This is a genomic window from Roseomonas sp. WA12, from assembly GCF_054165765.1.
This window is the reverse complement of the sequence record NZ_JBSTUI010000002.1, coordinates 55,282-112,768: the sequence shown is the minus strand read 5'-3', so window position 1 is coordinate 112,768 and position 57,487 is coordinate 55,282. Positions and strand designations below refer to the sequence as shown.

Annotated in this window: 51 protein-coding genes (2 of these 51 running past the window's edge); 24 read left to right on the top strand and 27 right to left on the bottom strand. The window is 64.1% G+C overall.

From position 1 onward, the window contains the following. The 3 genes from ACVBD7_RS23010 to ACVBD7_RS23000 form a co-directional block, all read right to left on the bottom strand. Positions 1–776, bottom strand: partial view of a phospholipase D-like domain-containing protein gene (locus ACVBD7_RS23010; protein ID WP_458097855.1) — the 5' portion only. 718 nt of this gene lie to the left of the window's left edge; only the first 776 of its 1,494 coding nucleotides appear in the window; the start codon lies at positions 774–776; its stop codon lies off the left edge, out of view. Continuing rightward, a complete protein-coding gene (locus ACVBD7_RS23005) occupies positions 736–1,563 on the bottom strand; it encodes an endonuclease/exonuclease/phosphatase family protein (protein ID WP_458098357.1) in 828 nt (275 codons plus the stop codon). Before ACVBD7_RS23005 ends, ACVBD7_RS23010 begins: the two co-directional genes overlap by 41 nt. Positions 1,564–1,881: 318 nt before the next feature. Beyond that, positions 1,882–2,670, bottom strand: a complete 789-nt coding sequence (locus tag ACVBD7_RS23000; protein WP_458097854.1) for an IclR family transcriptional regulator — start codon at positions 2,668–2,670, stop codon at positions 1,882–1,884. Between the two features lie 396 nt (positions 2,671–3,066). On the opposite strand from ACVBD7_RS23000, the gene ACVBD7_RS22995 reads away from it, so the two are divergent. The 6 genes from ACVBD7_RS22995 (at position 3,067) to ACVBD7_RS22970 (ending at position 9,620) form a co-directional block, all read left to right on the top strand. Beyond that, positions 3,067–4,392 (top strand): aspartate aminotransferase family protein, encoded by a 1,326-nt coding sequence (locus tag ACVBD7_RS22995; RefSeq protein ID WP_458097853.1) that lies wholly within the window; start codon positions 3,067–3,069, stop codon positions 4,390–4,392. A gap of 125 nt (positions 4,393–4,517) precedes the next feature. Further along, on the top strand, positions 4,518–5,585 hold the full coding sequence (locus ACVBD7_RS22990; protein WP_458097852.1) for an ABC transporter substrate-binding protein: 1,068 nt from the start codon (positions 4,518–4,520) through the stop codon (positions 5,583–5,585). A 12-nt stretch (positions 5,586–5,597) separates the two neighbouring features. Further along, entirely contained in the window at positions 5,598–6,647 is a 1,050-nt protein-coding gene (locus ACVBD7_RS22985) for an ABC transporter ATP-binding protein (protein WP_458097851.1), read from the top strand. Beyond that, positions 6,628–7,485, top strand: coding sequence for an ABC transporter permease (locus ACVBD7_RS22980; protein WP_458097850.1), 858 nt, complete (start codon positions 6,628–6,630; stop codon positions 7,483–7,485). The genes ACVBD7_RS22985 and ACVBD7_RS22980 overlap by 20 nt, the downstream gene beginning before the upstream one ends. Continuing rightward, positions 7,472–8,281, top strand: a complete 810-nt coding sequence (locus ACVBD7_RS22975; RefSeq protein WP_458097849.1) for an ABC transporter permease — start codon at positions 7,472–7,474, stop codon at positions 8,279–8,281. The genes ACVBD7_RS22980 and ACVBD7_RS22975 overlap by 14 nt, the downstream gene beginning before the upstream one ends. 7 nt (positions 8,282–8,288) lie before the next feature. Then, complete coding sequence (locus ACVBD7_RS22970) at positions 8,289–9,620, top strand: NAD(P)/FAD-dependent oxidoreductase (RefSeq protein ID WP_458097848.1); 1,332 nt, start codon at positions 8,289–8,291, stop codon at positions 9,618–9,620. 106 nt (positions 9,621–9,726) lie between these two features. Here ACVBD7_RS22970 and ACVBD7_RS22965 read toward each other — a convergent pair whose 3' ends face one another. The 7 genes from ACVBD7_RS22965 to ACVBD7_RS22935 all read right to left on the bottom strand — a co-directional run bounded on the left by ACVBD7_RS22965 (position 9,727) and on the right by ACVBD7_RS22935 (position 18,065). After that, positions 9,727–10,479 (bottom strand): GntR family transcriptional regulator, encoded by a 753-nt coding sequence (locus ACVBD7_RS22965; RefSeq protein WP_458097847.1) that lies wholly within the window; start codon positions 10,477–10,479, stop codon positions 9,727–9,729. Positions 10,480–10,561: 82 nt separating this feature from the next. Then, on the bottom strand, positions 10,562–11,884 hold the full coding sequence (locus tag ACVBD7_RS22960) for an aspartate aminotransferase family protein (protein ID WP_458098356.1): 1,323 nt from the start codon (positions 11,882–11,884) through the stop codon (positions 10,562–10,564). Positions 11,885–11,894: 10 nt separating this feature from the next. Next, positions 11,895–13,016: an amino acid ABC transporter substrate-binding protein gene (locus ACVBD7_RS22955; RefSeq protein WP_458097846.1), complete on the bottom strand. Its 1,122-nt coding sequence runs from the start codon at positions 13,014–13,016 to the stop codon at positions 11,895–11,897. Positions 13,017–13,295: 279 nt separating this feature from the next. Next, entirely contained in the window at positions 13,296–14,177 is an 882-nt protein-coding gene (locus tag ACVBD7_RS22950) for a 3-keto-5-aminohexanoate cleavage protein (protein WP_458097845.1), read from the bottom strand. Positions 14,178–15,001: 824 nt separating this feature from the next. After that, positions 15,002–15,877, bottom strand: a complete 876-nt coding sequence (locus ACVBD7_RS22945) for a hypothetical protein (RefSeq protein ID WP_458097844.1) — start codon at positions 15,875–15,877, stop codon at positions 15,002–15,004. Between the two features lie 185 nt (positions 15,878–16,062). After that, complete coding sequence (locus tag ACVBD7_RS22940; RefSeq protein ID WP_458097843.1) at positions 16,063–17,043, bottom strand: Bug family tripartite tricarboxylate transporter substrate binding protein; 981 nt, start codon at positions 17,041–17,043, stop codon at positions 16,063–16,065. 119 nt (positions 17,044–17,162) lie between these two features. Further along, a complete protein-coding gene (locus tag ACVBD7_RS22935) occupies positions 17,163–18,065 on the bottom strand; it encodes a dihydrodipicolinate synthase family protein (protein WP_458097842.1) in 903 nt (300 codons plus the stop codon). 171 nt (positions 18,066–18,236) lie between these two features. On the opposite strand from ACVBD7_RS22935, the gene ACVBD7_RS22930 reads away from it, so the two are divergent. Beyond that, a complete protein-coding gene (locus tag ACVBD7_RS22930) occupies positions 18,237–18,944 on the top strand; it encodes a GntR family transcriptional regulator (RefSeq protein ID WP_458097841.1) in 708 nt (235 codons plus the stop codon). A gap of 136 nt (positions 18,945–19,080) precedes the next feature. On the opposite strand, the gene ACVBD7_RS22925 is transcribed toward ACVBD7_RS22930, so the two are convergent. From ACVBD7_RS22925 to ACVBD7_RS22880, 10 genes are all read right to left on the bottom strand, one after another. Continuing rightward, positions 19,081–19,314 (bottom strand): hypothetical protein, encoded by a 234-nt coding sequence (locus ACVBD7_RS22925; protein WP_458097840.1) that lies wholly within the window; start codon positions 19,312–19,314, stop codon positions 19,081–19,083. 361 nt (positions 19,315–19,675) lie between these two features. Then, positions 19,676–20,395, bottom strand: coding sequence for a Crp/Fnr family transcriptional regulator (locus tag ACVBD7_RS22920; RefSeq protein WP_458097839.1), 720 nt, complete (start codon positions 20,393–20,395; stop codon positions 19,676–19,678). A gap of 79 nt (positions 20,396–20,474) precedes the next feature. Beyond that, positions 20,475–20,750 (bottom strand): DUF6894 family protein, encoded by a 276-nt coding sequence (locus ACVBD7_RS22915; protein WP_458097838.1) that lies wholly within the window; start codon positions 20,748–20,750, stop codon positions 20,475–20,477. Positions 20,751–20,871: 121 nt separating this feature from the next. Beyond that, a complete protein-coding gene (locus ACVBD7_RS22910; RefSeq protein ID WP_458097837.1) occupies positions 20,872–21,609 on the bottom strand; it encodes a Crp/Fnr family transcriptional regulator in 738 nt (245 codons plus the stop codon). Positions 21,610–22,116: 507 nt separating this feature from the next. Continuing rightward, positions 22,117–22,794, bottom strand: a complete 678-nt coding sequence (locus tag ACVBD7_RS22905) for a sensor histidine kinase (RefSeq protein WP_458097836.1) — start codon at positions 22,792–22,794, stop codon at positions 22,117–22,119. A gap of 624 nt (positions 22,795–23,418) precedes the next feature. Next, on the bottom strand, positions 23,419–23,718 hold the full coding sequence (locus tag ACVBD7_RS22900) for a DUF6894 family protein (RefSeq protein WP_458098355.1): 300 nt from the start codon (positions 23,716–23,718) through the stop codon (positions 23,419–23,421). A gap of 221 nt (positions 23,719–23,939) precedes the next feature. Beyond that, positions 23,940–24,188 carry a hypothetical protein gene (locus ACVBD7_RS22895; RefSeq protein ID WP_458097835.1) on the bottom strand — a complete coding sequence of 83 codons (249 nt, stop codon included), beginning with the start codon at positions 24,186–24,188 and terminating at the stop codon, positions 23,940–23,942. Between the two features lie 45 nt (positions 24,189–24,233). Further along, positions 24,234–25,256, bottom strand: coding sequence for an ACR3 family arsenite efflux transporter (gene arsB / locus ACVBD7_RS22890; protein WP_458098354.1), 1,023 nt, complete (start codon positions 25,254–25,256; stop codon positions 24,234–24,236). 47 nt (positions 25,257–25,303) lie between these two features. Next, on the bottom strand, positions 25,304–25,741 hold the full coding sequence (gene arsC, locus ACVBD7_RS22885; protein WP_458097834.1) for an arsenate reductase (glutaredoxin): 438 nt from the start codon (positions 25,739–25,741) through the stop codon (positions 25,304–25,306). Further along, the gene (locus tag ACVBD7_RS22880) at positions 25,738–26,085 is read right to left on the bottom strand and encodes an ArsR/SmtB family transcription factor (RefSeq protein WP_458097833.1); all 348 of its coding nucleotides are present in this window, start codon (positions 26,083–26,085) and stop codon (positions 25,738–25,740) included. The genes arsC and ACVBD7_RS22880 overlap by 4 nt, the downstream gene beginning before the upstream one ends. A 64-nt stretch (positions 26,086–26,149) precedes the next feature. On the opposite strand from ACVBD7_RS22880, the gene ACVBD7_RS22875 reads away from it, so the two are divergent. Then, positions 26,150–26,653, top strand: coding sequence for a DUF6428 family protein (locus ACVBD7_RS22875; RefSeq protein ID WP_458097832.1), 504 nt, complete (start codon positions 26,150–26,152; stop codon positions 26,651–26,653). A 385-nt stretch (positions 26,654–27,038) separates the two neighbouring features. Here the strand turns inward: ACVBD7_RS22875 and ACVBD7_RS22870 are convergent, their stop codons facing one another. Then, positions 27,039–28,826 carry a transglycosylase domain-containing protein gene (locus ACVBD7_RS22870; protein WP_458097831.1) on the bottom strand — a complete coding sequence of 596 codons (1,788 nt, stop codon included), beginning with the start codon at positions 28,824–28,826 and terminating at the stop codon, positions 27,039–27,041. Positions 28,827–29,881: 1,055 nt separating this feature from the next. Continuing rightward, entirely contained in the window at positions 29,882–30,553 is a 672-nt protein-coding gene (locus tag ACVBD7_RS22865) for a hypothetical protein (protein ID WP_458097830.1), read from the bottom strand. 458 nt (positions 30,554–31,011) lie between these two features. Between ACVBD7_RS22865 and ACVBD7_RS22860 the strand changes: the two genes are divergently transcribed. The 4 genes from ACVBD7_RS22860 to ACVBD7_RS22845 all read left to right on the top strand — a co-directional run bounded on the left by ACVBD7_RS22860 (position 31,012) and on the right by ACVBD7_RS22845 (position 36,901). Then, positions 31,012–31,710: a hypothetical protein gene (locus tag ACVBD7_RS22860; protein WP_458097829.1), complete on the top strand. Its 699-nt coding sequence runs from the start codon at positions 31,012–31,014 to the stop codon at positions 31,708–31,710. 209 nt (positions 31,711–31,919) lie between these two features. Then, entirely contained in the window at positions 31,920–33,998 is a 2,079-nt protein-coding gene (locus ACVBD7_RS22855; protein ID WP_458097828.1) for a caspase family protein, read from the top strand. 511 nt (positions 33,999–34,509) lie between these two features. Then, entirely contained in the window at positions 34,510–35,910 is a 1,401-nt protein-coding gene (locus ACVBD7_RS22850; protein WP_458097827.1) for a hypothetical protein, read from the top strand. A gap of 535 nt (positions 35,911–36,445) precedes the next feature. Continuing rightward, entirely contained in the window at positions 36,446–36,901 is a 456-nt protein-coding gene (locus ACVBD7_RS22845; protein ID WP_458097826.1) for a helix-turn-helix domain-containing protein, read from the top strand. A 788-nt stretch (positions 36,902–37,689) separates the two neighbouring features. Here ACVBD7_RS22845 and ACVBD7_RS22840 read toward each other — a convergent pair. The 3 genes from ACVBD7_RS22840 to ACVBD7_RS22830 all read right to left on the bottom strand — a co-directional run bounded on the left by ACVBD7_RS22840 (position 37,690) and on the right by ACVBD7_RS22830 (position 41,986). Then, positions 37,690–37,992 carry a hypothetical protein gene (locus ACVBD7_RS22840; RefSeq protein ID WP_458097825.1) on the bottom strand — a complete coding sequence of 101 codons (303 nt, stop codon included), beginning with the start codon at positions 37,990–37,992 and terminating at the stop codon, positions 37,690–37,692. 999 nt (positions 37,993–38,991) lie between these two features. Beyond that, entirely contained in the window at positions 38,992–39,606 is a 615-nt protein-coding gene (locus ACVBD7_RS22835) for a GAF domain-containing protein (RefSeq protein ID WP_458097824.1), read from the bottom strand. A gap of 652 nt (positions 39,607–40,258) precedes the next feature. After that, a complete protein-coding gene (locus ACVBD7_RS22830) occupies positions 40,259–41,986 on the bottom strand; it encodes a hypothetical protein (RefSeq protein ID WP_458097823.1) in 1,728 nt (575 codons plus the stop codon). A 550-nt stretch (positions 41,987–42,536) separates the two neighbouring features. Between ACVBD7_RS22830 and ACVBD7_RS22825 the strand changes: the two genes are divergently transcribed. From ACVBD7_RS22825 to ACVBD7_RS22810, 4 genes are read left to right on the top strand one after another with little or no spacing between them, the layout of a single operon-like run. After that, a complete protein-coding gene (locus tag ACVBD7_RS22825) occupies positions 42,537–43,109 on the top strand; it encodes a Csu type fimbrial protein (RefSeq protein ID WP_458097822.1) in 573 nt (190 codons plus the stop codon). A gap of 12 nt (positions 43,110–43,121) precedes the next feature. Then, positions 43,122–43,844: a fimbrial biogenesis chaperone gene (locus ACVBD7_RS22820; protein ID WP_458097821.1), complete on the top strand. Its 723-nt coding sequence runs from the start codon at positions 43,122–43,124 to the stop codon at positions 43,842–43,844. Further along, a complete protein-coding gene (locus ACVBD7_RS22815) occupies positions 43,783–46,182 on the top strand; it encodes a fimbria/pilus outer membrane usher protein (RefSeq protein WP_458097820.1) in 2,400 nt (799 codons plus the stop codon). Before ACVBD7_RS22820 ends, ACVBD7_RS22815 begins: the two co-directional genes overlap by 62 nt. After that, positions 46,173–46,649 carry a Csu type fimbrial protein gene (locus tag ACVBD7_RS22810; RefSeq protein ID WP_458097819.1) on the top strand — a complete coding sequence of 159 codons (477 nt, stop codon included), beginning with the start codon at positions 46,173–46,175 and terminating at the stop codon, positions 46,647–46,649. The genes ACVBD7_RS22815 and ACVBD7_RS22810 overlap by 10 nt, the downstream gene beginning before the upstream one ends. An 871-nt stretch (positions 46,650–47,520) precedes the next feature. On the opposite strand, the gene ACVBD7_RS22805 is transcribed toward ACVBD7_RS22810, so the two are convergent. Continuing rightward, entirely contained in the window at positions 47,521–47,979 is a 459-nt protein-coding gene (locus ACVBD7_RS22805; protein ID WP_458097818.1) for a MarR family winged helix-turn-helix transcriptional regulator, read from the bottom strand. 205 nt (positions 47,980–48,184) lie between these two features. Between ACVBD7_RS22805 and ACVBD7_RS22800 the strand changes: the two genes are divergently transcribed. The 5 genes from ACVBD7_RS22800 (at position 48,185) to ACVBD7_RS22780 (ending at position 52,701) form a co-directional block, all read left to right on the top strand. Next, a complete protein-coding gene (locus ACVBD7_RS22800) occupies positions 48,185–49,393 on the top strand; it encodes an NAD(P)/FAD-dependent oxidoreductase (RefSeq protein WP_458097817.1) in 1,209 nt (402 codons plus the stop codon). 37 nt (positions 49,394–49,430) lie between these two features. Next, on the top strand, positions 49,431–50,795 hold the full coding sequence (locus tag ACVBD7_RS22795) for an aromatic ring-hydroxylating oxygenase subunit alpha (protein WP_458097816.1): 1,365 nt from the start codon (positions 49,431–49,433) through the stop codon (positions 50,793–50,795). Beyond that, positions 50,795–51,307, top strand: coding sequence for an aromatic-ring-hydroxylating dioxygenase subunit beta (locus tag ACVBD7_RS22790; protein WP_458097815.1), 513 nt, complete (start codon positions 50,795–50,797; stop codon positions 51,305–51,307). Before ACVBD7_RS22795 ends, ACVBD7_RS22790 begins: the two co-directional genes overlap by 1 nt. Positions 51,308–51,317: 10 nt before the next feature. After that, the gene (locus tag ACVBD7_RS22785) at positions 51,318–51,641 is read left to right on the top strand and encodes a non-heme iron oxygenase ferredoxin subunit (RefSeq protein WP_458097814.1); all 324 of its coding nucleotides are present in this window, start codon (positions 51,318–51,320) and stop codon (positions 51,639–51,641) included. A 91-nt stretch (positions 51,642–51,732) separates the two neighbouring features. After that, entirely contained in the window at positions 51,733–52,701 is a 969-nt protein-coding gene (locus ACVBD7_RS22780) for a Bug family tripartite tricarboxylate transporter substrate binding protein (protein ID WP_458097813.1), read from the top strand. Between the two features lie 251 nt (positions 52,702–52,952). On the opposite strand, the gene ACVBD7_RS22775 is transcribed toward ACVBD7_RS22780, so the two are convergent. Continuing rightward, positions 52,953–54,017 (bottom strand): amino acid ABC transporter substrate-binding protein, encoded by a 1,065-nt coding sequence (locus ACVBD7_RS22775; RefSeq protein WP_458097812.1) that lies wholly within the window; start codon positions 54,015–54,017, stop codon positions 52,953–52,955. Positions 54,018–54,590: 573 nt separating this feature from the next. Between ACVBD7_RS22775 and ACVBD7_RS22770 the strand changes: the two genes are divergently transcribed. The 3 genes from ACVBD7_RS22770 to ACVBD7_RS22760 all read left to right on the top strand — a co-directional run. Continuing rightward, positions 54,591–56,084, top strand: a complete 1,494-nt coding sequence (locus ACVBD7_RS22770; RefSeq protein ID WP_458097811.1) for an amidohydrolase family protein — start codon at positions 54,591–54,593, stop codon at positions 56,082–56,084. A gap of 2 nt (positions 56,085–56,086) precedes the next feature. Next, a complete protein-coding gene (locus ACVBD7_RS22765) occupies positions 56,087–57,064 on the top strand; it encodes a CobW family GTP-binding protein (protein ID WP_458097810.1) in 978 nt (325 codons plus the stop codon). A 280-nt stretch (positions 57,065–57,344) separates the two neighbouring features. Continuing rightward, positions 57,345–57,487, top strand: partial view of an ABC transporter substrate-binding protein gene (locus tag ACVBD7_RS22760; protein WP_458097809.1) — the beginning only. It continues 1,432 nt past the right edge of the window; only the first 143 of its 1,575 coding nucleotides appear in the window; its start codon is at positions 57,345–57,347; its stop codon lies off the right edge, out of view.

Below are 57,487 nucleotides of genomic sequence, written 5' to 3'. Positions count from 1 at the left end.
CCGGGGTCAGCTCTCAGGGCATTAAGGAACGGATGGGCACCCTCGGCGGCCATTGTCACGTCTAACCGCCGCGCGAGTGCAGCAAGTCGGCGTGGGTGCGGGCGCAACCCGCTCGCGCGCCTCACAGGCTGCGCGAGTGGGTGTTGCCAGTACCGCTCAAAAATTGCATTCACGTCGCGCACGGCTTGCCCGTCGACAACGAGGTCGAGGTCGCGGAAGTTGAAAGCACCGGAGGCGTCGTAATACTCGTCGCCTACGTTTCGCCCACCAACTACGGCGATGCTGCCATCAGCGATCCAGGCCTTGTTATGCATGCGTCTGTTCAGGTGGCGCCCACCGAACAGCATCTCCAGTAACATGCCCACCTGACCAAACCTGCGCCAGCGGGTGGGGTTGAAGAGCCTCACTTCGATGCGCGGGTGTGCATCGAGAGCCGAGAGCACGCGCTCCCGCCCCAAAGCGTACATGTCGTCCAACAGCAAGCGCACGCGGACTCCACGCCCAGCCGCTCGCAGCACCTCACGTGCCAGCAGTCGGCCCGTCATGTCGTCGCGCCAAATGTAGTAGAGGAGATCCAGGCTCTCCCCGGCATCACGGGCGGCGCGGCAGCGGGTTGCGAATGCAACCAGGCCCTCCGACACAACCTCTACGCTGCTGGCGCCAGCGGGCGAGTGTGAAGCGGATGGATCGATCGTCCTTTCTGCCCTGTCTATTTTGATCATCGAGCCGCCTTCGTCAGGCTGCGTCAGCGACGGTAATACCGTGGACAGCCGCAAGCCGCAGCCGGGCCTTAAGTGGCAAGTGGTCAGAGGCGACGCGGGCCAGTGGCGTGTCGTGGGCACGCACCATCTCCACGAGCCCATATGGTCGGCCGAGGATTCGATCCAGCGGCAGCAAGGGGAGGCGGCTGGGAAAGGTTGCGTGGTCTGGTCGAACGCCCTCGAAGTGTCCCTCCAACGCGATCAGAGAGGACCGGCGTCCTGGCCGCCACTCGTTGAGATCCCCAAGGATCACTGTGGGCATATCGTCCGCAGCCTCCAGCGTCTCCAGGATAGCCGCCACCTGTCGCGCCCGGTGCCGTCGAAGCAGGCCGAAATGCGCCGAGACCACGCGCAGTCTCCCGGCCGGCAGTAGCAAGTCTGCGACTGCTGCTCCGCGCGGTTCACCACCAGGAAGGGTCAGGCGGCGCAACCGGGTGACCTCGCCCGTGCGCAGCATGAGCGCATTCCCATGCCAGCCCTGCCCTTGGGTGACGTTAGAGAGGGGTACGTGGCGTAGTCCGGTGCGCCGTTCAATTCCAGCCAAATCGAGCAGGCCAACTCGCCGTCCGAAGCGCCGGTCCACTTCCTGTAACGCGAGAATGTCGACGTCCAACTCCGCAATCACTTCGCCCACGCGCGCAGGATCAAACCGATTGTCTGTGCCGATACACTTATGGACGTTGTAGGATCCAATGGTGAGGTCGCCCGGGCGGAGCGGGATCGGCTCGGACGGAGCTGCGCTTAAGCGACCCCGGATCAAGGAGAAGACATGGGGCCGGATGGCCCTGAGGTCGTGGGGCATCCGCGCGCTGGAGGGTGTCATCCTGCCTCATCGACGGAGAGAGGGCGGCGAAGCGCCCGGGGAACGACGGAGATAGGTGCAAATTGCTCACAACCCAAGTGCGCCTGAGCTCAAAGCTCGCTCTGAAGACTTTGGCTCTCCCTCGGGGTCGGCCAATCGACGCTACGCTGGTGCCGCTAAATCCACATCGTCTTCGATGGTGCCTTTGCCTCTGATCGAACGCCGCCGGGTTTAGGAACTCTTGCTCAACCGTCATTCCGGACCAAGTCGCTCAGTGCCGGCAGATAACCGCCTGACTTCGGTATGTAACAAGACGCGCTACTTCGCGCGCCTACCACCCAGGGCGCTGACAATTTGCGCCACCATCCGGACGAGCTTGGGGCCGATCTCCTCCTCGAAGCGAGGTGGCTCCCTTAACATCCCGATAGCAGAGCAGCTGAAGCTGAAGACGTCCCGGGTCCGCGGATCTACGAAGGGTGTCCCAACGGCCGCTACATCCTCTCGCAGCAAGCCGCGGACTACGCAGAATCCATGATGCTGAAGCTGATGGCAGCTCTTCGCGTAGACGGCCTCGAGCCTCGGCCAATCTGCTCCCGCGGCCCGTCTGATTCGTTGGATGGTGTCCTCGCGGCCATGCTTCTCCATCGCGTAGAGGGCAGCATGACCCAGCGCCGTGGTAATGATGGGTAAACGGGCACCCATGCCGGTCGCGAGAACCATATGGCCGGCTTTCTGCGCCAGCTCGAAATGCAGCATCTCCTCGCCAATGGGCATAGCGAGATCGACCGGAAGGTCGACGTCCTGGCTGAGAGCTCGCATCAGAGGAACAGCAACTTCGCGTATGTCGAGGGCTGATAGCCTCGACAGACCGAGCCGAAGCGCGGCGGGACCGAGCCGCCACCCTGCCGTCGGCGCGCGCTCTAAATAGCCGAGCGCCTCAAGGCTGAGAACGAGACGCGACAGGGTGGAGCGCGTCAGACCGGAGATCCCGGCCAGTTCCTGGCTCGCAACCGGTTCAGCTGAATCCGCAACGATCTCCAGGATGCGAAAGCTTTTTCGCACAGCGGTCGGGACCGTGGCGCGGTCCACCTCTGACGGAAGGGGCAAGTCAGGTCCTCCAAGGGGAGCTTGGGGCGGCTCCCAAGCAGACCATGGCTTAGCACGAACATGCCCGCCGTAATCCCGTATTTTGGGAGAGCATCCCGTATGTTGACACTGCGGCGCAGCTGGCGTCTCGTTGCGCTGGAGAACGGGAACCAGGCACGACACGCCCACGACCAACACGTTGTCCGCGAGGAGTTCAGGCGATGAGTACCGGACTACCGCGAGGCCGGGGCCGAGCTGGTGCAGCAATCGTCCGCCTGGAAACGGGGGAGGGGGTGTCACCTTCCTTCGCCGGCTCGTTCGCATGCTGCGGAGGCGTGCAGCGGAACGGCGTCGACGACTACCAACTCAGCACTCAAGCAGCGTTGTGACCCGCTTCGCCGTCCCGGAGGCTACATCATGAGCCACATCCTGCACCGCAACTTGCGCAAGGACCCGATGGTCGCCCGCTCAGGGCGTGGGTTGCTGCTGACCGGGGCTGACGGGCGCGAGATCATCGACGCCTCGGGCGGAGCGGCTGTCGCCTGCATCGGCCACGGCGACGAGCGGGTGGTCGCAGCCATCACCCAACAGGCGCGAGAACTGGCCTATGCTCATACAGTCTTCTTCACTTGCGAGGCGGCTGAGGAGCTTGCGGAACTGCTGGTGGGCGACAGGCCTGGCGGATTGAGCCACGCCTATTTCGTCTCCTCAGGATCCGAGGCGATGGAGGCGGCTCTCAAACTCGCGCGACAGTACTTTCTCGAAATCGGCCAACCACGCCGTCAGCGCTACATCGCCCGGCGACAGAGCTATCACGGGAACACGCTCGGCGCCTTGGGCCTGGGCGGCAACATGGCGCGCCGCGAGCCCTACACCCCGATTCTGGCCGACTGCTTCAGCCACGTCTCTCCCTGCTTTCCTTACCGTGAGCAGGGCGAAGCCGAGAGCGACGCCGAGTACGTGACGAGGCTTGCGGACGAATTGGATGCGGAGTTCGCCCGCCTTGGTCCAGACACAGTAGTCGCCTTCGTCGCAGAGACGGTGGTAGGGGCCACCACAGGCTGCGTTACCGCGCTACCAGGCTATTTCCCGGCGATGCGAGCGGTCTGCGACCGATACGGCGCGTTGCTGATCCTGGACGAGGTAATGTGCGGCATGGGCCGTACTGGCACGCTTCACGCCTGGGAGCAGGAGGAAGTCGCACCGGACATCCAGACCATCGCGAAAGGGCTGGGCGGGGGCTACCAGCCCATCGGTGGCATCCTCGTCGCGGAGCGGGTGGTACAGGCCCTGGCTGCTGGCTCGGGTGCCTACAAGCACGGCCACACCTATCAGGCCCACCCCGTTGCCTGCGCGGCCGCCCTTGCTGTGCAGCACATTATCGCGGCCGACGGGCTGCTGGCCAACGTCAACGCGATGGGCGCGCGGCTTGAGGCGGCGCTGCAAGATCGGTTCGGCAATCACGCGAGGGTCGGCGATATCCGCGGCCGCGGGCTCTTCTGGGCGTTGGAGTTTGTCGAGGACCGGGCGACCCGCCGCAGCTTCGATCCCGCGCTGCAACTCAACGACAGGGTGAAAGCCGCGGCCCTGAAAGAGGGTGTTGCGATCTACCCAATGGGCGGGACGATCGACGGCAGGGTAGGCGATCATGTCATCATCTCCCCTCCCTACATCGCCGCCGCAGACGACATCGACCGGATCGTCGAGCGGCTGGGGCGTGCCGTAGATGCCGTCGTCTTCTAGTCAGCCGGTCGCAGAGGCCCCGTCGGATCGTCACGCCGGTGCGGCCTGAGAGTGCTTCGCGTGCAGCCGGCCGCCTTCGGCGGCGCAGGGCGTCCAGGCCACTTGAGAGACAGGAGAGGTACGACATGATCCTTGACCCGACACGCCGCGGTATCCTGCAGATGGCCGGAGGCCTAACGGCTGCATCCCTCTCGCTCCCCGCATTTGCACAGGGCGCCACCCCGCCGAAGCCCGATCGCATCGTGGTCAACGCGTCCGGCGGCGCGATGAACAACATCTTTCGGCGTAGCTACTTCGCCGAATTCGAGCGGCTGCACGGCATCCGGGTCGTCGATACCTCACCCGTAGACTTCGGCAAGCTCCGGGCCATGGTGAATGCCGGCAACCCCGAGTGGACGGTAACAGAGATCGGCGGACAGGACGCCTTCCGCGCTAAGGAACTGAACCTGCTCGAACCGATCGACAGCACGATTGTGAACCGCACGATGTTTCCGGAGATGGCGCGCGACTCCCACGTCTTCCTCTCCTCCGCATATTCGACTGCCCTCGGCTACCGCACGGACGTCTTCCCGAACAACAGCCATCCAAAAGGCTGGGCGGAGTTCTGGGACGTGCGGCGCTTCCCCGGCGCGCGCTCCCTGCGGAACCACCCCACCGACAACCTCGAATTTGCGCTGCTGGCCGACGGCGTACCCATGGACAAGCTCTACCCGCTCGACATGGACCGCGCCTTCCGCAAGCTTGACCAGATCCGGCCGCACATCACGGTATGGTGGAGCACCGGCGCGCAGCCCGCCCAGTTGCTGGTGGATAAGGAGGTGGTGCTCGCGACCGGCTGGAATGGCCGCTTCTTTGAGCTAACCCGACGCAACGCTCCCATCGCCACTGAATTTGCGGGAGGGAGCCTTAAGAGCGGCGCCTTCGGCATCCCGCGTGGCACGCGGCAGGCCTATTGGGGCCAGCAATTCCTGCAGGTGATGACCAACCCCCGCTTGCAGGCGGTCTACGCGACAGAGCTGTCCTATGCCGGTCTCAACCCGGAAACGGTAAACTTCGTACCTGAGGAGATCCGCCCGATGCTGCCGGCCGCGCCCGAGAACCTGGCCAAGCAGTTCTGGCTCGACGTGAACTGGTGGACCGAGAACGCCGCGAAGGCCCAGGAACGCTGGAACCGCTGGATGCTGCAGCGCTGAGGAGCGCGGCAGGTGGAACTCTCGGTCAAGGGAATCGTCCGTCGCTTTGGAGCGGTAGCGGCGCTCGACGGCATCGACCTGAACGTCGCCGAGGGGGAGTTCCTGACGATCCTCGGACCGTCCGGCTCCGGCAAGACGACGTTGCTAAAGACCGTAGCCGGCTTCGAGATCCCTGACGAGGGGGCCGTGCTGCTGGGCGGGAAGGACATCACCCTTACACCGCCGCGAAAGCGCGACGTGGGAATGGTGTTCCAGAACTACGCCCTGTTCCCCCACATGACGGTGGCGGCGAACGTGGCGTTTCCGCTGGAGATGCGCGGCGAGAAGCGTGACGAGATCCGCCGCCGGGTGGAGGAAGCGTTGCAACTGGTGGAGTTGCAGGGTTACGGGGAGCGCTTGCCACGCCAGCTTTCCGGCGGCCAGCAGCAGCGCGTTGCCCTGGCGCGGGCGGTGGTATTCGGACCAGGGCTGCTGCTGCTGGACGAGCCCTTCGGCGCGCTCGACCGGAAGCTGCGCGAAGGGTTGCAGCTGGAGGTGCGGCGGCTGCAACGGCGCCTGCGGCTCACAACCTTGTTCATCACCCACGACCAGGAGGAGGCACTGATCATGTCCGACCGCATCGCCGTCATGGATCGCGGGCGGATCGAGCAGGTCGGCGCGCCATCCGAGGTTTACGCCCGGCCGTCGACGCGCTTCGTGGCGGACTTTGTGGGCGAATCAAACCTGCTTGACGGATCCGTCACCAGCAGTGCGGCACGCGTGAACGGCTTCAGCCCCATTCCACTGCAGGATCAGCCACCAGGTCCGGTTACGCTGCTGCTGCGTCCGGAGGCACTGCGCCTGGCGGAGGCGGCCGAAGGTGTACCCTGCCGCGGACGCGGACGGGTGGTCGAGACGATCTTCCTTGGCCTCTCCGCGAAGGTGCGGGTGAGGATAGAGGAAGGGCCTGAGGTCTTGGCGCGGGTTCCCCTCCGCCCCTCCACCCCGCCGCCGGCCGCAGAAGGCGAATGGCTAACCGTGGGCTTCTCGCCGGAGGACGTGCATGTCGTCCCCCGGGTCTAGCCGCCGCGCATTCTACCGGCGACGGGAACTTGCCCTGCTGGCGCTCGGCCTGCCCGCCCTGCTGCTGCTCGGAACCGTCTTCGCGTGGCCGGTGCTGCGGCTTCTCTCCCTGTCGGTCGACGGCGGTAACCTGGCCTACTTTGAAAAGGCGGCGCTGGACGGGCTCTACGTGTCGGTGCTCGCCGACAGCCTGAAGGTGGCGGCGGCAGTCACTGTGATCTGCTTGCTCCTGGCCTATCCCGTGGCCCTCTGGCTGTCGCGCGCCGGACGGATCGGCGCGGCACTCGGGCTTTTCGCGCTGATGCTGCCCTTCTGGACCAGTGTGCTGGTCCGCACCTATGCCTGGCTTGTCCTGTTGGGGCGCAATGGCGTGGTAAATCGAGCGCTGCGAGACTGGGGGCTTATCGAGGCGCCCCTGCTGTTGCTGCACAACATGGCCGGCGTGCTCATCGGCATGGTCCACGTCCTCCTGCCCTACATGGTCTTTCCGATCTATGCCGCGCTGCTTCGGGTGGACCCCGACTTATCTCGCGCAGCGGAAGGGCTGGGCGCCCCGGCCTGGCGCGCTTTCGTGCGGATCACCCTCCCGCTCTCCCTCGTCGGGGTCTCGGCCGGTTGCGCGCTGGTGTTCGTTCTCTCCCTGGGATTCTTTATCACGCCCGCGCTCCTCGGCGGTGGGCGTGTGATCATGATCTCTATGCTCATAGAGCAGCAGGTGAGGGAGTTCCTCGACTGGCCCTTCGCCGCCGCGCTCTCCACCGTGCTGCTGCTCGTCACCCTGGTGATTTACGGGATCATCGGCCGCATCATCCGCGGAGGCCGCCTTGAGAAGGCGTAAGGTCATCCCCCTCGGGCGTATCCTGCTCGGTCTCGTCGTCGGGCTGGTCTTTGCCTTCCTGCTGCTACCGATCCTGGTGGTCTTCCCGATCTCGTTCTCCTCGGCAAGCTACCTCCAGTTCCCGCCGCCGGGCTACTCCCTGCAGTGGTACGTGCGTTACCTGGACGACCCGAGCTGGATCGATGCCACCCTTCGCAGCGTCAAGGTAGCCGCACTCTGCACGACCGTGGCCATGGGGCTGGGCGTGCCATTGACGTTCTTCCTCGTCCGCTCACGCCTGCCCGGGATTCGGGTGCTGGACCGAATCTCGGCAGCTCCCATCATCGTGCCGACCATCGTGCTCTCCATCGCGCTCTACGGCGTCTTCTCCCACCTGCAGCTGATCGGGGAGTGGTACGGGGTGGCGGTGGCGCACAGCGTCCTGGCCCTACCCTTCGTGGTGATCCTCGTCGGCGCGGGACTACGCGGGTTCGATGCGGCGCAGGAGCAGGCGGCGGCGGGGCTCGGGGCCTCCTGGCCCGCCATCGTCTGGCGCGTGACCCTGCCTCAGCTCCGGCCCAGCCTCGTCACCGCCGCCTTCCTCGCGTTCATCAGCTCCTTCGACGAGCTGGTGATCGCGATGTTCCTTTCGGGCGCGGAGATGACGCTGCCGAAGAAGATGTTCGACAACATCATGATGGAGATCGACCCGACCATCGCGGCCGTGTCGGTCCTCCAGATCCTGCTGGTCGGCCTTTGCCTGGGCCTGGCCAGCCTGTTCGGGCGTGGCGTGCTGACCACGACCGTGACCCGCTGAGGACGCCATGGATCCCTCCATCCTCCACCCGGACTTCAAAGCCCAGCCCTTTTGGTGGGACGCCATCTCCATGGGGGGCGACGACCCGCCGGCGGACCTGCCCGCGCGCGCGGACGTCGTGATCGTTGGCGGTGGCCTGACAGGCCTGAACTGCGCGATCGAACTGGGGCGCGGCGGCGCGCGAGCGGTTGTGCTGGATGCCGAACCGCTGGGCTTCGGCGCCTCCACCCGCAACGGCGGCGGCGTATCCGGTGGCAACAACGTCGGCAAGGGCCTGTCCGGCGCCAAGGGGAGGCAAAATCCTGCCGAGATGCAGGATTGGCTCCGCGCCATCATGGGCGACGCCTCCGAAGGCCTGTCGCACATCGAGGCTCTCATCGCCCGCGAGAGGATCGAGTGCCACTACGAGCGCACTGGCCGCTTCGTCGGTGCCTGGACGCCGAAGCACTACGAAGGAATGGCCGCGAAGGTCGAGACTCTCAACCGCTACGCCGATGCTGGCGCCTCCATGCTGCCCCGGGAGCGCCAGCGCGAGGAGATCGCTTCGGACTACTACCACGGTGGGATGGTGGTAGAGCGGACCGGCAAGATTCATCCCGGCCTGTACCACCGGGGGCTGATGGCGGCTGCGCAGCGTCATGGTGCCACCCTGCTCGGCAGCACACGGGCCGGCAGCCTTGCCCGCATCGCCGATGGATGGCGGGTCGAGACCTCCCGCGGGCCGATCGAGGCACGCGAGGTGGTGATCGCGACCAACGGCTACACCGGGGGACTGACGCCCGATCTCCGGCGCCGCCTCATCCCTGTCGCATCCCACATCATCGCGACGGAGGAGTTGGATCCGGAGTTGGCCCGCAGCCTGATCCCAAAGCAGCGAACCTTGGCCGATAGTCGCCGCATCCTCTCCTACTACCGACTCTCTCACGACAACCGACGCGTCCTGTTCGGCGGCCGGGCGCGCTTCACGCAGGTGACGCCCGAGGTGTCGGCGCCGATCCTGCACGGCATGATGCTCGCGCGCTGGCCACAGCTGAAGGGCGTGCGCGTCACCCATGCCTGGACCGGCAACGTCGCCTTCGCTTTCGATTATCTTCCGCACATGGGGATCACGCCCAAGGGGCTGCACTACGCGATGGCCTGCAACGGCGCGGGGGTGGCAATGTTGTCCTATCTCGGGGCGGAGGTCGGAAAGAAGCTCCTCGGCAAGAGCAATCGCGTGCCCGTCTTCGACGGGCGGGATTTCCCGACACGCCCCTTTTACTCGGGCAACCCCTGGGTACTACCCGTGGTCGGGAACTGGTACCGGTTCCGGGACTGGCTCGACCGGCGGGCAGCGTAACCGCCGGGTCACCAAGCAATCAGCGAGATTGAGGGGCGCTGCAGGGTGCTCACGCTGCCCAGCAGACTGAGCCTGCGATGGCCGCTCGCGCCCAGTTCTCCCGCCTTCAGTCCTGGCGGCCCGAGACGGCAACCTTGCGGAGGGTACGGCCCTTCGTCACATCGTCGGCAAAGCGGAACTGCTCCAGCAGGAAGCTGGCAGCGAACTCAATCTCGACGCGAAGCTCCTCCGCGGCGGCGTCGACCTGGCCTCGGCGCAGCTCTGCGAGGATCGCAGCGTGCCGGTCCCCGAGCCGGCTTCCGAGGAGCTGCCATCGAGCCTCCCAGAACAGCGGTCCCCGGCGGAGCCAGATCGCCTCGATGAAGCCCAAAAGCATCGGCGCACCCGACTGGCGGTATAGGGATAGGAGAAAGCCGCGATCCGCATGCCCGACGGCGACCGGATCGCCCCGATCTCGCGCCGCCTTGTGATCCCGCGAGAACGCGGAGAGCTGGCTGAGCACGGGCCGGGTCAGCCGCGGCGCGGCGAGCCGGAGGGCGAGTGGCTCGAGCTCGGCGCGGATCGCGGTCATTTCCCGGAACTCGGCACGAGTCAGGCGCGGGACGACGGCGGTGCCGGAAGGAAGGACGTCCAGGGCCTTCTCGGCGGCGAGCCGCCGGAGCGCGGCCCTCACCGGCATGAAGCCTACCTCCAGGCTGGCCGCGACGCCTCGTATCGAGAGACGGTCTCCCGGAGCGTAGACGCCGTTCGTCAGCGCGTCGCGGATGGCCCTATAGGCTCGCTCCTCGAGGGCTGGCGCGACGTCCTCTTGAACCGGCGCGCCGCTCCCCGTCTCCCCGGGGCCCTCGACCCCTCTCACCGATCGAACCTCCACCCGGGCACTCCGCTTGCGCCCGGTGGGATGAACCTCCCGTACTGGGGACGTCAAGGCGCCCGGGCGATCACGCCCCTGGTGCCTCAGCGAGAACGGACTTCCGGGTCAGGCAGAATTCCTCGACCGCCCCCACGGCGCGGTCGCATTCCGCATCGCCGATGGGCAGGCTGAGGGCGAACATGCCGCGCCGGGCCAAGTAGACGCCGTGCGCCATGAGGTCGAGGAAGAAGAGCTCCCGTAATCCTTCCTCCACCGGCGTTGCGAGGTAGGGCCGCATGATCTCGCCCATCCGGAAGTGCGGCTGCATCATGCTGCCGATTCCGGTGAACTGCATGCCGACGCCGTTCTCCATACAAACCGCATTCAGCCGGTTCCGCAGCTGGTCACCCCGCGCGCGTAACGCCTCGGCCGCGGCGCCGTCGAAGATGTCGCCCATGGCGACAACGCCCGCAGACATCGAGAGAACGTTGTTGTTGAAGGTGCCGGAATGCAGGAGGCCGCCTGGCTCGAATGCTCCCATGATCTCCGCCCTGCCGCCGAACGCCCCGAAGGACATCCCGCCGGCGACGTACTTCCCAAGCGTGGTCATGTCCGGCGTGATCCCGTGCAGCGTCTGCAGTCCGCCGGCGCTGTGGCGGCTTGTCATCACCTCGTCGAAGATCAAGGGGATGCCTCTGGCCGTGGCCGCGTCCCGCAACGCCGCAAGGAAGTCAGGACTCGCCGGGATGCACCCGCCACCCCCCATCATCGGCTCCAGAATGATCGCTGCGAGGTCGTCCGCCCCCTCGATCATCGCGAGTGCTGCCGCGGTGTCGTTGTAGGGCGCGAGGGATACGGGATACGGCACATTCACTGGGCTGCCTCCGCCCGCGAAATTCAGCGAGCCGCCGTGATAGCCACCGAACATCGCGAGGAGACGGGTCCGACCCGTGTGGGCCCGCGCCGCCGACACGGCCATAAGGTTCGCCTCGGTTCCGGAGTTCGTGAAGCGCACCCGTTCGAGCGAAGGGAAACGATCGCAGAGAATTGCAGCCAGGACTGCCTCGCGCTCTCCAACCCCAGCCAGGTTCAGTCCCCGATCGAGCGCGGACCGAAGCGCCGCGAGAATTCTCGGGTCGGAATGGCCGAATAGACCCGCCGTGTACTCCCCGCAGAGGTCGAGATAACGGTGCCCGTCGATGTCCTCGAGCGTGCAGCCTTCTCCTCGCTCCATCGCGGTCGGAAAAGGGGAGTAGTATAGTACGGCACGGGTGTTTCCCCCCGGCATAACCGCACGCGCCCGTTCGTGCGCGGCGGCACTGCGCGGACGGGCGGCGGCATAGCCTTCGCGCGCCTCGGCCAAGGCAGTGTCGAGGTCCGAGTTGCGGGGCGGCTGCGTGTCGAGAGGCATGGTGCGATCCTTACTGCCAGAGCCAAGACATGAGCAGGCCGCCGTCATTCCATAGGCGATTGGGGCCGCGATCAATCCCGAGACCTCCGCTGCCCGCCGTGCGGTCGTAGACCTCGCCGTAATTCCCGAGTTGGCGGACGATATTGTACGCCCAGTCGGCCTGAAGGCCGAAGCCCGCGCCGATATTGTCATTTCGTCCGAGAAATCGCTGGACCTGCGGGTCCGCCGTAGTCCGTCGAGTCTCCTCGACATTGGCCCGGGTCAGGCCAAACTCCTCCGCCTGGATCAGGGCGAAGACGGTCCACCGGGTCAGGGCAGCCCACTCGGCGTCACCATTACGAACAAGGACACCGTGCATTTCCTTGAACACGACCTCGGGGAGCAGCACGAGGGAGGCCGGGTCCGGCGCTCCGATCCGGTTCGCAGCAAGATTGATCATGTCGTTTGTGATTGCGTCGCACCGGCCGGCAAGGAAGGCGGCGAGGACGTTGGACGGCGTGTCGAAAGCGATCTGCGTCATCCGCAAGCCTTTGGCACGCGCCCAATCCTCCAAAGTCCGTTCGTTGACGCTGCCCTGAGTGGTGCAGACCGTCGCGCCGTTAAGCTCCGCCGCGCGCGTGACGCCGGTCCTCCGGTGCACCAAGAGGCCCTGGCCCGTGTAGAAGTGAACGACCGTTTGCGTCAGCCCCATCGTGCTGTCCCGCGCGAGCGTGAGAGCCGTGGTGCGTGAGAGGAGGTCCACCTCACCGGACTGAAGCGCAGTGAAGCGGCTCTGCGCCGTCGTTGGCACGAAACGAACCTTCTCCGGATCACCAAAGACCGCAACCGCGACGGCCCGGCAGATGTCGGCGTCGAAGCCGGTCCACCGCCCCGCACTGTCCGGCATGGACATGTGTGCCACGCCGATCGAGACACCGCACCGGACGTGCCCGTTCCGACGCACGTTGTCGAATGTTGGTCCTGCCTGGGCAGGAGTTGGACCGACGACTGCTCCGAGCGCCAGGGCCGACAGGGCGATCCGTGTCAGGTAGCCAACGAAGCTCATGATACCCCCGAGACTGCGAACAGAATTCTGTGTGATCACACCGAAGTCGAAATCGTAATAACAGGGTGAGACGTGCGTCAACGTCATACTGGGACGTCTTCGCGCAAAGGCTGCTTGGGGCCGAGAGCCAACGGCAGGTCGCTACGCCCCGGACCGCCGTCGCAGCTAGGCTCTGCCGATAACACGATCGGTGCCGCCGTGGCTCGATCAGCGCGCGCAGCTTGACGGCTGACAATCCCCTGTTGGGAATTCGCGCTTTGCAGTCTTGCGGAATCGCGAACGTAGACATGAGCAGCATCGGTCAGCGCTCTGTCTCGCATCAGATCAGGGCTCGCCATGAGAGCGCGACAGACCCTTGCTCGCGCGTCAGGCTGAGCGGGTCGGAAGGTCCAGGATCGCTCGCGCCTCGTTCGGCGTCGCGGGTTCCGCACCGAGCTCCCGCATGATTCGAACAGCTTTTTCAACGAGGGCAGCGTTGTGCGGGGCAGGGACGCCCTTCTCCAAGTAGAGATTGTCCTCAAGGCCGACCCTCACATGGCCGCCCATCACGAGTGCCTGAGCAAGCATCGGGTACGAGGCAGCAGAGATGCCGAAGCCTGCCCACCGCGACCCTGCGGGAAGAAGAGACTGCATGTGCATCATCGAGCGCGAGCTCGCGATGGCGGAGTAGCGTATGCCTAGGACGAGCTGGAAGAGCGCTGGGCTCTGCAGGATGCCGTCGCGCATCAGGTCGCTGGCCATGTGGATGTCGCCGGTGTCGAAGACCTCCAGTTCCGGCAGCGCTCCCGCGGCGTAGATCGCGCGCGCCATTTCCGCCACCTGGGACGGGACGTTCATCTGGACGCGGTTGTTGAACCACATGACATTGAGATCGAGGGTGCAAATCTCCGGCCGCAGCTCGACGACGTGTCGTACCCTTTCAGCCGCTGACTTGAGATTGGTGCCGGGGCCGGCGATGGCGAAGTCTTCGGTTCCGGGGAAAAACGCAGCCCCAGGACCGGTCGTGAGATTGATGATGACGTCCGTGTCGCTTCCGCGGATGCGGTCCACGACCTCTCGGTAGAGCCCAAGTTCCATGCTGCCAGCGCCCGTCTCGGGATCGCGGACGTGAAGATGGACGATCGCTGCTCCCGCCTTAGCGGCATCGATGGCCTGTTCAGCAATCGCCCGCGGAGTGATCGGGACGGCGCTGTGCCGCGCCGTGATGGGTGACGCACCGGTCACAGCGCAGGTCAGGATCGTCTTCAAGATGCTCTCTGTCCTTTGAAGGTGTTACGGCGACGGAACACCCGCACTGTGACACTGCAGCATCCAGCCTTGCAACCAGTGAGATCACAAAACAGGCCAGAGCATGATCGCGAATAGCGGTCCTGCCTAGCGGGCTTAAGTGGCGGGCGCCGCACCACACCATGCTCTCGCGCGAGCAGAAGGACATAGCGGTTGCAGTTCCCTACGGTCCCAGGGGTGGGCCGCGGCACCTGATCTTCGGGAAAGTCTGTCGCTGGCGGGAGTAGTCGGCAGTTGGCCGCAAGTTATGCCCAAGCGTTCTCAGGCAACGCTGTCCGTCGTTGGAGTGATGCCGACAGGAGCTTGTACCGCCGCGCTGCGTCTGGGCGCCAGGGGCTAATACGTGTCCCGACCGAAGTCACGCTGTTCCGGTGACGGCGAGTGGAACGCAGCCGGTTTGTGGCCGGTCCGCTCGGACGATTTTCCACCAGAGCCAGACTCGTCAACTAGGGCGGACGACACTCGCCAGCACCGGCCGACGTGGCGTTGCTTACCCAGAGTTCCCGAGCGGAATTATTAAAGCGAGGGTGTACGGCGTACCGCGCCCAGGGTCCGAGGCAGCACCATGCTCTGGCCGGTGCTCCCAGCATGGCCGAGGTGTTAAGCGAAATCCGGAACAGCGTCCGGCGAAGCCGCGTCACGTCACCTGCTTCAGGTGTACGATGACAAAGCCGATGTAGCGCTGGCCGACGGTTTGCGCGCCCGTATCGTGCGGCCAGTGCCGGGGCTATCTTCGTATCAGCCTATCCTAAGGCTCACTCTGACGTCGTGCTATTAAGGCTGTCTCAGCCAAAATGTTCATCAAGATCCAGCCAACCCATGAGCGTTGCGCCTGAATCGGCTTTACCGATCGGAAAAACCGGACGGTACTCTTTCCGCCTCATGGAGTCATAGCCGCTGGAGGGACCACCCTGTCCGGCCTCGATGGTCTCCCACATCGGCCAGCCATCGTTGTCGTCCCACCGCGTGATGAGCCCAACATGCTTGAGGGTCCACTGCTTCGGACCGGTTGGAACACCAACCTGGAAAAGATCGCCCGGCTGCGGTCGGACAGTCGCGACCTTGTCGCGGTACCAGTTCCACCCGACAGGCGTCTTCAACTCCATTCCCGATTTGGGATGAACGTTTGCAAGGTTAAACGCTGTAGCTAGGCCTTTGCGCTTTCCCATCTTAGCGGCCTCAATCTTATCAAAGACTCGAAGCACCAGACCCTCACAGGAAGTCAGGACTCCGCGCCACGCTTCCTTTTTGTCCCTGGTCCAAGAGCCAGCCGGGCCTTTCACGAATTTCTCGTCAGTCCAGGCCGCTTCCAATGTCTCCTGTGTAAGGCCGGTCCAGTCCTTGAAGCGTGCGCTAGACCCTTTGTCGTTGGAGGCGAGGACCATTCCTGTATTGGGCAGCGCAAGGACGAGCTGCCAAAGAATGAAGACGCGCCTATCCGACAAATTGCCAGAACCTGGAGCAAGCCAACCAGCTGCGCCCATGGGACTGACCCTCCCCGCCACTTTGCGGCAAACATGATAAATCGATTTAGCAACATACCGCAAGGAGGGGGAGGGGATTGTGGTTTCGACCAAAAACAGAGCGAGGCCGCGGTGGCGAGAGAGGAAGAACATGTTCGCGCGCCACCCTGAGCAAATGGAAACGCGGGTGCGTTTCAATCCTTCTTCATGCTGTCCGTGATCTCCTTGCCGTAGGGCGGGCGCCGCGGCCGCGTGAAAGGGCCAAATGATTTGAGCCTGTGCAGCAGGTTGGGCCAGTCCTGGCCAACGGATGCAGGCCCACCGGTTGGATGCACTCGTCAGTCCGGTACGTGGCACCCGGCTTGAGGCTCCCGGGCCCAGTCTCAATCGGCCTTCAAACGTCCCTCCCGTGCGGCCTTGCTGGAAAGGGCATATTCCGCTTCCAGGATGCGACTGAACTCCTCCGGAGTTCCGGCATAGGCCTCGCTGCCGAGATCCCGCGCGCTTTTAACCATTTCCGGTTCCCGCACGGCCTGCTGGATCGCGACCGAGAGCCGATCCCGCAGCTCTTGCGGAGTCCGAGCCGGGACGAGGATGCCGATGTAGGTCGTCCCGTCGATCTCACCAAAACCAAGCTGCGACACCGACCTCACCTGCGGCAGGGCAGGATCGTTCGCCGGACCGAGCACCGCCAGAGCTTGCAGCGCGCCGGAGCGGATATGCGGCAGGGCGCTCGTCACCTGGTCGAAGTGCACGTCGATCTGACCGCCGAGCAGGTCGCTCAGCGCAGGACCGGATCCGCGATAGCTGACGGTGGTGAACTTGGTGCTGAGAAGGTTTTCAAGCTGGATCAGGGCGAGGTGGTTCGGCGTGCCCGGACCCGAATGGGCAGCGTTGAGCTTGCCTTCGCTCGAGCGGGCGTAGGTCGCAAGGGCAGCGAAGTCACGGAAGCGCCCGTCGTTGCTGCGGGCAAGCAGCACCATGGAGCTGCGATTGACGAGGCTCAGCGGGGCGAAGTCCGTGCGAGTGTAGGGCGTGCTCGTCATTTCCGGAACGGTGACGATCACGCCGGCGCCTGCAAGCAGCAGCGTGTGCCCGTCCGGCGCGCTACGGGCCACCTGCCCGGCACCAATGGCTCCTCCCGCACCGGGGCGGTTGTCAACGACCACCGACTGGCCGAGCACCTTGCTGAGAGAGGTGGCGACGATCCGTCCGACGAGGTCGGTGTTGCCGCCCGGCGCGAAAGGAACAACCAGGGTGAGTGCCCTGTTCGGGAAGCCCTGGGCCCGCAGCCCTGACGGAACGGCCGCACCTAAGGCGGTGAGAGTGCCGAGCGTGAGCAATCTGCGGCGATCGAGCGGCATGGGTTCCTCCGGTTCTTCTTTGCCCGGAGACTGCGTTTTGCGGCTCCGGTTCTTCCTGGACACGCGGCTGCAGGCCGCATCGGCGGCCGGCACGGGGAATAACCCCGTACCGCCAGGCTTCAGACGGTCTCCAGTGCCTCGTAGCGGAGCACGGCCTTCAGTGTCGTCTCGATCCGCTCGCGCTGCGCGTCGGTGGTCGCCGGCATGGGCGCCCGCGGCAGGCCGGCGTCGCAGCCCTGAAGCGTGATAGAGGTCTTGATGTTGGCCGGCAGGTTGTCGGCCACGATGGCGTTCCAGTAGGCGAGCATGGCCTTGTGCATCTCGAAGGCCTTCACATGGTCGCCGGCCTGGACGGTGTTCCACAATGCCACGCAGACGCCGGGGATGGCGGCAGGCGTCGCCGCAATGGTGCCGTGCGCGCCGAGTGCGAAGGAGGAGTAGAGCAGCGCGTCGATCGCCGAGTAGATCTTGCAGCCCTCAGGCACGCCGAGCAGCAGATCCGCCATCAGCTTCAGGTCGCCCTGGCTCTGCTTGACGCCCTGCACGCCGGGCAACTCGTTCATCAGCCGGATCAGCTGGGTCGGGGTGAGATAGTTCCAGGGTACGACATTGTAGATGATCACGGGCGTGCCCACCGCCTCGGTTAGCGCCTTGAAGTGGCGGAACGTCGCGGCCTCGTCCGGCTTGAAGAGGTAGTGCACCGGCGTGACCTGCAGCGCCGCGACGGACAAGTGCTCGATCGCCCTCGCGCGGTTGATTGCGTCGCGCGTGCTGTTGGAGATGATGCCGGCGACAATCGGGACGGCGCCGTTCACCTCCTCGGCCGTGATCTCCATGATGCGGCGGAACTCATCATTCGTGAGGGTATGGCCCTCTCCGCTGCTGCCACCGGGGCAGACGCCGTGCACGCCCTTGGCGAGGTTGAAGCGAATGACGTTGCGGAATGCCACCTCATCGATCTCGCCTTCGGCAGTGAAGGGTGTGACGAGGGGCGGGATGACGCCCGTTAATTCGAGACCCATGGCTTCCTCCAGGAACAGGCAGCAGGCTCTATCGCCGCCCTGACATGTCACAGGTTAGACTGATCGCATACTGACATGTCAACCCGGTTCTGCTCGTGGATAAGCCTTCCATGATCTGCCGCGCGGCCGTTGGCGGGGTATAGTGAGACGATGGTTCGATCCAAATCAGCGATGTCAGGCGACTCCGACACCCTCGAAGGGGTACCGTCCACGCAGAGAAGCCTCGCCTATCAGGGCTTCCGTCAACAGATCATCGATGCCCGTATTCGGCCCGGTCAGTTCGTCTCCCAGCGGGAGTTGATGAAGCTGCTTGGCATGTCCCTCGCCGCGGTGCGTGAGATGGTGCCGCGGCTTGAGGCAGCCGGGCTGATCCGGGCCGTGCCGAAGCGCGGGCTGCAAGTGGCCCACGTCGACATGAAGCTGATCCGCAATGCTTGGCAGGTGCGCGCCATGGTCGAGCGCGAGGCGACCGGACACTTCGTCCGGACAGCGACCCCCGCACTCATCGACTCCCAAATCGCAGCCCACCAGGCAGTCCTCGATCGAGCCCTTGCACCGCACCCCGACGGCGCTCTGGAGAAGGATGCACAGGCTGTCGACTGGGGCCTGCACGATCTGATGGTGGACGCAATCGGCAATGAGATCCTGTCCGAGATCTACCGCGTCAACAGCCTCCACGTGCGGCTGATCCGCTTCGATGCCGAGACGCTACGGCCGATGCAGGTGGTACCCGCTATGCGAGAGCACCTCGCTTTCCTGAACGCTCTGAACGAGGGGAGGGCGGATGAGGCCGTCGACCGGATGATGGAGCACATCGAGAGCTCGAAACGCCGGGTCATCGAAGTAATGATGCAGACCATCGCGCATCGTGTTGGGTAAGCACCTGAGGTCCAAAAAGTGTCGAACGCGGCACCGTTGAGAGCAGTGGTTGACGGCACCCGTGCTGTCACCACCGCTCTTGCTGCTCATAAACAGCTTCGGATCAGTACTCGTGCACGCTGGGCAGCTTCTCGGCTCAGGGGTCGGCGGAAGCCAAATAGGTGATTGCCTTCGCCTTCGCCTGCTCGACTAACTTCTGCAAATCCCCTGCCTGCTCGGACTGGAAGACAACCGGGGTGCCCTCGTCCGGCGGGAACATGGTAACGGTCCAGCCAGTAAGGCTATGTTCCGCGATCTGAAGTCGCGATGCGCCAAACGTCCTTGTCTCGACAATCTGCACAATGACCCCCATGCCGGTAGCGGCGCGCAAGTACCCGAACTCCTGTCACTCCTGCCAGCGACCAGCGGTTGTGTGTGCCAGGCGAGGTCAAGTGCAGCGTGTGAACACGAACAGCCTCCTTCCGAGCCATTCCAGCAAGCGTTCGTTCCTTGCCTCGATCCGGATTTAGGTCGGCTGAGTTGGGCGCGCCTGCCAGCCTCCTCGAGGGATGGCTACACCGCTCCAGTGCCTTGCTCATACCGTGTCAACAGCAGATTTTTCAGCAACGCCGCTTCCGGCTGTACTCCAGCGTCATTGAGGGTTGTCCCGTTCAGGCTGCTGCCACGGCCGCGTGCGGTGTGCCTGGATAGCGGCAGGTCCGGGACGAGACGCTGCAGAATGAAGCAGAAAATTAGACCCGACGGCTTAGGTGCAGGTACTCAGGATTGAAGTCGGATAGGATACGCATCCGTTCCCGGTCGAGGATGTTCACGCGCCCCCCTTGGAAGTCCGCCAGACCCTGCGTGCGCATCCACTGAATTGTCCGATGCGTGTGTACGACCGAGATCCCAAGGATGTCGCTCAACTCCGCCTGGGTAATCGAGAGAGTGTAGGCGTTGTCCTCGGTCAGTCCCACAGCTTCAAGGCGCACGAGCAGTTCCTGAAAAAGATGTAGCAGTTGGTGATCGGCTAAGCGGCGGCCCTTGTTTGCGAGCCAATGCCGGAGGATCGCTTCATCCACCAGCGTGGACCACCAGAGGGCATGCGTGATGCGGGGATTCGTTTCAATCAGCCTCTTGATCGTTGATCGAGGGATTTCGACCACCTCGCAGGCCGACAATGTCGCAAGGCTGTGGTCCATTGCGCCAAGGATAGCCACGTGCATGTCGCAGAGATCGCCCGGGAGTAAGAGCGCCACGATTTGCCTGCCGCCATCTGGAAGGCTCTGATAACGGCAGGCAACCCCACTCATCACAACCCGAACCACCTCTGGGCGGTCGCCTTCGTGGATCAAGTTCGTCCGAGGCGCGACCGATCGGGGTCTCGAGGTAATCCGCTGCAGCTCTGCCCGATCTTCCTCGGTAAATTCGACGGCATGACTGAACCGCCTAATTAACGGGTTGAGCGTCATTGCCTGGCCATACGCCCACCTGTGAGGCTGAAAAGCCTATTACAGACGCTACACTGGCGAAATGGGCATTTCTCTATTCTTACAAAGAACAGGTGCTGGAGCTTGGGGGCCGGGTCATCGGAAGCAACGGCGAGACGGATACGGCGACGATGGAGCGAAGAACTTGAGTTCCATCCGCGCGTTCAACGCTGACCTCTACAGCCGCATTTCGTTCGCCCCGGCTAATTTCGCCCGCCAGAAAAGCGATGGCACCATCCACTCCTACTGCCATCGCGGTTTCCGGCTGATCATACTCTGCTCCCTCATCGTGGGAGGCGAATTCTGCATCGTGAGCATGGATAAATAGCAACGGCATGGTCTTGCCTCCTGCGAGGCGAAGGCTCTTGCCCCCGGTCGTCAGCGCCCCAGGGCAACCGTGCTGACGATGGCCCTTGTTAACGCTTATCCCACAGAAAACAATATAGAGAGTTAACGTTTCAGGAGATTTGCTGCGAACGGTATGGCCGAAGACGCCGGTGCAAGTAGTTGTCATCAAACCCAGAGATCCGGATCAGGGCTGCAGGATCGTGAATGCGCAGGACGCCGCGCTGCAATTCCACCGCACCTGACCGTCGGAGATCCTGAAGGACCCTATTGATGTGCACTGGGGTCATTCCAAGTGCGTCCGCTAGGATCACCTGGGACAGAGGGAGTTCCACCTCATCACTCCCCATGCTGCCGGTCCTAACGCCGCGGACATAGAGTTCGAGCAGGAGATGGGCTGCGCGTTCAACGCTGCCGCGCCGTCCCAGGCTTACGATCCACGCCCGCAGCGTGCCTTCATCTACCAGTTGCGCCACATACATCGCATGAGCGATCCCGCGGTGGGTCGTCATCAGCTCGTCCATCGTTTCACGGCTGATCTTGGCAACCTTCGCGTGCCTCACAGTCTGGATACTATGATCCATTTCGGCGAGCATGCTGATGTTGAGGTCGCAGGCGTCGCCTGGCAGCAGGAACGCCATGATCTGCCGCGACCCGTTAGGCAGCACCTTGTAGCGGAACGCCCAGCCCTCAAGGACAACGAACACGGGACCCGGCTGATCGCCCTCTCGAATGAGATCCTGGCGGGGCTTGTAAGACTGCGGCTGACTGGTAGCCGCAGTGAGCGCACTGATTTCTGGACCAGTGAGTTCGGCGAACCCGCTCAGCTTTTCAATGAAGCGATTGACCATGCTGGTGGCCTACACAGAGACCTTGGGGTGCGATATTGCTCTAGGTTAATACACTTAAATAGGATTACGTGCACGCTGAAGGATCGGCCTGCGGCAAGGCCAGAGTGCCTTGGCACCGTCCTCTTCTCGGACCTCCTGCATTGAACTCTGGCAATACGAGACCGCTTTCCCGACTCGGCGTGGCCGACTCGTCGACACCCCGAAGTTCTTGCTTGCCGGGGATCTACCCTGCGTCAAAGGCAGTAGGGTGGCCAATCGGCGCTGGCCTTCGGCCCTCGCCCAACGCCCTCAGCCCTTTGCCGCCTGGCTTCATGGCCAGTGTTGTCTTGGCCGGGCGTCGGCGATGGTCCGCTCTATCCTAGCCGGTGCAGCGTTCTGCTCGAACGATGCGAAGGCTGCGTACACCGCCCGTCATCAGCACTGGCTCAGGCCCAGCAGCAATGATCGGTCGCATCAGGGCGTGGCCAGTCTTCAGCGCTGTCCTCACCAGAAGCCCCGCAGCCAGGATCAGTCCGGATCAGGACTTCGGAAAGTGACACTGCAAACAGTGCCGCCGCCGGATCGTGGATGGACCTTCGTGCGTCCGTGCAACTGCTCAGCGAGCGCCTTCACGAGCCGGGTACCGATCCCTGTGCCCTTCGGTGGAGACGCCGGGTTCAGGCCGACGCCGTCATCCGACACGGTTAGCGTGCAAACATTCTCCCAGCAGGAGAGTCCAATGCAGATCGTACCCTCTCTGTTGTCGGGAAAAGCAAATCCCAAGGCATTCGTAACCCATTCGTTGGCAATCAGGCCGAGCGGGCGTGCCTGCATGACGGGTATCCGAAACGACGGCCCAAGCACCGCTTCCAACACGATCGGCCGGCCTCGCGCGACAGCCTGAAAATCTTCCACCAGGCCTGAGACAAGCGCCGGTGCAGTGATCGTCATCAGGGTGGTCACTCCAGTCGCTGAACCATCCAGACGCGCGTTGACGCGGATCATCGCCATGGCGCGGTCTTGAACGGCATTCAGCGCGAGCCGAGCCGAAGGGTCCTCGACAGCCCTCGACTGCAAATGCAGCATCGTCATGACCGCCCCGAGGTCGTTCCCGGCCCGATGGACAACCTCGACCAACTCCGCTGTCAGCTCGCTGACATGGCCGTCTTGCTTCTCCGCCAGAAGACGATGGATGACGCGGTCCAAGTCAGTCTGACTTGGTGACCCAAGGCGGCGCTCGTTCATGCCGAACACGAGTGCGGGGTCGCACGACAGCAGATCTCCGCGCCGACGAACCCCGTCAATCCTACTCGTCGGCATGGCTGGCTCGGAACGCCGCCGCTAGGTTCGCCCGAACTCGGAACTCACCGATAGGCTCCGCTGACATTGGTGCCGAACTGAGGACCTTGCCGAGCTCCTTACGCGCTTGGGAAAGCATTGCGGCCCGTTCCGGTTCCGGGACACGCCGTAAGAACCGGTCCAGTGCCTCTTCCGCAATCTCTTTGAGGTACTCAGGAGAAAGAGTGTCAGCATCGTTTTTTGGCACGAGCCTCTCCATCAGCGCTGTCGCTTTTGCAACAATCAGCTGGGGAGCGGCTGCCGAACCCTACATATGTGTGCGGGAGGAGCAAAATATTCGGCCCTTGTCGTGGCATATAGGGTCCCGACGAACCTTCTGACCCGCTCCTTTACACAGTGCCATTCGTCTGCTGTCCAGTTTTAGACAGCTCTCAGTTTTGGTTGCATTTTAAACTCGGCCGCACGAACACGGTTTGAGTTGGCCGGCAAGGATATCAGGCCGCAGTTGCTCGTCCCGACGAGGAGGCCTGTTTAGTCGAGCCAGCGAGCGATCAGAGACAAAGTGGCCGTGAAAATCGGTCGGCCAGTGTCGTCCCGGACGTTGCAGACAAAATCTCGCCGGTCAGCGCCTTGTAGGCTGTTTCCCGCCATATCCTTCAGCGCAGCGAGTGCTAGCAAACGGGCCTCTTCCCGGCCGCATGCTTCGTGGCCGGCCATATCCCTTACATCAAAATCGCCGTCGCTGGTGTCTAAGTAGAAGCGGGGCAAGCCGGCTCTCCGGGCTGGGAAATGTACCAGCGGCCCAGGGGACGCCGCGGATAGCAACCACATAGGTGTGGTCGCTGCTGTGCCAACCTTCAGCACTTGGACGACCATGGGAGAGCTGGCCGGGCCCCATCGTGGCCCCTCGGCCCAGTATCCGTCCGCTCTCCCCGCCCGGCTTTTGGCCGCACTCTTTCCTACCTCCAACATGCGCCTGAGGCCTGGAAGTTTAGGTGTCCCGAGTAGCCTTCTTGAACTGCCTCGCCGTTCTGCTCGCACATCGGCGTGGACTATGGGAAAATTCGAACGCTGAATCGGCCCAGGGAAATTTGCGCGGCGCCGATCATTGCCCGGAGGTCGCGCTCCGCTGCAGCGCGGTGCGCAGCGAGCGCCCCGGCGGCGCAGTCGAAGCCCTTCTGCGGCCCTGTGAGTTCCGGCGCCGGTCGATACCCGAGGTGGACAAGCTTAGCGGCGAAGAAGCGGTTCAATGGCAGGGCCACGACCAGGTGTAGGGCAGCCGGTGCGAGGGTCTGCGTCATTCGGACCGTCGTGACGCCCCCGGCGCTGCACCGGCTCCGTGGCCTTCATGCGCGCTCGTACCAGCCCTTCGTCCTCATTACGATGTGGACCACCGAGAGCATAACGGGCACCTCGACCAGCACGCCGACCACCGTCGCCAGCGCGGCGCCGCTCTCGAACCCGAAGAGGGCGATGGCCGCCGCGACGGCCAGCTCAAAGAAGTTGGAGGCGCCGATCAGGGTGGAGGGACCGGCGACGCTGTGCGCCGAGCCGCACTGGCGGTTCAGCAGATAGGCCAGCCCGGCGTTGAAGTAGACCTGGATCAGGATGGGCACCGCGAGCAGCAGGATCACTAGCGGCTGCGCGAGGATTTGCTCGCCCTGGTAGCCGAACAGCAGCACCAGTGTGGTCAGCAGTGCCGCCAGCGACACTGGGTTGATCGCCCTTACCGTGCCCTGGAGCGATGTCTCGCCGCCAGAGACCAGCAGCGACCGGCGCCAGAGCTGCGCCACGGCCAGGGGCAGGACGATGTAGAGCAGGACCGAGAGGAACAGGGTGTCCCAGGGCACCGTGATGGCGGACAGGCCGAGCAGCAGGCCGACGACCGGCGCGAAGGCCACCAGCATGATCGCGTCGTTCAGCGCGACCTGGGACAGGGTGAAGTTGGCGTCCCCGTCCGTCAGGCGGGACCACACGAACACCATGGCGGTGCAGGGCGCCGCGGCGAGCAGGATCAGGCCCGCGATGTAGCTGTCCACCTGCCCTGGCGGCAGCCAGGGCCGGAACAGCCAGCCGATGAACAGCCAGCCCAGCAGGGCCATGGAGAAGGGCTTCACCAGCCAGTTGATGCCGACCGTGACGGCGATGCCGCGCCAGTGCTGGGCGACCTGCCCCATAGCAGCGAAGTCCACCCGGAGCAGCATCGGCACGATCATCGTCCAGATCAGCAGGGCGACCGGAATATTGACCTGGGCCACCTCCATGCGGCCGAGTGCCCGGAATGGTGCGGGCAGCAGGGCGCCGAGCGCGATGCCCGCGACGATGCAGAGAGCGACCCAGACGGTGAGGTATCGCTCGAAGGTGCTCATGGACGCACGACGGCGCTCGATGGCTGCCTCGCCCTTGGTGGCCGCGCTCACGCGTTGTTCCCGGGAGACACGCGGCGTCCCTGGTCGTCGATGACCTTCTCGCCGTCCTCCTTGGTGAAGGCCTCCCGCTGCGGGTTCGGCAGGAGGCCGAGAACCGCCTCGGACGGTCTGCACAGGCGCACGCCGAGCGGCGTCACCACGATAGGCCTATTGATCAGGATGGGGTGCGCCAGCATCGCGTCGAGCAACTGATCGTCGGTCAGCGCCGGATCGCTGAGGCCCAACTCCGCATAGGGCGTGCCCTTCTCGCGCAGCGCGGCGCGGATCGGCACGCCCATGCGCCGGATCAGGTCGGCCAGGACGTCCCGGGTCGGCGGAGTCTTCAGGTACTCGATGACCTCCGGCTCTTCGCCGCTATCGCGGATGAGGGCCAAGACGTTTCGGGAGGTCCCGCAGGCCGGGTTGTGGAAGATCGTAACGGTCATTCCGCGGTCTCCAGAGGGGGGCAGGTGCAGGCCGAGAGCGCGGGAGTGCAGACCTCCGGATGACCCTGGCAGCAGTCGCGCATCAGGAAGGCAATGAGGCCAGACAGGGCGTCGTAGGCTGCCGAGTACCGGATCGAGCGACCGTCCCGGCGTGACCGCACCAGCCCGGCTGCCTCGAGGTGGGTGAGGTGGAAGGACAGCCGCGAGGAGGTGGCGCCTATGTCCTCGCCGATGAAACCGGCGGCCATGCCGTCCGGACCGGCCGCCACCAGCATGCGGACGATCCGCAGGCGGGTCTCCTGGGACAGGGCGCCGAGGGCACCGAGTGCTTGCGTTTCATCCATGACCCCTTAATGTCTCAAGATACGTTGAGATGAAAGCGGGAAGATGAACGCCCCTGCTCTGCCCATGACCATCAGCTTTCGGGGAGACGCCTCGTTTGGGGCGGTACTGGACGCCCTGGCGCCCCACGGTTCGCGACGGCTGGTCATCCGCTACGACGGACTGCAGGTTCAGCCGGGCTACCACGTCACAGAGGTGAAGATCGGGTCCTTCGTCACCCTGGACTGCGGCGGCAACCCGGACGCCTGGCAGGAGACGATTCTGCAGGTGGAGGACCTGCCCGCCTCGGCCGAAAAGCCGGACTACATGGAGGTCGGCAAGCTCCTTGCGATTCTGGAGAAGGTGGCCGCCCGGGTCAGCTTTCAGCGGGAGAGCAGATTGACTTTCGAGATCGGCCCGCCTGGCCGTCCCATGCAGGTCTTCGATGTCGGGGCCATCAGAATTGAACCGACCCGGGCAGTGATGGAACTCGAGCCCCGGCCCGCGATCTGCAAGCCGAGGCACCGGGCGGAGCAGGAAGTCGCCAAAGCCGCTTCCTCCTGCTGCAAGCCGTTGAGCGGGTGCTGCTAAAACCGTTCACACGACGAAGGAGAGGGGCTTCAACCACTGCTTCCAGAATATTTATAGGCGATATGCTGGCGGCCAAGATGGACGCGATACGAACCCTAGCAGCGCTTAGAGCTTTACGAACAACCGGGACGGAACTCGGCGGTGATCGGGGGAAGGGGAAGCCTGCCGTGCCTACCTGTGAGGCAGCCGCGGCGGTCTCACCTGTGGAGCAGGCTACCCACACGGCGCACCGGCTCGCGTTAGAGACCGAGCCGCTCCGAATAAAAGGTATCACCTGAAATTAAATATTGCGCGAGTTAACAACTCGCATTCCCACGCTAGTGGGCGACGATGGGGTGATTTGCGGCGATCCAACGCGAATGGAAGCCTTACGCTGGCCACCTCGTCATGCACTCCGGTGAGCATCAATCATCACCGCTCGCCAGATCTGGGCAGGCAAACCACCTCCTGACACGCCGTTCATCGACTTGCTATCGCTGTTTCCGAGCCAGACACCCGCGACGTAACGCTCGGTGAAGCCAATGAACCATGCGTCACGGTTTGCTGTGGTTGTACCCGTCTTGCCGGCGGCCCAAAATCCGGGATCAGCAGCCTTCCCAGTGCCCCTTTGCACCACACCGGCGAGCATCTGCTGCATGGTGTCGGCATGCTCCCGTTCAACAATCTGCGTGATCTCCGATCGTGCTGGAAGCACGCGGGTCAGGAGCTCAGCACCTGCAGGGTCCTGAACGCGCACCGCCGAATAGGGGACAACCATCCTCCCGCGATTCGCAACGCTTGCGAACGCTGCCGTTAAGTCCACGAGCCTCGCCTCATAGCTTCCAAGGGCGAGATCGCCGGCTTCTCCCTCGACACTCTCCGCGATGTTTAAGGCCCTGATCAACGCCTTCGTCTCGCGAGTGTTCTGCAGTGCCAGACGGACTGCCGCAGTGTTGGACGACTTCTCCAGCGCCGCGGCCAGCGTGATCTCGCCCAGGTACCGGTCGTCGAAGTTCCTGACGGCCCGCCCACCGAGCAGCAGGGCTGCGTCGCTCACCATTGTAGTCGGCGTGTCACCCTTTCTCAGGGCTGCAAGATAAACAAAAAGCTTTGCGACCGACCCAGGCTGGCGTTTGGCTTGAGTGACGTGATCCCACTCCCGGCGCCGATAGTCGCGGCCACCAACGAGCGCCAGCACAGCGCCGTCGTAGCGCATGACGACGATGGCGCCCTCCTCGATCTGCCTTGCCGATGCGTGCTGGCGTAGAGCTACCTCGAGGTGCCGCTCTGCCGATGCTTGGATCCTCAGGTCCAAGGTGGTCGTGATCGTTCGCGTGCCACTCCGCTGCGCCGGCGCAGAGTTGGCGCTGGCCTCATTCTCTGCCCAGCGCGCGAACCACCCGATCCCTACGCTGCGGGGATAAAAGCCGCCCCATGCCGATCTGGACGGGACAACATTGACCCTCTGCGCTTTCGCGCGATCCGCCGCGCTTCGGCTAAGTGTGCCTGCCTCGACCATCTGCTCGATGACGCGTATCCCGCGATCGCGCGACCGCTCTAGATTGCGGTGCGGGTTGAACCGGTTCGGCGCCGGGAGTAACCCCACCATCATGGCGGATTCGAGAATAGTGAGACTGCGGGCGTACTTATCGAAATAGACGCGGGAAGCGGCCTCGATCCCGTATGCGCTACCACCAAAAAATACCCTGTTTAGGTAGACGTATAGAATCTCCTCCTTGCTCAAATTGAGTTCTAGGATGGGCGCCAGCACAGGCTCCTCGAGGAGCTTCCGGACAATCGGGCTATGCTCTCGAAGATAGATCTCCTTGATTGTCTGCTGGGTCAGCGTGCTCCCACCCTGGGTACGCCCCGTAATGGTGGACCAAACCGCGCGCGCCATCGCTCTCGGATCCAGCCCCCAGTGCTCATAAAATCGCCGGTCCTCGCTTGCGACAAGAGCGTTGACGAGGTGAACCGGGAGTTGCGCGAATGGTACGGGCGGGCCGTAGTAGGCACCACGTGCGCCAACAAACTCGCCACTCGCGGCGAGGATGCGAACGCCGTCATGGCGGTTCTCGGTAATCAAGCCGTTGACGTCGGCGAGTTCCAGCGCCTCTGCGGGTTGGGGGGCCGCGCTGGCCAAGCCCAGGAGCGCGAGGAACCGTCTTCGGTCAATGGTCTGCTGGTCTGGCATTGGCACTCCTTCACAGGCCTCCTCACGACGGAGCGGCGGGAGGATCCGCGGTCCACTCACCTCACTCGACTGAAGGCTTGTGTACGGCTCCGAGAGGTCGCGACGATACCTAGACGCCTGAAATGGCCCTAAGTTGAACTCGGGCGACGCTTGTGGCCCCATGAGCACGTGGGTGGTGCTGCGTTAGGAACGGGGGCGGAGGCTGCCGGTGCTACCATGTGCTGCGACCGCAGCAAGGGCGCCACGACGAGCCAAGTTGGACGGTATGTCCCCGACTGGCGATGTATGGCTATAAACCAAGCACTGCTCGCAAACTGGCCGTTTACGGTGCTAATCGATGTCAATGAACAAACGCTTGATGGCGATGACGCCACAGGAAGCGGGAGGAGACCGCACGTTATTTCGCCGTTGACGTAGCTTACAGGGTGTCCGGAGTATTGTCGGCTCTACTACCCCTGTTTTGTCTTTTTAACATTCCTAGGCTCCTAGTTAGTGAGCACCGCTCGGGCGTTACGCGCCGGAAGCCGCACCAGGAGTACCAGCGCGGCACCATAGTAGTCGGGAGCCTCGGCTGCCCGTAGTCACGATGCTCGAACACCCGATACTTACTGTGGTGGGCAGGAGGCGCGCTCTATTCCGGCTTGGCATTCAACCAGGCGCGGGCATAAGGTGGCGCTCTCGCTTCACCAAAGCCCCAATCCTAACCCTGAGCCTTTGGCAAATCTGCCCGCCCACCGGCACGACCTCCAAGGATCTGCATTTGGCTGTTCCCGAGCACGCCAGGAGAGAGCGTCGCGCACGGCACATCGGCTACTCTGGAGGTAGCCGCGCTCTGGAGCACCAGGGTCTACGTCAATGCCAGGGCACGCGCGCAATGACCGAATGCGGTGTGCCGACGCCTGGAAGGCCGCCACCAGCCGATAAATGACTTCAGCGCTTTCCGAAGCGTCTCGAACTGACTGGCCAACAGCTTGCCCTTCAGGGGAGGGGGGGTGCTCACATTGAGAGCATGCAGGACGGCCCGATCCACTTGGCGTGGGCGCATCGAAACGCGGTCAAACATGGGGACCACTCGTCCCAGGAGAGGCGGGCGGCTGCCGGAGGCTCGATCGGACTTCCAATAGTAAGTGAACAGCCGGGACGAGGAGCGGTACGCCAGCGTAGCAAAGGGTCGCCGCCAGCGAGTCCATGTCGAGAGAACCTGCCGCGACCTCGGTCCATACGCGGGGGATACTCGAGAAGAGGAGGGGCGGCGCGGCGAAGAGGATAGCGGCGCGGGTCATCGTCGATTTCCCGCTCAGCCCGTTTCGGCCCAGGAAGAGGAAGACACCTGCCAAGCCGACAAAACTAAACAGTGCGGCGATGGCACTGATGCAAAGCATGGCCGTCAATAGGACTCCGGCAAAGGTCCAAAGGCGCTCACCGATTTCCGGCCCGCCTGCCATGACCGTCTGGACAAAGCCGAGTAGGGCAATCGGCGTGAGAAGAAGAATGGCAGGCAATGCGAAAGGCACCACGAAGAGCGACCCGGGCAAAGCGAGTAGAACCATCTCAACGGCGAGGATCGTTCGGCTTACGGCTTCGGGCATGACATTCCGGATGTTGCTAACCCGCGTCGGAATCAAGTCTGGTGGCGAAGGTACCTTTTGCGCAGCAGCGCCCATGTGGAAAGCGACGATTGGTATCCCGCTCTTTGGCGAAAAGTCCTCCAAAAGCTGCACTTCCATCTCGTGCCGAGATCGTTGGGTGGCGACCGAGAAGCCTCATGACGGTTTTCAGCTCACAGAAAAGCAAAGCAGTCGTTATAGTCGATCAAGGTTCGTGGTGGCCGCCGTCCCACGGGCGGAGTTCCTTTCCGTGACGCTCAGCGAGCATTTACATGCCTGGAACCTCTGATCGGCTTAGGCAGGCCGCCACTTCGACCAGCTAACCTTGCCCCTTCCTGCCGAACAAGCTGAGGCCGGCTCGCTCCGGCGGTCCAGCACCTGCGGCCAGCACGTCGTCTCCAGGTCGGACCAGCGGGTGAGCAATCGGCTAGAGGCTAGAGGCTAGAGGCTAGAGGTCAGGTCTCCACGGCCGTAACTGAAAACAGAGTGCCAATTTGCTTGCTTGACCCGACCCGGCAGGACACGGAGGATTTCCTTACGCTAGGTTAATGACATGACCCGTTTGGATGGGGGTGGAAATGGCGAAGATGTCCGAAGCAGCGCAGCGAAAGTTGCGCATATGGCGGAAATTCCTGATGATCTTCGGAGTTCTCGCCATCGTCGCCACCGCCGCGGTTTTCACGGCCTTCGCGTTTACCGGTGGAGCAGTGAAGGAAGCGGAGAGCTTTCTCCAGGCCAATGCGACCCAGGGCCCCGGTGCTGCCTGGCGGCAAGCCTCCCGCGGGTTCCAAGCTACAACCACGGTCGAAGGATGGACAGCACTCTCCAGATCGCAAGGGCTGGCCGGCTACACCGGGGCTTCGTGGAACCGGCGCTCAGTTTCCGGTTACGAAGCCACGCTCGGAGGAACGATCACACTCGCCGATGGAGGGCGTGTGCCGGCCGAGGTGAGGCTGATCGAAGATGCATCTGGCTGGAAGGTTCAAAGCTTCGTCGTTGGAACCGCCGGCGCAAGCGCTGGGTCAGGCAGTCTCCCAGATACCATTGCCGGCGAAAGGATCGCGAACGTCTGCCGCGACATCCTGGCCCGGCAAAGCAACTTTCATCTCGATAGCGCCATGTGCCCGTCGATTGTCGCAGCGAAGGGCGTGGTTGCGGAGTGCACCGCCAGACGTGGGACCGCGAGTGGGCCGATGCGCGTCACGATCAACTCGGTTGAAGAAGACGGCAGCATCAACTTCGGCTGCGTCGCTAACCTTACGGCCCCTGCACGCTAAGTACCCGTTCTCTACTCTGGGTTTGTACCTCAAGCGCCCGTTTGGAGGCCGTGCACTGCGGCAGCCAACAATTTCTAGACCGTGCGCCAAGGGGCAAAGCACCACGTGAACGGCGTTGACAGCCCAAGGTCCCCATGATCCCGTTCGCAAAGCCCAACAATCCAGCGCGGCGTGTTGCAACAGAGGTCGCCGCCGGAGGTCCCGCGGTCATGGTCACGAAGGTTGTAAGAGCCCGCGAGGTCACTCATTCTCAATGGGCTTCCCTTCGGCACGGCTTCTCGGGGCCGCTCGCACGATGGCTCTGTTACGCGCTCCTCACGCTGTGCATGCTGCCCGGCGCAGGCCTGGCGGCCGATGCTCCCGCTTCCACCCCGACGCGGCGGGTCGCGCTTGTGATCGGCAACTCCTCTTACAGGAGCCTTGGGGCGCTGGCGAACCCAGCAAATGACGCGATGCTGATCGCGGACACGCTCAAGCAGCTCGGCTTTGCCCTCGTCGGGGACGGGCCGCAACTGAATCTAGACAAGCCGGGCTTCGACCGGGCGGTGCAGAGGTTCGGTGAGGCGCTGCAAGGGGCCGATGTCGGACTTTTTTACTACGCGGGACACGGGCTGCAGATTGGGGGTACAAACTGGCTCGTACCCGTTAGCGCTAATCCGTCCGGCCCGCGTGACATCGACTTCCAGATGGTCGACGCCGAACTCGTGCTGAAGCAGATGCAATTCGCTCAGACGAAGCTGAACATCGTGATCCTGGACGCCTGCCGCAACAACCCGTTCGGCGGACGCGGCCTGCGCACTACCGGCGGCGGCCTAGCCGAGATGCGTGCGCCCCAAGGCACGCTGATCGCCTATGCCACGCAGCCCGGAAACGTCGCCCAGGACGGCACCGGGGCCAACAGCCCCTTCTCTGCATCCCTGGCGAGCACGCTGGTCCAGCCCGGGCTGGACGTGTTCCGGGTTTTTAACCAAGTTGGCCTATCGGTGAAGCGTCTGACCGGAGGGGAACAGCAACCCTGGGTTTCGAGCTCGCCGATCGAGGGGGACTTCTTCTTCGCGGCCGCGCCGGGCGGCGCCGCCGCTGTGCCGCAGCCGGCACCCGACCCGGACCAACTGTTCTGGCAATTCGTAGCGAACAGCAACCAGCCCGCGGAATATCGCGCCTATCTGTCGCAGTTTCCGCAGGGCCGCTACGCCGAGCTGGCCCGCTCGCGGCTCCAACCGCCAATGCCCCCAGCTTTGGAGAAGCCGCAGTCGCTGGCAGCACTGCCATCATTCCCGCCTGCCCGGCCAGGCCGGCCGACGCAGCATCCGGTCGGAACAGTGCCAACCCTGTTCATGGCGGGTGTAATGGCACTCAACACGATCGGACGCTCTGCCGAGCATGGCTACCTGGCCTACACAAGGGAGTTCAATCCCGACCGTGGCCCGACTGGGCGGGAAACGTCGGTCAGCTTCGCAGACGTCTTTGGTTCGACCGAGCGGGAGGCTTTGAGCCAGCTCAGTCTGGCACTGACCGGAAGTAGCGGCAGCGGCCCCTTGGCCGTCGGCTTTGCTGACGTGACTGAGCCCCTTGCTCTCCCACGTGCACCGCAAGGCGGCCGGTCCGTTCCCATTCAGGCGGAACCTCTGCCGGCCGCCGCTGAACGCTTCGTCGCCGCGTCGAACGCGTTAATGACGGTGCTGGCGCAGGCACGGCCTTACTACGATCAGAACAATTTTCTGGATGACCGGTTCGCGCGTGGTCGCGGCATGCATGCCGGCATCATTGCAGCCTATCGCGAGTTCCTGATTGCGCGTGCCGGGTTAACGGAAGCCCTGCGCGCCCTCGTGCCTGGGGAGCGAGAGACCTACCTGGCCGGGGCAGGGCAGGTCATCCGGCCCGTGCAGGTCATGGTACAACGCAACCTGACCCAGGCAAGGCAGCTGCTACGATTCATGGTAGCTGGGCTGGAGGGCGGCCGGGATCCGCGCGGCATGGATGGAAACCGGCTGCAAGCGGAGATCGACCTGTATGAGCGCAGCTTGAACGAACTGCAGTCCCGTGTGCGCGGGGGCGACGGTGAAGTCAGTGAGGCAACATTCGGAACTGGCGTCGCGATCTGGATTAAGTCCTACCTAGAAAATGGCCGCCAATTTCTCACCATATCGCGCTACCTGCTTCGCCAGATGCGCGCCGGTAGACCGGTCGATAGCCTCTATTTCAGTTTCCGGACCGGTTACGAGAACGATGTGTTGTCCCGGTTCAACGATCTTGTCGCGTCAGCCAATCTTCTCAGCAGCAGGTGATGCAACAGCAAGAGCTCTGATGCTGCCGAGCCGTACTACGTGAGAAAGCATCAGTGGGACGCGTGCAGATTTTGTTGCTGCTCCTAGGCTGGAATGTCAGTTCGAGTGCCTTGGATCCGCTGTTCACCATCCGACAGTGGTCGGTGGTGAACAGGGGTAGGACGAAGGCGGCCTTTGACAGGGCTCGATGTTCGTCGGCGGCTTGGCCGCCATCGTCTGCACGTCGATGCCCCTCGGCCCGGTGTCAATTCCATCATCGGGATGAAGGTAGCCTCAGCAGCTCGCCTCCTGGCTGACCTCGCAACTACTCTCGGTGGAGCGGGAATAACAGTGATCAACCCTGGCCCCCGACAGCGAGTAAGACGTGCTTGGGCGCCTGTTCATCTCTCCCTCAAATTGTCCAGTTCTGACGCGCCCTTCGCCTGCAGGCCCTGTTCCTCCTACACAGGAGTTCGGTTTGGAGTAACGTTCGCCGAAAGCACGCATTAATTGGTCTGCAAGGAGCAGGATCTTGGCACCAACCATCACGAACGCGACGCTGTCCGACGTTCTCTACGCATCCAACGGCACTGCCCTGCCATCTTACTTCGTTCTTAGCGGGATGGTGGCGCCTGGACATGGTGTCGAGATCGTCGACCAAGCGGGCCAGACCATCCCGTTCGGGCGAAGTTACACAAGCCCTAGCGGCAACTGGAGCACCGAATTTTCTGGTTTCTGGGGCAGCTTTCGCGGTCTCCACGAGTACGCGGCCCGCGATACGGTGACGGGTGAGCTATCGGCACTGACCGCCGTCCTAATCGCCTCCGCGCCTGAACAGACCCTGACCGGTCCCACCCTGGGCGAGACGCTCACGGGGCCCACTATCCTTATCGCCAGCCCCGCGATGAACCGCATTCCTAGCCGCTTCAGTGAGCCGGGTGGCGAGAACACCTTCGTCGCATATACTGTACAGCCCGATGAAGCGGGGCACCACGCCACAGGCGCAGATGTCGTCATTCATGGTGGATATAAGTCTACCGTGGTGCTGCCGGTCGAAATTGGCGAACTGACTGGGCACCACATCTACATCTCCCAGGAGTTCGGGCGCTTTGACCTGGCTCTGGAAACAGCTGACGCCCGTGTGCTCGTAGACCAGGACGTCACCACTCTGCGCTTCAACGACGTCACGGTGACCGTTCAGAAGGATCCGCTGGTCGACTTCTTGTACTACGATGGCCGCTATGCTGACGTGGCCGCGCTCGACCTCAACGTGCGCGGCCACTACGACGCCTATGGCTGGCAGGATGGGCGCGACCCAAACGCGTTGTTCTCGACCCAGGGATATCGCGGCGCATACGCCGATGTACGCCAGGCCGGGCTCAATCCTCTCAACCACTACGACGCGTTCGGGTGGAAGGAGGGGCGTGACCCTTCGGCCGCCTTCGACACCACGCTCTATCTGACCTTCAACCCCGATGTGGCGCAGTCCGGCATAGACCCGCTTGTCCACTACTTGCATTTCGGCATCGAGGAAGGCCGCAAGACCTCTCCTGTGGTTGAGAGCACTCTCGTGTCCGGTGGGTTCGACCCGCGGTACTACCTTCTAGCGAACCCGGATGTCGGGCTCGCGGGAATGGACGCCCAAGCGCACTACCTCGCTTTTGGTGCTTTGGAGGGGCGCAATCCGGACGCCTTCTTCGACACGAATTGGTATCTGGCGCAGAATCCCGATGTGAAGGCTTCGGGAATTGAGGGTCTTGCACATTACCAGGCTACAGGCTGGCGCGAGGGTCGCGATCCCTCAACTCACTTCGGCACCTCCGATTATCTGGCCGCCAATCCCGACGTGGCCGCGGCCGGGCTCAGCCCGTTGCAGCACTTTCTGCAGTTCGGCATTGCTGAGGGGCGGTCTGCCCACGGCGATCTGTTCTGACTTGCGCAATCAACCTGCGCGTCCGAGTAAACGCTCCCACCCGGCCATGGCTCAAAGTCCTGGTGCCGCTGCAAATCCGGCGTCGGCCGGGGCGGAAAACGGTGGCTACACTGGGAAGATGTGGAAGTTCCGCAGTGACCCGGACCTGCCCGCAACTGTCCGCTTGGAAATAAATCAAATCAAAATCGGAACTTCCGCTCCCGGTCGGCCTTAAATAATGTAAGTAGGAGCGCCAATAGATGTGGTAGCCATGGCCCTAGGTCACGCTGCTGTACTAGACGCAGGCCAGTCGGGATTATGGTAGGCTACGACGGTCGTTCAGAGACTGGGCAGCTACCTTGCTACGGTCAGAGTCGGCTGAGGAAGGTAGGGCTGGTTGAGCCTCCCTCACGGCTGGGTTGTGCGTGAGGCGCGTTCACTACTTATTGAAGATTGTCTCAATTTTAATCAGCGCTGATCTGGGGTAGGTGGGAACTCATCGAAGTCACCTACGCCCAAGGCTCCTGTCTTGGACCAGCAGATAGGAAGCCTGGGCATGTTGGACGTGGTTACAACGCCGGTATCCGCAGCGCAGGAACGGCTACCGAGTACGATCGACATCCATGTGGGATCCCGGGTCCGCCTGCGGCGGATGCTGGTAGGGATGAGCCAGGAGAAGCTGGGAGCCGCGCTTAGCGTCACCTTCCAGCAGGTCCAGAAATACGAGCGCGGTGCTAACCGGATCGGGGCAAGCCGCCTATTCGATCTGGCCCGCATCTTGGACGTGCCGATCGGCTTCTTCTTCGACGACATGCCATCGAGCGTCGAAGGCGGAGCAACTGTAAACAAGTTCCGGACAGCCGGTCGTGACGAGCCGCAAAGCGGAATTGATGACGACCTTTTGCACAAGCGTGAGACGCTGGAGTTGGTGCGGGCGTACTATCAAATCAGCGAGCCTGAGATCCGGAAGCGTGTTCTCGACCTGGTCAGGAGCCTTGCTCCGATCGGGTGAGACATGGAACCGTCTTTGGTTTCAGGCCTCGCCTGTTGGCGATGACGTACTATCAAGCATTAGGCCGCTGAGCCTTCCGCTCCGTCGCCTCTGCTTCCGAACGAGCTTTCCGACAAGCTGTGTAGGCCTCATCTAAACATGACCGGCACGGCGGTGTCTCCCTTGCTCATCCGGAGATACCCGCCGTTCTAGGCCCAGTGCTCGGCAAGCCAGCACTGGAATGTCACGTCCTCACTGGTCAGGCTCGCGAACCCAAGCATTCCGAAGATCCCTTCGTGCTTACGAAACTTACCGGGACCGCGCTTCTCCACTTCACGCCAGCCGAGTGCGCCAACCTCTTCACAGTCACGGGCCACAAGCACTCATGACATGAGTGTGGCCTAACAGGTGGTGTATTGAGGAGAAGCTGCCATCAGGAGAGGCTGGAGACCTGCCTGAGTAGACCTGGAACACAGCATGACGCCGACGAGGCGTTCGCTGTCTACGCGCCACGATCTTCCGTCACGTAGACCGGTGGCGCGTCGCTCTGCCGGGCACCACCGGTCAGGCTAAGAAGGCGGCGGCTTTGTTTTAGCAGGTCTTCAGACTTGCGCACGGCAAGGCTGAGTTCCGCGGCCATGCTGGCAGTGGCCGCGACAAGACGTCGTGTCTCGGCCTGAACCGTCGTAGTGCCGTGCATTTGGGGCCAATCAGGATGGGACGGCGTGAGAGCCTGTTATCTCAAGTCTTCGCGCATCGTGACCATGGCAGGTCCTGCAGCCAGACCTCTAACATATGTGTGGTCATTCTCACCAAATCGGAATGGCAATCGGCACTCCGTCGCGAACCGCTTTACGCAATCCGAGTTCATCGCAGCGCTGTTCGGGGAGCACAATAACGCCTTCGGTATTAAGCCCTGAGTAGGTGACCGCGACCAGCCTCACTCCTGTCCAGGGGTCAAGCATTGCCTGAACATTGACGATGCGAACGTGATTGGCGGGCACCTCGGGCATGTGATGTCCATTGCTGCAAGCCAGACCTGCGCTGCCATCGAGCTTCACACAATCAAGTAGATCAGTCGCGAGCTGAGAGTTCGCTTCATCGCCTTCCATACTTGGCGATCCGAACAGAGGCTCCATTGACCAGTGAAGTGCGGCTGCCGAGGTCCTGTATCGGCCTCTCGCCCAGCCGCTCCAAGCGTTCGCCACCAGACGTTGTGAAGTCCACGAGGTACACCAGAGTGCCGGAATGAGCTTTCCCGTATTGGAGTCAAGCGGGATGGTCTCGATCTGTGCCTGCATCCTGTCCCGACGGTTTCACTCTGGTTGACTGGATGCATGAGGAACGGGAATGGGTACCAGGTTGGCCCATGCCTCCGGGTGGAAAAGACCCAGTTCCTGCAGTCGCGCAGGTGAGAGAGTGACGCGGCCGCTCCCGGCAGCTGTTTCGAAGACGACTTCGAAGTGCAGGTTGCCCGCTGAATAACGTCCCTCAGCAGGGGTGACCGTCAAGATCCGCGCGTACCCTGCCGGTATTGTCTCTTCTGTTGACCTCACCCTACGGCCCCTTTGACGCAGCAGGCTGCTGCATGGCGACAGCAGGCAATTTTGATGGTCCGGAGACCTCCAGTGAACCACCGGCCCCCAGCCCCAGCAGCTTTCGGCCGGCCTGCCGTTTGGAACTTTTCGAAAACCGCCACGCTGTGGCCCCGGTGCAGCATACCTTCCCACTCGTCGTTACGATGGATGAAGCGTGCAGCAACGTGGCCGAGATGACAGCCTCAGCTGTCGTACCAGCCCAACTCAGGTCGGTGAATTTGGTCAGCCGGGATGAGGCTCTAAGACGCGCCAGGCAGGCGTGAGCAAGATGACCAGCCCTGCAAACGATGCCGTATCGGTTCCTTAAGCCGTGCCGGCACCCTCTCTCGGCATAGAGAGGTGAGGACAGCCTGCTGCTTCGTGCCTTTGCGCGGAGGAGGTGTGCAGATGGACGGGGAGCTGTGTGGTAAGAAACACGGGGGCTGGTGGCCGTCCTGAGCATTTTTATCGACATGTGACGGGGCGGCTGCTCCAGGCTGGCGCCCCTGGACTGTGGGAAGCTGTGACTGGGCTTCAGAGTTCTTGCTCCCTGCGAGTTGACAGCGTTTCAATCACGCCGCGAAGGAGTTCCTCCGCAGTAGCAAAGCCCCGCGTCCTTGCATGCATACGAAGTTGGAGCAGTTGCTCAAGATCAGATGACGGCATGGTGCCGCGAGAGAGCGGGGCTGCTGCATCTGCGGCGCCAATGCGTCCTGCCGGTCGTTTTCGATCATGGAACATTGATTCGGCACAATGGGCCAACCACAAGAGCCGTTTCTCTTGCGTGCGGTTGAGACCGTAGGGCCGGGCCACCGTGTCTGCGACGCAGAGCGAGCCAACGTGTAATCCCCCCGGTAACTCCAATGGTGCTCCGGCGTAAAACCGCAGCCGTGGCTCGCCCGTAACCAGCGGGTTTTCTGCTGTGCGAGGATCATTCGCGAGGTCAGGAATGACCAGCAGCTTTCCGCTGCCGCTCGCCAAGAGGCAGACGGCCTGCTCAATAGGTGTTTCTGTTCGGTCTACCCCAATTCTGGCCTTGAGCCACTGTCGTCTGCTTCCGAGTAAGCTTAGGGCGGCGATTGGGGCGCTGCAGATCTCAGCCGCCTCATAGACTAAACCATCGAAGGCGGGCTCCGGCTGTGTATCCATCAGAGCGTAGTCCGCCAGTGCGGCCTCTCTCCTCAACCCAGCGCCACTCGGCGGGGAATTATCGTAGGTCACGTTGCCTTCCCTTCCCCTATTGCTCGCCTGTTAAGTCCCACCTCTCGAGGCGCTTCGATCTGTTTGATGCCGCCACCCCATCTACTATCAATCCTATGGGACACATGACGTATCCGTCAGGGTCGGACATCGGCCGGTGGTGACGGTGTCTTCAGTTCTCAGTCAGTCGTACTCAGCGACCTTTACCGTTGAACCTAAGCCGTCTTCGTCTTTTTACGGTCTCATGCTGACAGCCAGGTGCTCCGCAACTTGTTCAGTCGGACTGACGCAAGAGCAACCTTCATCATCGGCGCGAGTAGGTGGCTGCAAAACGCACCAGCGGTTCTGGCGGATTGTAAGCCCCGAACCTGATCTCCGGTCACAAGCACATGCCTGATCTGATCCCGGATTTGGCGCATAAGTTCGTCACGCGGTCCCTCTAAAAGCGTTTTCTGTAGTGCACCGGCAATTTCCGGGTCGCCGATAGACACAGGCCTCGTTCAGGCAGCACTCCGTGCAGCTTGGACAAGAACCGCGCTGGTTAGAACGGCCCTCTGCGCGAGGCGCAGGGGGCCGTTCCGGGCGGCGCTTAGGGCGAGGTTCAGGCCACGCCGATGAAGTCGCTGGCCTGGACGGTGTGAAGGCCGTTCAGCTGGATCATCATGTCGCGGTTGCCGTCGCCATCGAGGCCGATGTCGATATAGGTGTTGCCCTGGAACTGATGGACGAACACCTCGCCGGCCCCGGCCTTCTCGGGCGTCTCGCTGGTGCCGCGGAACACGAAGCCCTGGATCCCGTCGGCGTCGGGATCGGTGTCGATGGCACTGAGGTCGATGAAGTCGTCATCGCTCCAGTCCGTGATGACGTCGCGCCCGGCGGTGGTGGTCAGGGAATCCGCGCCGCTGGCGAAGGCGAAGATGTCGCTGCCGGCACCACCGGTCAGCGTGTCACGGCCCGTGCCGCCGATCAGCGTGTCGTTGCCGGTGCCGCCGTTCAGCCGGTCGTTGCCGGCAAGACCGCTGATCACGTCATCACCCGCCGAGCCGGTCAGCGTGTCGTTCCCCGGCGTGCCCGTCGGCGTCGTGTCCACGATCGCACCGACGAAGTCGGCAGCGTCGAGGGCGTGCAGCCCGTTCAGCTGGATCATGATGTCACGCGTGCCATCACCATCGACGCCGATGTTGATGAAGGTGTTGCCTTCGAATTGGTTGATGAAGATCTCGCCGGCCATCGCCTTGTCCGGCGTGGTGCTGGTACCGCGGAACACGAAGCCCTGGATGCCCGCGATGCTGGGGTCAGTGTCGATGGCACTGAGGTCGATGGTGTCGCCATCGCTCCAGTCCGTGATCACGTCGCGCCCGGCAGCGGTGGGCAGGGAGTCCGTGGCGCTGGTGAAGGCGAAGACGTCGTTGCCGGCGCCGCCGGTCATCACGTCACGGCCCGTGCCGCCGGTCAGCGTGTCGTTGCCGCTGCCGCCACTCAGCCGGTCATTGCCAGCGAACCCGCTGAGCTGGTCGTCGGCCGACGAGCCGGTCAGCGTGTCGTTGCCGGGCGTGCCGGTCAGGGTCTGGCTCGTCGCAATGCCAGAGAAGTCGCTCCCGTCGAGCGTGTGGAGCCCGGTGAGCTTGATCACCATATCGCGGTTGCCGTCGCCATCGAGGCCGATGTCGATATAGGTGTTGCCCTGGAACTGATGGACGAACACCTCGCCGGCCCCGGCCTTCTCGGGCGTCGCGGTGATGCCGCGGAAGATGAAGCCCTGGATGCCCGCGAGAGTGGGATCGCCATCGAGGCCGCTGAGATCGATGCTGTCGCCCTCGGCCCAGTCGGTGATGGTGTCGCGACCCGCGAAGGCAGCCTGGGAATCCGTGGCGCTGGTGAAGACGAAGCGGTCGTTGCCGTCACCGCCGGTCAGCGTGTCCCGGCCCGCACCGCCCACGAGCACGTCATCGCCCGCATCACCGAGCAGGGTGTCGGCGCCCGTGCCGCCATTCAGCCTGTCATTGCCGATGCCACCGTCCAGCGTGTCGTCGCCGGCGTCGCCGTTGAGGGTGTCATTCCCCGCGAGGCCGGACATGGTGTCGTTGCCGCCAAGGCCGCTCGCGACGTTGTCCTGCGCCGCCTGGAGAATGCCGAGGGAAACCTGCGGGTTCAAACCCAGGGTGACCTTGGCCTCCAGAACGCTGTCGCCTGTGTAGGTGTCGTCACCCTGCGTCGCGCCGCCACTGACGACGTCCACCCGGAGCGGTACGAGCGACCGGATACCAAGCACTTCGTTCCCGAAGGAGCCGTTCTCGCCAACGGTCAGATTAACAAGGGAGCCGCTCATTGGATTTTCCTCATGAGTTGGTTGTCCAAACCTATGGAAACGTCTCGATCATCAGGTTGAGCTGCGCCTCCATGAGACTTGGCCTTCCCATTGACTTCGCGTGTGTCTCTTTAAGTTCGACACTCCATAGCCACGTGACAGGAACCCTTCTAAGATTGTTAACGTTGATCATGCAACCATAGATTGTGATATGAGCAGAGGGTTCCCCAAGAGTCCTGGGTTTTGGAGTTAGGACTGGTTGGATCGTTGCGACACTCAGCCCGGGTGAGCGCCCTTGAGCAGGCGCCGATGAGCGTTCGGAGGGCGACTGTTACGCGGGGTAGCGACCTCACGAGAGGGTCTCAGGGAGGCTGATCCTGGGATGGGTGACAGGGGATAAACGAGGACGATGGCAGGCAGCCGCAGTGCGAAGTTTCTCTTCATCGCTGGGCTATGCGCCTGGCGGCAGGCAAAGTGTTACAAAGGCGCTCTATAATCAGGCCTTGATCGACCTGTCCAAAGAGCGATCCTACTCTGAAAATATTCTGGCAATCTGCACGCCTAGGTTGTAATGCTGGCCGTCTTGCAACCAAATTCCACCATGTCGGTGGGCGGAACATCCAAAGCCATGCTCCTGTCACTCGTAACTTGTCTCAGGGCCGCGCAGATTGCGGGGGTGCTCCTCCTAGGCGCTTCGGTTGCTGGACCGGCCCTCGCGCAAACGACCCAGACTGCGACCAGCAGCTTTCAGGTCACCGCAACGGTCCTGAAACTCTGCTCCGTCACAGCGACGAGTATGGCATTCGGGGACTACACGCCGACCACAGCGCTTGAGCAGACTTCGAATCTATCGGTGCTGTGCACGACGAATACGCCCTATACGATCGCGCTGAATCTCGGCACCGCAACAAGCCCGACCACGCGGCAGATGACGAGCGGGACTGCGACAACAACGCTGAACTACCTTCTGTTCCGCGACTCGTCGCGCTCCGCGATCTGGGGCGAGACGACGAGCACCGACACCCAGTCCGGAACGGGCACCGGCGCGACCCAGACCATTCCTGTGTATGGCCGCATCCCCGCGAACCAACGCCCGCAGCCAGGCTCCTACACTGACACGGTCACGGTTACCCTGACCTACTGAGGAGGGAGCGGGATGTCGCTACCGCATGTTGCGCGGTTGGTGGCCGGATTGGGGCTTGCGGCGGCTGTGCTGCTGACGCCCGGGCCCGCTGAAGCCGGATCGCTCGAGGTTGCGCCGGTTTCAACGGATCTCCTGCCGGGCCAGCAGGCATCCGTCGTAACCGTGACAAACCGGGACACGACCCCGACTTCCGTCCAGGTACGCGCCTTCGACTGGAGCCAGGACGCGACAAGCGACCGACTGACCCCGACGCAAGATCTCCTTGTCAGTCCGCCAGCCTTCCAGCTCGCGCCCGGCGGATCGCAGGTGGTGCGCATGGTTCTTCGCCGCCCGCCAGCGCAGGGCGAGCGGGCCTTCCGCCTCCTTGTCGACCAGATCCCGGGGCCCGCCGATGCGGGCCAGCAGGTGCGCTTCGCACTCCGGCTCTCGCTGCCGGTTTTCGCGCAGACGAGCGCCAATGGCCGTCCTCAGCTCGAATGGCGTCTCCAGTCTAGTGGAGAGCTAGTCGTTGCGAACCGCGGGACCCGGCGGGCCCAGCTGGCCGGTTTGAGCCTGGCCGGGCCGGGGGGAACGAGTATTCCTCTTGCGGCACCGGAGAACCCTTATGTGCTGCCGGGGATGGAGCGGCACTGGCGCCTCCGTGGCGCTCAGCCCCGTCCGGGAATGATCCTGCGTGCCACTGGCAGCGGCGAGGCAGGCCAATTTGCAGTGGATGTTCCAGTCCCAGCGCGCTGAGCCGGGCCGTTCGGTCCGCGCCTTCCTGATCCTCGTCGCGCTCTTCCTCCTGCCTCTTCGCGCGGTCCGGGCCGAGGAGCGGGTTCTGCTGCTCGACGTGATGATCAACGGACGCTCCGTCGGGATGATCGGCACATTCATCGAGCGTAATGGCGTGCTCGCGGCCCGCGCAGAAGACCTGCGGAGCCTCGGGATTGCCGTATCCGCAGAGGTGGCCGGCGATACATCGCTTCCGTTGACCCAGCTACCGGGCACAAACTTCCGTATCGACGAGCCGCAGCAGCAAATCCGGTTCACAGCGGAGGATAGGAGCCTCGTCCCTTCTGACCTGAGCCGCAGTGGAAGTGCAGAGGCGGTCCCGCGGGCAGAAACCACGTTCGGCGCTCTGCTCAACTACGATATCAACGTGACATCGGCAGGTGGCCGCACTTTGGGTGCCGGCTATCTCGAGGGCCGGATCTTTGGCTCTGCAGGGGTCCTCGTCGTTGATGGGCTGGCATACAGTAGGAACGGCGACGGGAGGGGTGATCCCGTCGTGCGGCTCGAGAGCAGCTTCGTCCGAGACGACGAGGACGCGCTGCGCCAATACCGCCTCGGGGACTTCATCAGCGGCGGCCTTGCCTGGACACGGCCGGTCCGCCTCGGGGGTGCGCAGGTGTCGCGCAGCTTCTCACTGCGCCCCGACCTCGTGACCTTCCCTGTGCCGATCGCGTCCGGATCCACGGCCGTACCCTCCACCGTCGATGTCCTGATCAACGGCGTCCAGCAGCTCTCCACGGCGACAGGGACAGGCCCTTTCGTGGTCCGCCAACTCCCGGTCATTACCGGCGCGGGAGAGATCGCCGTGCGAGTGCGCGACGCGCTAGGGCGCGAGACAACGAGTGTCCTGCCATTTTACGCGTCCTCCTCGCTGCTGGCCCCCGGCCTCATCTCCTACTCGGCCGAGATCGGCTGGGTCCGCCGCAATTACGGCATTCTCAGCAACGACTATGGGCCGCCTGTCGGCATCGGCTCGCTCCGCTACGGCGTGACCGACTGGCTCACCGCAGAAGCTCACGCAGAGGGTGGTGCGCAGCTGCAGATGGCTGGCGCCGGAGCGGTCTTGTCGGTCGGCGCGCTCGGAGCGGTCACCCTCTCCGTCGCAGGAAGCCGGTCGCGCAACGCGGCGGGAGCTTCCGAGCGAGGCTGGCAGGTCGGGGCGGGGTTCGAACGGGTCTCCACAGGGTTGAGTCTCGGCGCCTCAATCACCTGGGCTAGCGATCGCTTTGCCGACGTCGCAGCGCTGGACGGTGCTTCCTATCCGCGCCGGATCACGCGGGCGAGCGCCTCCGTGCCGCTGCTGGGTGGTGCGCTCTCCCTCGCCTACGCCGATGTGCGGCGGGACGAAGGGCTGCGTCGGCGGGACGACGTCCGAGAGGCAGGCTTCGCGAGGCTGCCGAGTGCATCAATCGTATCCGCCACCTATAGCCGCAGCCTGTTCGGCCGCGCGAACTTCTACGCGACCGGCTACACGGACCTTTCCGGCAACAGCGGGGAGGGGATCCTCTTCGGGCTCTCCTTTTCCATCGGAGACCGGACCACGGTGGCGGCAACCGCCTCCTTGGACCAGGGCCGCGTCTATGGCGGTTTGCAGGCGTCCCGCTCCGCCGTTGCGAGCGGTGACCTGGGGTGGCGTGCTTATGCTTCCGAGGGTGGGCTTTCCCGCCAACTCGGCGAGATTGAGTACAAGGCCCCGACCGGGCGCCTGCTGGCTGGGGTGGATCGCATCGGTAGCGAGACGGCGCTCCGTGCCGAAGCGCGAGGCGCCATCACCGCAGCCGGTGGAGGGCTCTTCCTCTCGGATACCGTCCAGACCAGCTTCGCCATCGTTGAGACGGGACAGCCCGGGGTGGGCGTGATGCAGGAGAACCGGCCGGTTGGCCGCACGGACAGCCATGGCCGGCTGCTCGTGACCGACCTGCGGCCCTATGAGCGCAACCGGATCGGGATCGCGCCGGATGACGTGCCGCCTGATGCCACGATCGTCGAGACAAGCCGCATGGTCACGCCGCGGCAGCGTGCAGGCACCGTGGTGCGTTTTCCGATCTCTCGCAGCTCCAGTGCTCGTGTCCAGCTCGTCGGCCGTGGTGGAAAGCCCGTTCCGCTCGGCAGCATCGTCCGGCACACCGCTGGGGAGCGCTTGCCAATCGGATACGACGGAGAGGTGTTCCTGACACGATTGCAGGCCGTGAACAGGGTCGAGGTTCAATTGCCCGATGGCACCAGCTGCCACGCTGATTTTGAGTTCCGGCCGTTGGAGAACGACCTACCTCTCGTGGGGCCTGTGCCGTGCCGTTGAGCAGCCCCTTTCAGCGATACATCCTTCCAGCCGGGATTATTTTCGGTTCCGCAGGCGTGGCGGAGGCGGCCTGCACAGTCGTGGCAACGCCCCTTGCCTTCGGCAACTACTCGCCGCTGAGCGCCTCCCCAACACGTTCGGTCGGAACGATCACGGTGCGCTGCGTCGCAATTGTCGGCCTGAATCTCTCCTACACAATCGGCCTCTCGGCCGGAATAAGCGGGAATCCTGGAAACCGGTCTTTGAGTAGCGGTTCAGCCATCTTGCGCTACCAACTCTACCAAAACGTCGGCGAGAGCATTCCATGGGGTGACGGCTCGTCCGGTACGTCCACCCTCACGGACCGGCAGCTTCTCGTGCTTTTGGGTACAGGCAAGACATACTCTGTCTACGGGCAGATCATGGCCAGACAGAATGCTCAACCGGGCGTCTACCAAGATACGATCGTCGTTACCGTGGTCTACTGAGCAAGGGGCGTCATCCGCATACGAGCCGCCAATCTCGTCCTAATAGGTCACTCTCACGACCACGACGCCCTGGCTCTCGGGCAAGGTCGCGATTGTCCAGGGCGCACTTGCCTCGGCCCCTCCGGAGAGGGTCAACAAAGGCGGGGCGCTTGCCGTCCGTTCGGATGGGTGCTCGCCAGGGCCGGTCGAGACACGCGCCATCAAGGGCGTGCTGCCGGAGCAGGAAACGGCCAGCAAATCCCGGTTGGACGCGGACGCGACGCAGGAAGGCGCACGGACCACGGCACTGACCAGCATCGTATCGCGGACAGGCTGCGCTTGGAGGGGCCGAACCGCCGGGCAGCTGATCGCGGCAATCAGACTCATCAACTGCCATGTGCCGAAGCGCATATCGGGATACCTGGAAAGGTGAGGATCAGTCGTCTCGTTTCTTATCGCGCCAAGATCTCTCCACAAGGTTAACTCCGGCGCGCAAACTCCTCCTCACGTCGAAGTCATAAAATCTGGCCGTGGCTTTTCTACGTGCCGCCCGCCTAGGTTCCGCTGTGCCTCGGCTGTAGCCCAAGCGCGGCAGGAGAAGGTCACCCAGCAGGCGTACCGGCTTATTTTAGAATTAAACGCATTGCGAGCGGATGGCGCCGCGGCCTGGGCCGGGCTTGCGCGGGCACCGACCAGCCGCGGCGTTCTGACGCCGCGAGGCAGCTTCGCCCGTAATCACACGCTGATCGGGCGGATTGAGGCATAGAGCCGCACCGGCAGCCTTCAGCCGACAAGCGCCATTGCAGTCTCAATGCTGCCGTGCGCGGGAGCAGAACCTCGGCGCACAATCCGCTCGACCGTCGTCGCCCCGGGCCAACGGGCCGGGCCGGCGTCAGCCAGTCGGGGGAGGGAGGCCGCCGCTCATCCCTGGAATGTTCTCACGGATCCGGCGCAGCATGCCGAAAAGCGCCTCGACCGCCTCGGGGGAGAGGCCGTCCAGCAGGCGTTCGTGTCGCACCATGATCTCATCGAACATCGCGTCGTGGAGCTGCTTCCCAGCCGGGGCAAGACTAATGACGAGACCGGGCCGGCGGGACTTCATGACAGAAGAAATCGTGACGAATTCGCGCTGCTCGAGGCCGCGGAGGGCTCGGCTGACGGCGGCCTTGTCCAGCTCACCCTCGGTCCAGATCGTGTAGGCGCTGGAGGGCCCGGCGGCGGCCAGGAAGGACAGAATGCGCCACTCGACGAGCGTCACGCCGTAGCGGGTGCCGAAGAACGCGTTGGCGGAAATCCGCAATTCGCTGACGAGCTTGGACAGCACGGTTGGCAGGTAGCGGTCGAAGGCCACGGCCTTCCCGGCAGGTCCCGCCGTGGCGGGCGCGTAGACGCTGTTCTGAGGCATATGCGTTGGTCGGCCGCTTCGGTCCTGTTCTGGCGCTAAAGCGACATGACGGGATTCACCTTGCAATAGGTGTCGGTACAACTATTGTAGTCGAAACGGACCGCCGCGGCAGCACTGCCCGGACGAGGCCAGCAAGGGTTGGGAGAAACGGATGCCGGGCTCGACGGTCGCGCCTTGCCGCATCGTGATCGTCGGCGCGGGGCACGCGGGCGGCGCCTGCGCCCTGGCGCTGCGAGAGTTCGGCTTCGACGGCACGGTCATCCTGCTCGGAGAGGAGCGACATCGGCCCTACGAGCGGCCGGCGCTCTCCAAGGCGATGCTGACCATCGACGGCGCGGTTCCCACAGCCCTTGCGGAGGAGGCGAGGTGGACGGAGGGGTTCGACCTGCGCCTCGGCGTGCCGGTGGCCGCAATCAACCGTGAGCGACGCCTCGTCTGTCTCGCGGATGGGACCGAACTCCTCTACGACGCGCTGGTCCTCGCCACCGGTGGCTCCGCGCGGCGCCTCGAAGTCCCGGGCGGCGACCTCGCCCACACTCTTCGCACCAGCGATGACGCAGCTGCGCTGCGCGCCCGGATACGATCGGCGCGCTCGGCCGTGGTGATCGGCGGCGGCGTGATCGGGCTCGAGGTAGCGGCCAGCTTCAGGTCGTCCGGCCTCTCGGTGCATGTGATCGAGGCGGCCCCTCGCATCCTCGGGCGCAACGTGCCGGCAGAGGCGGCCGCCTGGATCGCGGAGCTGCACGAGCGAGAGGGCGTGGAGATGCGACTGGGCACAACCATCCGCTCTATCGCCGCTGCGGATGGCGGCGCTGCCGTGACACTCGGCGACGGAACAGTGCTGGAGAGCGACCTCGTCGTGCAGGGGATCGGCATCCGACCACGCACGGAGTTGGCAGAGGCAGCCGGCCTGCCCTGCCGGGACGGCCTGTTGGTCGGGCCGACCTATGCCAGCACCACCGACCCGTCCGTCTGGGGCATCGGTGACCTGGCCTTCCGTGAGGGCGCGATCGGCGGCGCGCGGCAGGAGAGCTGGGCACACGCGCAGGGCTCTGCCCGCGCTGTTGCCCGCGCCATCCTCGGCCTGTCGTCGGAGCCCAACGAAGCGCCGTGGTTCTGGAGCGACCAGTACGGCCACAGGCTGCGCGTCGTCGGCGCGCCGGCTGAGGCCGATGAGAGCATCACCCGCGGTCCCCGGTTCCGCCTCTACCTGCGCGCGGGCCGCGTGGTCGGTGCCGCCTGCCTCGACGCCGCCCGGGACTTTGCAATTGCCCGGCGTCTCGTTGCCGCCCGGGCCCGCCTCGACCGCGCGAAGGCCGCTCAGACGGGCGGCGACCTTCGCAAGGCCGTTGCCGCGTGACCCGCTATTCCAACACCGTCCGGCAAGGGAATCCTGCATGAACGCCCCCTTCCAACCCCGTTTGGACCTGCACGCCATCGCCGGGCTGGTGGACGACCGCCCGGAGGACCGCATTTTCCAGGTGGACCGCCGAATCTTCACGGCCCCGGAAGTTTTCGAGGCGGAGATCCGCCACGTCTTTGAACGCAACTGGGTCTTCGTCGGTCTGGAGTCCCAGGTCGCGCGGCCGCACGACTTCGTCACCACCTATATCGGCCGGCAGCCCGTGCTGCTGACCCGCGACAAGGACGGGGCGCTGCGCTGCCTTCTCAACACCTGTCGGCACCGCGGCACGATCGTCTGCCCCTTCAAGCATGGGCGGCAGAAGTTCCATGTCTGCCGCTACCACGGCTGGGCCTATGACAGCGGCGGCCGCAACGTCTCCATCACTGAGGAGGTGACGGGGCAGTACCCCGCATCCTTCGCAAATACCGGGCATGACCTCGTGCCCGTGGCGCGGCTCGACAGCTATCGCGGCTTCGTCTTCGCGAGTCTGACGGATGACGTGCCCAGCCTCGCCGAGCATCTCGGCGACGCCCGCGCCTTCCTTGACCTCGTCGTGGACCAGAGCCCCGTCGGCCAGCTGGAGCTCGTGCCGGGCGAGATCACCTACACCTTCGACGCGAACTGGAAGCTCCAGTTCGAGAACGGGCTGGACTACTACCACTTCGCCTCGACCCACAGCTCCTACGTCGATATCCTGAAGAAGCGGAAGGCGGCCGCCGGATCAGGTGCCGGCTTCACGGACGAGGATCCGGCCGAGATCGAGGGCCAGGGCAGCTTCAGCTTCGACCACGGCCACGCAGTGAACTGGTCCATCAAGCGCGCGCAGCTCTACGGTCGCCCACTCGCCTCTGACCCTGCGGTGCTGGAAGGGACGCGCGCGCGGTTGGGCCCGAGCCGGGTGAAGTGGATGCTGCGCCAGCGCAACCTGACGATCTTCCCGAACCTGCAGGTTATCGACATCCTCTCGGCCCAGCTACGCACCTGGCGTCCTCTGGCGGCGAACCGGACGGAGATGACCTCGCACTGCCTCGCCCCGGTCGGGGAGGCACCTGAGGCGCGCACGATGCGCATCCGGAATTACGAGGACTTTTTCAATCCCTCCGGCCTGGCCAGTTCCGACGACAACGTCATGTATGAGTTCTGCCAGACCGGCTACGAGGCCGAGCAGGCTGGTGCCACCCAAGGCTACCTACGCGGCATGGGCGAAGGCGTGCCGGGCGCACACGCGGCGGAGCTGGGCATAAGCCCGGCCGAGACCGCCTTCGGCCTGCCGGCCTTCGGCGGCGAGACGAACTTCCACGCGGGCTACCGCGCTTGGCGCGAGCTGATCCTGCGCGGGGCAGGGGAGGGGGCGTGATGGACGGCCTTTCTCCCGCTCGTTCCGCGCTGGACCTCGCCTCCGCGCTGCTGTTCCGCGAGGCGCGTCTGCTCGACAGGGGGCATTGGGACGAGTGGGTCCGGATGTACCGCGAGGACGCGGTGTACTGGTTGCCGGCCTGGCTCGACGAGAACCGCACCACCACTGACCCCGCGACCCAGGTCTCCCTCATCTACCACGCGGGTCGGCTGGGGCTTGAGGAGCGGATCGCGCGCATCGAATCCCGCAAGTCCATCACGGCGCTGCCCCTGCCGCGCACCACGCATCTGATCGGGAGCGTGGAGGTGCTGGAGGAGGGACCGGCGCGCATTCTATGCGAGTCCGTCTTCTCCGTGCACGTCTACGACCCTCGGTTGGGGAAGGAACACACGCGCCACGGCCGCTACACGCACACCCTAGTGCGGGACGCCGACTCATGGCGAATCGCGCGCAAGGTTATCACGCTGGTGAACGACCGCGTCCCGACCGTCCTCGACTTCTACAGCATCTGAGGGGGCACGGATGAGCAGTATCACCGGCTGGCATCACGCCGCGACGCTCGATCAAGTGACAGAGGACGAGCCCCTCGCTCTACAAATCGGCGAGCGCCGGATCGCGCTGTTCCGGGTGGACGATACAGTCTACGCGACCGACAACATCTGCACCCACGCCTTCGCGCTTCTCTCCGACGGGTTGCAGGAGGGCTGCGTCATCGAGTGCCCGCTGCACAACGCGCGCTTCGATGTCAGAAGCGGCCGCGCGCTGTCCAGCCCGGCGGAACGCGACCTGGAGACCTTCCCCGTGCGGATCGCGGGGGACGCCATCGAGATCCTGGTGCCTGCATAAAAGCGGCCCTGCCGTGCTGCCCGGCGCAACGGGTGGCCGGGCTGAAGTCTGCAAAATACCGGCGCGAGACCGAAGAAGGAAGGAAACGATCATGCGGAGACGCATCATGCTCGCCGGTCTTGCCGGCGGCGCGGTGGGATACCTGGCAAGACCGGCCGCCGCCCAGTTCCCCGATAGGCCGGTGCGGCTGATCGTTCCCTTCCCGCCGGGTGGCCCCACGGACGTCTTCGCGCGGGTCCTGGCGGAGCGGATCGGTGCGCGCTGGGGGAAGCCGGTGATCGTCGAGAACCGGGCCGGCGGCGGGACAATCGTCGGCACCAACGCCGTCGCAAAGGCGCCGCCGGATGGGTACACGCTGGGATGCGTCATCAGCGCCTTCACTATCAACGCGGCGATGAATCCCAGCCTGCCCTACGACACGTTAACAGACCTGGCCCCGGTGAGCCGGGTCGCGGCGCAGCAGATCGTGCTGGTCTGCCATCCATCTCTCCAGGCAAAGGACCTAGCAGGGCTCGTTGCTCTCTCGAAGAGGGAGGTGGATGGCCTGGCCTTCGCCACTCCCGGCGCGGGCACCCTGACGCATCTCGCCGGCGAGATGGTCGCGCGGGCGACGGGCGCGAAGCTCGTCCACATTCCTTATCCCGGCTCCGCCCCGGCGCTGACCGACGTGCTGCAGGGCCGCGTGCCGCTAATGTTCGATGTCTGGAACTCGGTGCGGCCGAGCGTGGAAACGGGTAAGCTCCGGGTGCTTGGCGTCGGCACTCGGGCCCCGATTGAGGGAGCGCCACCGATGGAGCCGATCGCCAATATCGTACCGGACTTCGACATTTCATCCTTCTTTGGCCTTGTGGCGCCGGCAGGAACGCCACCCTTGATCGTGCAGGCCATCGCTGCGGATGTCGGCGCAGCCATGGAGCGGCCTGACATGTCCCGCCGCTTGGTAGAGTTCGGGATGCAGCCGATCATCTCGACGCCCGAGGAGTTCGGCGCCTTTATCAGGGCCGATGTGGACCGGTGGCGCCGCACTGTGCGGGAGAGCGGCATTGAGGTCGTGCGCTGAGCCCAATGCTGACCTAACCGGTCCCTGAGGGATGCACCATCAATCGCTGTTTCGGGGTCGCGGTTGTTGGTCGGTGTTGGACGCTCTGGAATGGGAGGCGTACCGCCGTTTCCCAGGGCGGTCACGATCACTGCGTTTGCGGGCGCATTTATTAAGTGGTTGGTCTGAGCGGCGCCATGAGACGAGTGGGAACAGGCCGGAGCTGCGGCACGGTGCTAAGCCACGCTGGCGAGGCCTGGCAGCTCTTCGCGTTATCGCAAAGGCGGCGCGTACATCAGTCCGCCCTGCGAGGCGAGGCGGTTGGCACCTCGGTCGATGCCCAGCGGTGCCAAATTGCGTGCCCAGACTTCGGCATAGTTCCCGACCTGGCTGATCACGTTGAACGCCCAGGCGTTATCCACGCCCAGCGCCGTCCCAAGGTCGCCCTGGGTGCCGAGCAGGCGCTGCACCGATGGATCGGAGGTCGTGGACCTCTGCTGCGCGGCGTTCTCGCTGGTCACTCCGGCTTCCTCGGCTGCGAGGAACGCTGCACCGGTCCAGCGCACCAGATCAAACCAGCGATCGTCGCCCTTGCGCACCATCGCGCCCACGGGCTCCGAGCTGATCCTCTCGGGCAGGATGACCAGTCCCTTGTCGGGCTGAGTTGCACGAAACGCCCCAAGGTAGGAGGCGTCATTGGCCCAGGCATCGCAGCGCCCGGCGAGGAACGCGTTTCCAGTCTCGGTCACTCCGCCGAACAGGACGGGCGTGAACTGGAGGTTGTTGGACCGGAAGTAGGCCGCGACGTCGAGCTCGGTGGTGGTACCCTGCAGCAGGCACACCGTGGCTCCGTCCAACCCTTTAGCCGAGGTCACCCCGGCATCGCCGCGCACCACGAAGGCAGTGCCATCGTGAAAATTGATCCAGGCCATATTCAGGCCCAGGGAGGCTTCCCGGGTAAGCGTCCAGCTCGTGTTGCGCACGAGTAGGTCCACCTCTCCCGATTGCAGCGCCGTGAAACGAGCCTGTGGTGAAAGAGGAACGAAGCGAACCAGCTTGGCATCGCCCAGAGTGGCGGCAGCAACCGCCCGGCAGGTGTCAGCATCAAGGCCGCGCATCTCACCCCGGCTGTCGGGCAGGGAGAAGCCTGGCGACTCACCCGAGATGCCGCACAGGAGCAGGCGCCGGGCGCGCACGGCGTCAAGCGTGGCCGACCCGGTGCGCGCGGTGCCGGGCTCGGTGCGCGGCTGTGCCGGTGCGGGAGTTGGGCCGAAAAGACTGAGCACCGCTGCAGCAACGCCGCAGACGTAAGGAATAAGATGTCGTCTGCGGGCCATTGAACCTGCTCCAGTCGGTAAAACAGCAACGTTGCAGGAGCGTCGATGGTTGGAAGCCTGCTCAACCCTCCTGCACGCGGCAAGCTTGCTCGGCAGCAGCCACTAAGGACGGTGTATCCCTCGGCAGCCTTCCTTTCGGGACGGGCGCCCCGGCTACACGATCATTCAGGTGCCCTCGGGCACGCTGCGCCAGAACGCCCAATCATAACCGTCCCGGCGCTCGGGCTTTAGCGCAGTTGTGTGGCTTCGAGATCGTGCCCGATATAGGGCACTGCCCGCAGCTGGACGCGCCAGCCGCCGTGAACGCGGGGCTGCTGCGCTTTCTGGCCACGATGGATTTATCGGTCTTGGGCGCAAAGCCGTCTGGCCGATGCTGGTTGCTCAGGGGCGCTTAATGTAACGAAGCCGAGACGGTCTCGTGATGCCTGGTATAGCGCATGCTATTGAGTGGCTTCCCGCAGCTTGGAAGCACCGACGTGCCTCTTGCGCTTGCGTAGATCCGCGATGACCCAGAACATGTGCCTCCCGCGCCGTCCTGCGGCGTGATGATGGATCAGGCAGGCAGGAGGCAGCATGGGCTCGTTGTTGATTAGTGGTGGCCGGGTGGTGGATCCGGCGAGCGGGATGGACGCCGTCGCGGACGTGGCGATTAAGGACGGCCGGGTCACCGCGGTCGGAACGGGCCTGGGCGGCGCGGAGCGGGTCATCGACGCTTCTGGCTTGGTCGTCGCCCCGGGCTTCATTGATCTGCACGCCCACGGTCAATCCATTCCCGCCGATCGCATGCAGGCCTTTGACGGCGTGACGACGACGCTGGACCTGGAGGCGGGCGTGATGCCGGTCGCCTCCTGGTACCGCCGGCAGGCCGAGGGCGGGCGCGTGCTGAACTACGGCGCTGCCACCAACTGGGCTTTCGCTCGCATCGGCGCGATGGTCGGCAGCAACGAGGAATCTTCGCTGGAAGCCTTCGGCCGGGCCATGCGGGACCGGCGCTGGATGGAGAACATCGCCACCGAAGCCGAAACGGCCGGCATCCTAGAGCGTATCGCGGATGGGCTGGACGAGGGCGGGATCGGGATCGGCATACTCAACGCTTACGCGCCCGGCGCCGGTGTCCAGGAGCTGACGGCGGTATGCCAGCTCGCCGCCGCGCGGAACGTGCCGACCTTCACCCATGTCGCATACATGGCGCGCATTGATCCCCAGAGCGCGGCCGAGGCCTACATCCGCCTCATCGGCTACGCGGGCGCGACCGGCGCGCACATGCACATCTGCCACTTCAACTCCTCCAGCAAGACGGACATCGCCCGCTGCTACGAGCTGGTGCGCAAGGCCCAGCTTCAGGGCCTGCCCATTACGGTGGAAGCCTATCCCTACGGCACAGGCTCCACCGTGCTGGCAGCCGCCTTCTTCAACGATCCGGAGTTCGAGGCGCGCAACGGCCTCGGCTATGATTCCGTGCAACGGGTTACGGACGGGCACCGCTTCGGCAGTCGCGACGAACTGCTGGCCGCGCAGGCCGAGGACCCCTCGCAGCTCGTGCTGTGGCACGTGCTGGACACGGAGCACAACGAGCGGCACCGCGAGCTGCTCGACATGGCCGTGCTCTACCCGGACGGCGCGATCGCTTCGGACGCAATGCCTTGGAGCATGCCGGACGGCAGCACCTACACGGGCGAGGCCTGGCCCTTGCCGGAGGAGGCGACCTCCCACCCCCGCTCAGCTGGCTGCTTCACGCGCTTCATCCGCCACTGGGTGCGCGAACGGGGTGCGGTTTCCCTCATGGAGGGCATCCGCAAGTGCTCTCTAATCCCCGCACAGATCCTGGAAGCGAGCACGCCGACCATGCTCGGCAAGGGCCGGCTGACGGCGGGAGCAGACGCCGACGTGGTGGTTTTCGATTTCGACGCGCTGACTGACCGCGCCGAGTTCAGCGCGATGAACCGTCCCTCGGAGGGCGTGCGCCACCTGATCGTCAGCGGTGTGCCGGTGATCGCCAACGGGGTGCTGGATGTGGCGGCGCGGCCCGGACGGCCGGTGCGCCGGCCTTCCGTCCGGCAGACCTGACGATGGCAGGCACCCCCGTTCCGGTTCTGCTCGTCACCGGCTTCCTGGGCGCGGGCAAAACCACGGTGGTGAATCACATCCTGGCCCATGCCGGGGGACGGCGCATCGCCGCCGTCGTGAACGATTTCGGCGCCATCAACATTGATGCGGAACTCGTCTTGGGCGCGAGCGACGGGGTGGTGAGCCTCGCCAATGGCTGCATCTGCTGCACGCTGGAGGGTGACCTTCTCCGCACGTTGGCGACTCTCCTGCGCCGCGACCCGCGGCCGGAGACTATTCTGATCGAGACAAGTGGCGTGGCCGATCCTGCCGAAATCGTCCGGAACCTAATGGACCCCATAGTCCTACGAGAGGCGCCACTGGAAACCGTGCTCTGCGTGGTGGACGCCGCCGGGGCGCCAGAGACGATGGAGGACCCGCTGCTGCTCGCGCAGCTTCGCCTGGCCGACGTGGTGGCGCTGAGCAAGACTGACCTGGCGGACGAAGCGGAGCGGGCGCGTGTCCGCGCAGCCGTGGCGGCGCTCCGTCCGGCGGCGACCGTGATCGACGCGCCATGGGGAGAGGTGCCGCTGTCGCTGGTGCTGCCGGACGATCCTGGGCGCCCACCTGTCCCGCGCAATCCTGCGGGGCGCAGCCCCGGAAGGCGCGGTCCCCGCGCCGAGCGCTTCGAAACGCTGAGTTGGACGGCCGATGCGTCGCTTTCCATGCCGCTGGTCCAGGCAGCCATCGACCGCCTGGCGCCACGCCTAGCGCGGGCCAAAGGCGTCTTTGAGACGATCCAGCAGCCAGGGCGACCGCTGCTCTTCCAGCTTGCAGGCGGGCGCGCGACCCTCGTGCCGATGGGGGTCGGGACGGCTCGCGAAGGGCTGCCGCGCGCACGAATCGTGTTTATCGCCGAGGTCGGGCGGCTGTCCCCGGACGAGATCCGCGTGGAGATGGAGCGATCAATCGCCGGGTCGCCGGGCGCGAGACCCGTCTGACGGGCTTCGAGGCAAGGCCGAAGGCCGGGCCGAGCGCCTGGATTGGAGTGGAGTACATGCGTGCCAGCCCATCGACCCGGCCGCGGAAGGACGCCCTCGGACGCCCTTTCGAGACTGGGCTACCGGCTGGACAGCAAGCGGATCCTGGTTTTGAAATGATTGCGGCACTACGACGTCGGCTTCGTGCAGATCACCGACGGGGTTCGCTGCGACGCGGCGCCACTGACTTTTCCCAACGCCGCTTCAGGCGGCCCTACTGGTCCAAGGTGGAGAGCCCGTCATGACCGTCAGCCGACGCCAGTTCCTCGCCGGCACCGCGGCCGGCGCCCTGGCCGCGCCAGCTGCAGCCCAGCCCGCCCGCCTGCTGCGCTTCGTACCGCACGCCAATCTCACCAGCCTTGATCCCGTCTGGACTTCGGCCTG

Coding starts and splice junctions, on each gene's coding strand:
- ACVBD7_RS23005 (WP_458098357.1), bottom strand. CDS start 1,563: ATGCCCCACGACCTCAGGGCCATCCGGCCCCATGTCTTCTCCTTGATC.
- ACVBD7_RS22995 (WP_458097853.1), top strand. CDS start 3,067: ATGAGCCACATCCTGCACCGCAACTTGCGCAAGGACCCGATGGTCGCC.
- ACVBD7_RS22990 (WP_458097852.1), top strand. CDS start 4,518: ATGATCCTTGACCCGACACGCCGCGGTATCCTGCAGATGGCCGGAGGC.
- ACVBD7_RS22980 (WP_458097850.1), top strand. CDS start 6,628: ATGTCGTCCCCCGGGTCTAGCCGCCGCGCATTCTACCGGCGACGGGAA.
- ACVBD7_RS22970 (WP_458097848.1), top strand. CDS start 8,289: ATGGATCCCTCCATCCTCCACCCGGACTTCAAAGCCCAGCCCTTTTGG.
- ACVBD7_RS22960 (WP_458098356.1), bottom strand. CDS start 11,884: ATGCCTCTCGACACGCAGCCGCCCCGCAACTCGGACCTCGACACTGCC.
- ACVBD7_RS22955 (WP_458097846.1), bottom strand. CDS start 13,016: ATGACGTTGACGCACGTCTCACCCTGTTATTACGATTTCGACTTCGGT.
- ACVBD7_RS22940 (WP_458097843.1), bottom strand. CDS start 17,043: ATGCCGCTCGATCGCCGCAGATTGCTCACGCTCGGCACTCTCACCGCC.
- ACVBD7_RS22935 (WP_458097842.1), bottom strand. CDS start 18,065: ATGGGTCTCGAATTAACGGGCGTCATCCCGCCCCTCGTCACACCCTTC.
- ACVBD7_RS22930 (WP_458097841.1), top strand. CDS start 18,237: ATGTCAGGCGACTCCGACACCCTCGAAGGGGTACCGTCCACGCAGAGA.
- ACVBD7_RS22920 (WP_458097839.1), bottom strand. CDS start 20,395: ATGACGCTCAACCCGTTAATTAGGCGGTTCAGTCATGCCGTCGAATTT.
- ACVBD7_RS22915 (WP_458097838.1), bottom strand. CDS start 20,750: ATGCCGTTGCTATTTATCCATGCTCACGATGCAGAATTCGCCTCCCAC.
- ACVBD7_RS22910 (WP_458097837.1), bottom strand. CDS start 21,609: ATGGTCAATCGCTTCATTGAAAAGCTGAGCGGGTTCGCCGAACTCACT.
- ACVBD7_RS22900 (WP_458098355.1), bottom strand. CDS start 23,718: ATGTGGTTGCTATCCGCGGCGTCCCCTGGGCCGCTGGTACATTTCCCA.
- ACVBD7_RS22895 (WP_458097835.1), bottom strand. CDS start 24,188: ATGACGCAGACCCTCGCACCGGCTGCCCTACACCTGGTCGTGGCCCTG.
- arsB (WP_458098354.1), bottom strand. CDS start 25,256: ATGAGCACCTTCGAGCGATACCTCACCGTCTGGGTCGCTCTCTGCATC.
- arsC (WP_458097834.1), bottom strand. CDS start 25,741: ATGACCGTTACGATCTTCCACAACCCGGCCTGCGGGACCTCCCGAAAC.
- ACVBD7_RS22880 (WP_458097833.1), bottom strand. CDS start 26,085: ATGGATGAAACGCAAGCACTCGGTGCCCTCGGCGCCCTGTCCCAGGAG.
- ACVBD7_RS22875 (WP_458097832.1), top strand. CDS start 26,150: ATGACCATCAGCTTTCGGGGAGACGCCTCGTTTGGGGCGGTACTGGAC.
- ACVBD7_RS22870 (WP_458097831.1), bottom strand. CDS start 28,826: ATGCCAGACCAGCAGACCATTGACCGAAGACGGTTCCTCGCGCTCCTG.
- ACVBD7_RS22865 (WP_458097830.1), bottom strand. CDS start 30,553: ATGGAAGTGCAGCTTTTGGAGGACTTTTCGCCAAAGAGCGGGATACCA.
- ACVBD7_RS22860 (WP_458097829.1), top strand. CDS start 31,012: ATGGCGAAGATGTCCGAAGCAGCGCAGCGAAAGTTGCGCATATGGCGG.
- ACVBD7_RS22855 (WP_458097828.1), top strand. CDS start 31,920: ATGGTCACGAAGGTTGTAAGAGCCCGCGAGGTCACTCATTCTCAATGG.
- ACVBD7_RS22845 (WP_458097826.1), top strand. CDS start 36,446: ATGTTGGACGTGGTTACAACGCCGGTATCCGCAGCGCAGGAACGGCTA.
- ACVBD7_RS22840 (WP_458097825.1), bottom strand. CDS start 37,992: ATGGAAGGCGATGAAGCGAACTCTCAGCTCGCGACTGATCTACTTGAT.
- ACVBD7_RS22835 (WP_458097824.1), bottom strand. CDS start 39,606: ATGGATACACAGCCGGAGCCCGCCTTCGATGGTTTAGTCTATGAGGCG.
- ACVBD7_RS22830 (WP_458097823.1), bottom strand. CDS start 41,986: ATGAGCGGCTCCCTTGTTAATCTGACCGTTGGCGAGAACGGCTCCTTC.
- ACVBD7_RS22825 (WP_458097822.1), top strand. CDS start 42,537: ATGCTGGCCGTCTTGCAACCAAATTCCACCATGTCGGTGGGCGGAACA.
- ACVBD7_RS22820 (WP_458097821.1), top strand. CDS start 43,122: ATGTCGCTACCGCATGTTGCGCGGTTGGTGGCCGGATTGGGGCTTGCG.
- ACVBD7_RS22800 (WP_458097817.1), top strand. CDS start 48,185: ATGCCGGGCTCGACGGTCGCGCCTTGCCGCATCGTGATCGTCGGCGCG.
- ACVBD7_RS22795 (WP_458097816.1), top strand. CDS start 49,431: ATGAACGCCCCCTTCCAACCCCGTTTGGACCTGCACGCCATCGCCGGG.
- ACVBD7_RS22790 (WP_458097815.1), top strand. CDS start 50,795: ATGGACGGCCTTTCTCCCGCTCGTTCCGCGCTGGACCTCGCCTCCGCG.
- ACVBD7_RS22785 (WP_458097814.1), top strand. CDS start 51,318: ATGAGCAGTATCACCGGCTGGCATCACGCCGCGACGCTCGATCAAGTG.
- ACVBD7_RS22780 (WP_458097813.1), top strand. CDS start 51,733: ATGCGGAGACGCATCATGCTCGCCGGTCTTGCCGGCGGCGCGGTGGGA.
- ACVBD7_RS22775 (WP_458097812.1), bottom strand. CDS start 54,017: ATGGCCCGCAGACGACATCTTATTCCTTACGTCTGCGGCGTTGCTGCA.
- ACVBD7_RS22770 (WP_458097811.1), top strand. CDS start 54,591: ATGGGCTCGTTGTTGATTAGTGGTGGCCGGGTGGTGGATCCGGCGAGC.
- ACVBD7_RS22765 (WP_458097810.1), top strand. CDS start 56,087: ATGGCAGGCACCCCCGTTCCGGTTCTGCTCGTCACCGGCTTCCTGGGC.